This window comes from Microcoleus sp. CZ3-B2, assembly GCF_036705055.1.
GTDB lineage: Bacteria > Cyanobacteriota > Cyanobacteriia > Cyanobacteriales > Microcoleaceae > Microcoleus.
The window spans coordinates 1-57,671 of the sequence record NZ_JAUBTN010000010.1 but is presented as its reverse complement, the minus strand read 5'-3'; the positions used below and the strand labels follow the sequence as shown (position 1 = coordinate 57,671).

Below are 57,671 nucleotides of genomic sequence, written 5' to 3'. Positions count from 1 at the left end.
CCAGCAAAAGTAGTTTGGTTTAAAGATAAATTGTTGCCCAAATCAGTGCTGGAAGTCCTTGATGAGGATACATAAGTTGTTGTATCTAGATTGTGTATGGTGATAGAGGGGGAGATTGGGAGATTGGGAGATTGGGAGATTGGGAGATTGGGAGATTGGGAGATTGGGAGAGAAGATTTTTGATCGCCAAAATATAGAACCCATTTGATATCTTTGAGTTTTTGGGTTGGGTGACGATAAATATAGAGAGAAACTGGTTTCTGAGATTTACACAAGGGGCGAAAAACCGGGTATTCTTAGAGTTTTTGGTTGGGTGACGAGAAATATAGAGAGAAGCCCGGTTTCTGAGATTTACGCAGAATAGATATCAAATGAGCTCTATACAATTTAAATGCACAACAGCTTAATATATTTCAATACGGTTTACTTAAGTCAACGTAGCGACGCACCCTAGAACTTATAACTTAAGTAAATCGTATTGGGCTATCAGAAAGCTTCCCCTTTTTCAGCTTTTTAGCGCGGCACACAACGAGAGTTCGATCGAGGATTGCGAGAGTCAGCAGCATTACCCGGATTGTATCCAACCAGCGTAACTTCCCCTTTTGCATTCATCACCCAACCCCGCGCCGGAACAACTTCCCGATCTTTTTTTTCCCTTTCTTCCCTCGAACCTCTATCCGTGAAATCCGTGACATCCGTGACATCCGTTACAGAATCCGCTGCCGAACCTTCCACCCACGGAAACGGTGCAGATTCGCTGTTGAGAACATCGTTAGGACTCGGTGGCACTCCCCCTTTGCCGGTGACTGTAAACTCGTTCTTGCTCCCTTCGAGACAGGGATTTGCAGCAATTAACGCCGCCCGATCGACTAAATTTTGTGGCAGTTCCACTAAACCTTGAGCGGGATTCACCCCAGCAGGGCTAAACGTTACTGTCCCTTGCAAAGCCGGGCCGCCACTTTGGGAAATAGCCGCAATATCGCTAGTAGGAACTAGAGAAGTAGGACTTACTTGCAAATCTGCAAATTGAGCATCTGTTAATCCCAAAGTACCTCGAACCTGTTCGCGAGTGGCTGCTGTAAACCCAAAAACATTGGGGACATTGACATTCACGCGGCCACCTTGGGCCGATCGCGCATTCGCAGTAATATCGCTATTTTCCTTGGGTAAAGCAGCCAGAATATTACTGTTAATATTGATATTGCCACCATCAGAAATACCAGCATCCGTTGTAATTCTGCTCCCGCGTCGCAACTGGATATCTTGCGCCTTGATATTAATATTTCCCCCACCGCCAGAGTCAGTTGTACCGTCAATACTCGCTTTGTTATCCAAGGCAATTGAGTCAGCTACAACATTAATATTTCCCGCGCTTCCCCTTCCTAAAGACTGAACGCTAACCGTTGCTCCATCCCGGATACTCAATCGATTTACATTTAGATTCAATGAGCCAGCATTCCCCGTAGCGTTGGGGTTGACAATAATAGAAAAACTGCCAGCCGAAGCCTCAATTCTACTTGCAAAACGACCGTTACTCCCCATACCTTGGACTTCTATGCGATCGGCATCAATTGTAATATTTCCGGCATCTACTGCACCCAACGAAGCCGCAGAAATAATCCCCCCATTCCGCAGATTGAGTATGGGCGTAGAGAGGTAGATATCTCCACCCCGACCAGAACTTGAAGTTTGAGTAGCCAAAGCACTCGCTCCGAATCCTACATTTCCCAAAACTCCAGACACGCCGCTAACTTCAATTGACTCGGAAGCTCTCACACTTAAATTTCCTCCTAACCCCCCATTCCTAGAAAATACGACTTGCCCAATAACTGCACCAGTAGATAAACTAATTGAGGCTCCATCAGTAACAGTTAGCCGCTTAGTATCGATGGTAATATCCCCGGATTTGCCATTGCCATCAAAAGAGTTCGTACCTATACGAGTTTGCGCCGCACTTCCAGAAATGCCACCCGACAATTCTACAGATTCAGTTGTTTTAATCGCGATATTCCCCGATGCTCCATCACTACGGCTGATGCTAACCAAACCACCAGCATCCCGTATAATTAACCGTTCGGCCTCAATATTAATGCTGCCGCCAGAGCCGGTACTTTCTTTAGTTGTTCCATTATTGATTGCTGAACTGACGATCTCGAAGGTGTTAGCGCGGACAGTCAGATTTCCCCCATTTCCACCACCCAAGGTAGCGCTACCGCCCACCACCCCATCCCGCAGCAGCAACCGTCCGGTATGGATATTAACCTCTCCAGCGGCTCCACTACCGACAGTACCACTATTAATTACAATTTGGGGATCAAATGGGTTAAGAGTTCCAGATAATATATATTGGGTATAAAATCGCTGATAGCCTCCTATTCCCAACCCAATCATTTCTACTGAGTCAGTAGCGCGGATATTAATATTACTCCCCTTTCCATCCCCCAGAGTTGAAGTAAGAATTTGCGCTCCTTTATCTACTCGTAAATTGTGAGAATTAATATCAATTCCTCTCCCATCAATATCCCCTAGTGTCAAGCTATAAATTCCTGAACCGCTGACGGTGACATTTCCACCTTGGATGTCAATTTTTCCACCTCCTAATCCGCTGGTATTTATAAAAGCACCGTTCATTTCAATATTGCCGAAGTTCTGAATATTGCGATAGTTTAAATTCAAACCTAAAGCGGTTGGTTCAAATTGTACTAAACCTGGACTTTTCATACTTCCCAATAATATTTGTCCGGTATAAGCAGTTAAATTTCCACCTTGCAGTTGAATGTCACCACCAATTAAGGCTAAGGTTTGACCGGGATCTACTGCTAAACCAAGTTTGTTAGAAACTGGAATTTCTACGGGTAATGGTGGTAAGATTGGTGTGGGGCCGATTGCTTGGGAAGAGTTGACAATTGTGCCGGGATTTTCTCTAAAGTTAAAACCCACAGGAATATTAATTGCTAATAATGGGACTGCATTAGAATTAGCGGCGCTAAATTCAAAGCCATTATCAAAAAGAATTCCGCTACCAGTTGAACCAATAAATGAACCACGTAAATCTAACCGCGCATTGGGGCCGAAGACAATTCCTTTGGGATTAAGTAAAAATAAGTTGGCATTTCCTTGGACTCCCAAAAAACCTAAAATATTGGAAGGATTGCCACCAGTAACGCGAGTGAAAATATTAGCAATCCCATGAGGATTGGCCAAATATGCTCCTCTGCCTTCACCGACGTTAAATTCTCGGAAACTGTGAAATAAATTTACTCCGCGAGTTGCGCCGCCAGTGATTCTATCTGAGGGTAAGTTGTTGATAGTATCAGAAACAGTTCGCGAACTTTCTGCACCCAAGCTGCTGTCGGGGATGATTTGGGCGAGGCCCGAAGTGGGAAACAGGCACAAGTAACAACTCACAAATAAAAGCTGAATCACTCCTGAAACATAGTATTTATCTAGGTCTTTGAGTTCGTTAATTTTGGATAGTTGCCAGAAAAAGAGATATTGGAAAACCATAATTAACCTATTGTTAGCTGACATTCGGCGAAAAATTTTCAAGCATAAGCTATTTTGAGCTCATCGGGGCGGACAACCCGACACTTGGTGCTTCGTGCGCCCTGGAAATTGACCCGCAACTTCCGCAGCCACCAGCGTAACTTCCCCTTTTGCATTCACCACCCAACCCCGCGCCGGAACAACTTCCCGATCTTTTTTTTCCCTTTCTTCCCTCGAACCTCTATCCGTGACATCCGTGACATCCGTGACATCCGTTACAGAATCCGCTGCCGAACCTTCCACCCACGGAAACGGTGCAGATTCGCTGTTGAGAACATCGTTAGGACTCGGTGGCACTCCCCCTTTTCCAGTGACTGTAAACTCGTTCTCGCCCCCTTCGAGACAGGGATTTGCAGCAATTAACGCCGCCCGATCGACTAAATTTTGTGGCAGTTCCACTAAACCTTGAGCGGGATTCACCCCAGCAGGGCTAAACGTTACTGTCCCTTGCAAAGCCGGGCCGCCACTTTGGGAAATAGCCGCAATATCGCTGGTGGGAAGCAGAGAAGTAGGACTTACTTGCAAATCTGCAAATTGCGCGTCACTGAGATTCAACCTGCTTCTGATTTGTTCGCGCCCCACTCCTGCAAAGCCCAAGACATTGGGGACATTGACATTTACGCGGCCACCTTGGGCCGATCGCGCATTCGCAGTAATATCGCTATTTTCCTTGGGGAGAGCAGCGAGAAGACTGCTGTTAATATTGATGTTTCCACCGTCAGAACTACCTGCATCCGTTGTAATTCTGCTTCCGCGGCGCAATAGGATGTCTTGCGATCGCAGGTTAATATTTGCTCCTCTACCCGATACAGTCGTGCCATCAATTATGCTTTTATTATCCAGAGCAATTGAGTCGGCGACAACGTTAATATTGCCAGCCCTACCTGTTCCTGAAGATTGAACATTAACCACTGCACTATCCCGAATAATCAATTGATTAGCATTCAAATTCAACGAGCCTGCATTTCCGGTAGCATTGGAATTAATAGCATTAAACGCCCTACCAGCCGAGGCTTCAATTCCACTCCTCAACCGACTGTTACTCCCAATACCTTGCACTTTTAAGCGATCGGCATTAATTGTAATATCTCCTGCATTTGCTATACCCAAAGAAGCCGCAGAAATAACGCCACCATTCTGCACAGTTAGTTTAGGTGTTGAGAGGCGGATATCTCCACCCCTACCAGAACTTGCAGTTTGAGTAACAAAAGAACTTGCTACATAGCCCGCATTCCCCAAAAATCTTGACTCGCCGCTCACTTCTATAGACTCGGAGGCTCTCACTGTTAAATTTCCTCCAGTCCCCCCACTTGTAGAAAACACAACTTCGCCAAAAATCGCACCCGTCGTTAAACTAATTGTGGCTCCATTAGAAACACTCAGCCGCTTAGTGTCGATCGTAATATCCCCACCTTTTCCATTCCCCTCAAAAGTATTTGTACCGAGCCGAGTTTGCCCTAAACCTACAGGGAGACTACCCGACAATTCCACAGATTCACTGGCTTTAATCGCAATATTCCCCGATGCTCCATCACTAAGGCTGAAGCTGGCAAAAGCACCGCCATCGCGCAGCATTAACCGTTGGGCTTCAACAGTAATGTTTCCGCCTTGACCGGTGCTTTCGTTCGTTGTTCCGTTATAGAGCGCTGAACTGACGAGTTCGACGGTATTGGCGCGGATAGTCAGATTTCCGCCATTCCCAGCACCAAAGGTGGGAGCACCGGCCACTACCCCATTGCTCATCAACAGTCGTCCGGCTTCAATGTTAATGTCCCCGGCGGCTCCACTGCCAATAGTGCTAGTAAACAAAACAATTTGCGAAATAAAAGGGTTCCCTGTTCCAGATGTCTGAAAATTTTCTGTAAGCTGCTGATAGCCCTCAATTCCTAGGCCGATCATTTCTACCAAGTCAGTAGCGCGAATATTAATATTGCTCCCTTTCCCCTCTCCCAGTGTCGTGGTGAAAATTTGCGATCCCCGATCTAATCGTAAGTTTTGGGCATTGATGTTAATGCCTCTGCCGTCTATATTTCCTAGTGTCAAGCCATAAATTCCTGAATTACTGAGAGTGACATTTCCACCCCTGATGTCAATTCTTCCACCTCCTGATCCGCTGGTATTGATCAATGCACTGTTCATGTCAATATTGCCGAAGTTCTGAATATTGGTATAGTTTAAATTCAGACCTAAAGCGGTAGTTTCAAATTGCACTAAACCTGGACTTTTGACGCTTCCCAGAAGAATTTGTCCGGTACTGGCGGTAGCAATTCCCCCGTTGAATTGGATATTTCCCCCTACTAGGGCTAAGGTTTGACCGGGGTCTACTGCTAAACCAATATTATCAAAAATTGGTACGGGTAAAGGAATGTCAGGCGGTGATGGGTTAGGAGCAATTGACTGATTGACAATTGGGCCAGGATTTTCTCGAAATCTCAAACCCACAGGAATATTAATCGCTAATAATGGCACTGCATTAGAATTAGCTGCACTAAATTCAAAGCCGTTATCGAAGAGAACCCCGCTACCAGTTGAACCAATAAATGAACCGCGTAAATCTAACCTCGCATTAGGGCCGAAGAGAATTCCTTTGGGATTAAGTAAAAATAAATTGGCATTGCCTTGCACTCCCAAAACACCTAAAATATTGGAAGGATTGCCACCAGTAACGCGAGTGAAAATATTAGCAATCCCATGAGGATTGGCCAAATATGCTCCTCTGCCTTCACCGACGTTAAATTCTCGGAAACTGTGAAATAAATTTACTCCGCGAGTTGCGCCGCCAGTGATTCTATCTGAGGGTAAGTTGTTGATAGTATCAGAAACAGTTCGGGAACTTTCTGCACCCAAGCTGCTGTCGGGGATGATTTGGCCGATCGCGCTGACGGGAAAAAAGCACCAATAACCACTCAAAAGTAACAGGTAAATAGCTCCTGAAAGATAGCGGTTTTCTGTGGACTTAAGTACCGATATCGGGTAGGGACAAGGCACTGCTGCCTTCCTACTGTATTTCATCCACTTGAAAACTGAAATATAGTATTTGTCTCGGTCTTTTAGCTGATTCATGTTGCTTAATTCCCACAATTATAGATTTTGAAAAAGCATAATTAATATCAATTCCGGTTGCACTCATACATGATGTTAACAGTCAACAGTCAACAGTCAACAGTCAACAGTGAATTTACTATTCCGATGAAGAGAGGATTTGATATAACCTTTTGTTAGCTGACATTCGGAAATAATTTTTCCAACATCAGCTATTTTCAGGTCATCGGGCCTGACAAACCGAAATAGGATGCCTCGTGCGCTGTGGAAATTGACCCGCAACTTCCGCAGCCACCAGCGTAACTTCCCCTTTTGCATTCATCACCCAACCGCGCGCCGGAACAACTTCCTGAGCTTTTTTTTCCGTTTCTTCCCTCGAACTTCTATCCGTGACATCCGTGACATCCGTGACATCCGTTACAGAATCCGCTGCCGAACCTTCCACCCACGGAAACGGTGCAGATTCGCTGTTGAGAACATCGTTAGGACTCGGTGGCACTCCCCCTTTGCCGGTGACTGTAAACTCGTTCTCACCCCCTTCGAGACAGGGATTTGCAGCAATTAATGCCGCCCGATCGACTAAATTTTGCGGCAGTTCCACTAAACCTTGAGCGGGATTCACCCCAGAGGCGCCGAATGTTACCGCCCCTTGCAAAGCCGGGCCGGCGTTTTGGGAAATCGCGGCGATGTCGCTACTCCCAAGTAGGGAAGTAGGACTTACTTGCAAATCTGCAAATTGCGCGTCATCCAGATTCAACCTGCTTCTGACTTGTTCGCGAGTAACTGCACTAAAGCCAAAAACACTGGGGACATTGACGCTGACGCGCCCGCCGGCTGCTGTGCGGGCGTTAGCGGTGATGTCGCTGTTGTCTTGGGGGAGGGCGACAAGAATGCCGCTGTTGATGTTGATGTTGCCGCCGTCAGAATTGCCCGCATCGGTGGTAATTCGACTCCCGCGGCGCAATTCGATGTCTTGTGCTTGCAGGTTAATATTTGCTCCGGTACCCGATACGGTTGTGCCGTCAATTCTTGCTTTGTTGTCAAGGGCGATCGACTTTGCGACAACATTAATATTACCAGCGCGTCCGGTTCCCGTAGCCTGCACCGTGATTGTAGCTCCATTTGCGACAGTTAGTCGATCGCGCGCCGTCAGATTCAACGAGCCAGCATTTGCTGTAGCATCGGGATTAGTACCGAATGTCTTGCCAACCGAAGCATCTATTGTACTGACAAACAAACCGTTATTGCCGCTGCCGCTGACTTGAATGCGATCGGCATTCACAGTAATATTCCCCACATCTCCCCTACCCAAAGAACTCGTAGAAACTATCCCCCCATCCCGCACAATCAGGCTGGGCGTATCAACACGAATATCCCCGCCCCGACTAGAACTCAAAGTTCCAGAAGTCAGGGCGCTAGCATTCTGAATTCCGCTAGTCAAAACTTGAGAAATACCTGAAATTTCTACTGATTCAGTCGCCCTAACTGTTAAATTTCCAGCAGGCCCGCCATCCTGAGAAAACAAAAACCTGCCAACTAAAACACCAGTTCCTAATGTAAACGCAGAACCGCCAGAGAGACTCAACCGCTTCGTATCAACATTAATATTCCCTGCAGGGCCGGTAGAACCGATAGTTAGCGTGCTGATTCCAGTTGACACAACTGTTCTCGGGCCGCTGTTAAACAATTCGACTGATTCAGCAGCTTTAACATTAATACTCCCAGACGGGCCGCTGCTGTAACTCGTAGTACCCAGAAGAGAACCGTCGCGCATAATTAATCGACTGACATCAATACTAATACCTCCTCCCGCGCCGGTACTTTCTTTCGCCGTCCCGTTATTGACTCCAGAACCCACCATCTCAAAAGTATTGGCGCGAACAATCAAATTGCCGCCCCTTCCACTACCAAAAGTTATCCCGCTACCGAGTACCCCATTGTTGAATAGCAAGCGTCCGGTCTCGAAGGTAATACTCCCCCCAGCACCAGCACCAGCACTAGCATTAAACAGCGTAAATAGCGGGCCGAACGGGTCTGTGGTTCCCGATACCAGGTATGTAATTGCCACCTGTTGAAAGGCATCAACTCCCAGCCCGCTCATTTCTATTGAATCAGCAGCACGGAAATTGATATTACCTCCGGCACCGTCTCCTAGAGTCAGGGTAGAAAATTGCGTGCCGTTTTGCGATCGCAACTTTTGGGCATCGATATCGATACCTCTACCATCAATATTGCCCAGTGTAATCGCATAAAATCGCGCAGCGTCGAGGGTGATATTTCCACCTTTTAACTCTACTCGGCCGCCACCGGTGCCGCTGGTATTTATGAGCGTTCCATCGGATATTTGAATATTGCCGAAGTTCTGAATTTTGTCATAATTTAAACTTAAACTTCCCTGCTGCAGGCCCGATGTCAGTGCCAAATTAACTAAACCGGGACTGGCTGCACTACCGAGCAAAATTTGTCCGCCATTGGCGGTTAAATTGCCGCCTGGGATTTGGATGTCGCCGCCAATCAGTGCTAAAGTTTGACCTGGGTCTACGGCTAAACCAACTCGATTAGTAATCGGAATTGGCACGGGAGATGCTGGCAGGTTGCTCTTTCCCGTCGCCGTCGATTGATTGACAATTGTACCGGGATTGTCTCTAAATCTTAAACCAACGGGAATATTAACTGTTAATAGCGGTGATGTTTGCGGGTTGGTGCTGCTGAATTCTAAGCCGTTATTAAACACAACACTGTCAGCCGTTGAACCTACAAACGAACCGCGCAAATCTAACCGGGCATTTGGGCCGAATACAATGCCTTTGGGGTTAATTAAAAACAAATTAGCATTGCCTAAAACTCCCAGAGTTCCTAAGATATTTGAGGATTTACCGCCCGTAACGCGGGTAAAAATGTTAGCAATTCCGCTGGGATTGGCAAAATAAGCTCCCCGCCCTTGATTGATGTTGAATTCGCCGAAACTGTGAAATAGGTTAACCCCGCGAGTTGCGCCGCCGGTAATTCTATCTGAGGGTAAGTTGTTGACAGTATCGGGGACAAGGCGCGAACTTTCCGGGCCCAAAGTATTATCGGGGACGATTTGGCCGATCGCGCGATCGGGAAAAAGGCACAAGTAAAAACTCAAAAGTAACAGGTAACTCGCTCCTGCTATATAGTATTTTTCTCGGTCTTTTAGTTCGTTAATTTTAGATAATTTCCTGAATTCGAGATTTTGGAAAACCATAATTAACCTTTTGTTAGGAATGAAAATTGCTCGTTGCTCGTTACCAGGAAGAGCCTGGTAATGCAGGTGCGGAGGCTCTGCCTCCTTCTTTCTTGCAACTTACAGGAGAGAAGAATGTAGGAGGTGTTTAACTTATTAAGTTTTCGAGCCTTAGCTGACAACTAGACCAATTTTAAAACTTTAACTATTTTGGACTCATCGCGGCTGACAAACCGACAGGGGATGAGGAGTGCGCTGGGGAAAATCACCCGCAACTTCCGCACCCACCAGCGTCACCTCCCCTTTCTCATTCACCACCCAACCGCGCGCCGGAACAACTTCCTGAGCTTTTTTTTCCCTTTCTTCCCTCGAACCTCTATCCGTGACATCCGTGACATCCGTGACATCCGTTACAGAATCCGCTGCCGAACCTTCCACCCACGGAAACGGTGCAGATTCGCTGCTGAGAACATCGTTAGGACTCGCCGGCACTCCCCCTTTGCCAGTGACGGTAAACTCGTTCTCGCCCCTTTTTATGCAGGGATTTGCAGCAATTAACGCCGCCCGATCGACCAAATTTTGCGGCAGTTCCACTAAACCTTGAGCCGGATTCACCCCAGAAGAACTAAAAGTAACAGTACCTTGCAAAGCCGGGCCCCCGCTTTGGGAAATCGCGGCGATGTCGCTGCTTTGAAGCAGAGAAGTAGGAGTTACTTGCAAATCTGCAAATTGAGCATCTGTTAATTCCAAATTTCCTCGCACTTGTTCGCGGCTAACGGCGCTAAAGCCGAAAACATTGGGGACATTAATCTTAACCCGACCTCCCCCGGCCGATCGCGCATTAGCAGTAATATCGCTATTTTCCTTGGGTAAAGCAGCCAAAGTATCGCTGTTAATGTTGATGTTTCCACCCTCAGAAGTACCTGCATCTGTTGTAATTCTGCTCCCGCGTCGCAACTGGATATTTCGCGCTTGCAGGTTAATATTTGCCCCGACACCGGATACAGTCGTGCCGTCAATACTGGCTTTGTTGTCGAGGGCGATCGAATTTGCGACAACATTAATATTACCACTGCGTCCCGAACCCAAACTCCCGACAGCGATCGTCGCCCCATCCCCTACAGTCAAGCTTGGTGTAGTAATGCTGATGTTTCCCGCCGCGCCCGTGGGGGGAGCAAGCCGAAATAAAGTCTGATACACAGTCTCTCCCGAAGCGGTTGCTATACCGGAAGCAGACAAATTATCTGTGGTTCCAATCAGTTTTACCGATTCCGAAGCATTGACAATGATATTTCCGCCATTACCCGCACCTAGAGTAGATGCTCCTATGGCCGCTGCACCTTCAACAGTCAATCGCCTAGTATTAATCCTCAAATCTCCAGAACTACCACCCGCAACAGTTCCGGTAATTAATTGACTGCGAGCAATACGAGCCGCTGATAAGCTGTCACTTTGGCGGCTACCGGTTAGTGTCACAGAGTCTGCAGCATTTATGGTAATGTTTCCACCCCTACCGACAGCAGGAATCACACCATTTCTAGATGTAACTCCGCTGGTAGAACTGATCGAAGTTCCCCCTTCGATCAGTAAAGAGGGTGTATTAATTTCTATATTTCCCGCGTTTCCCGTACCGCCAATACTGTTAGTGATAATACCAGTACCGAAGGTACTATCTAATCGGTATTCTGTGAGTAGTACCGAGTCAGAAGCTTTCACGATTAAGTTTCCACCATTACCTGCACCCACAGTTGCACTTGATAAAACTGACCCATTACGCACAGTTAGCTTTGCGGTATCAACTATTAAATTGCCTCCCCTACCTCGATCGATCGCGGTGGTGAACAGCCCAGATTCGCTGACTTCGACTGATTCAGAAGCTTTAATTGCCACATTCCCCCCTGCTCCTGCACCGTAACTCGGGTTGATGATTAACGCGCCTTCTCGGAGCATTAGTTGCTTAGTATCAACTGTAATATTCCCCGCCGCACCCGCGCCCACCGTCCCGACAGCTATGCCGCTTTGCCTGGTTGAAAAGCTAGCAGTTCCTGTTGTGCCGGCATCGAGAACATTGCGCCGAAAGTTATCAAATCCTATTCCTGTAATTTCTACAGCATCTGTCGCGCGGATGCTGACATTTCCTCCGGCTCCCGTCCCGGTAGTACCAGTTGAAATAAAGGCTTGGTCTAATATTCTTAACTGTGCTGTATCAACTGTAATATCGCGGCCGTTGAGACTTCCCAATGTATCGGAAACTAGGGAAGCCCGATCGCGCAAAATCACATTTGAACCCCGGAGCGCGATCGAGCCACCAGCAGGCCCGCTCGCCGTCACCGCCGATAAACCTGATAATTCAATGTTGCCAAATTTGGCAATATTTGTATAATCTAAACCTAAGCCAGTAGGCGCGATGTTAAAGCTTACTAAACCCGGACTGGCGACGCTCCCTAATTGAATATTACCGCTAAAAGCGCTGGCAAAACCATTATTAAAAATTAAATTTCCTCCTACCATTGCTAAGGTTTGACCGGGAGCAACTGCTAAACCGACAGGTATTTCTGTACCTTCAATTTTTTGAGTAACTCTCGAAGTATTGACAATTGCACCGGGATTGTCTCGAAAGCTTAAACCCACAGGAATATTAATCGCTAACAAAGGTACTGCGTTGGGATTAGCAGCGCTAAATTCAAAACCGTTATTAAACACCGCGCCTGTCGCAGAAGAAGCCAAAAACGAACCGCGCAAATCTAACCGCGCATTGGGACCGAATACAATGCCTTTGGGGTTAATTAAAAATAAATTAGCATTGCCTAAAACTCCCAAATTTCCTAAAATATTTGAGGATTTACCGCCCGTAACGCGGGTAAAAATGTTAGCAATTCCGCTGGGATTGGCAAAATAAGCTCCCCGCCCTTGATTGATGTTGAATTCGCCGAAACTGTGAAATAGGTTAACCCCGCGAGTTGCGCCGCCGGTAATTCTATCTGAGGGTAAGTTGTTGATAGTATCGGGAACAATGCGCGAACTTTCCGTGCCCAAAGTATTATCGGGGACGATTTGGGCGAAGGTTTTCGAGGGAAATAGCAACACCAAGGCAAACAGTAGGAAGGAAGACAGGCGAGACATAGCTTAAATCCTGTTATATAAATAATATGGTTTCCGGTTCCATCATAATTATATATTTGGATTATATCAGTGCGATCGCCCCAATGTTGGCGACCCAAGTAGCGAGACCGCCACTTAATAAAAATTGACAGTCAGCGCTAAAGATAACTGACAAATTTGCCAGCTCCGCAGCCACAGGCTAATATTTGGCAAAGGTCGAGAACAGAATGAAAACTTGTCACCCAAGTTACCGAAACCACAGGAAATATGCCAACTTGTAGGGTGCTTAGTGGTGTGATGGCTCTTACGAAGCTGTCGTGGAGGGAATCAAGCTGGTCATGGAAAACGCAATCGTTCATACTAGACGGTAGACACCTTCAATCTTAGGAGCCGTCTATGTTACTACAAGAAGTCAAGGAACACGTCTTCAAACTGCCACCGAGCGATCGCCTTGCGTTAGTGGGCGCCATCATTGAGTCCTTACAAGATCGGCGAGTTACCGGGGTCGATCGTTCTGGTGCGATTCAGCGGATGCGAGGCTTGCTAAAGACAGACCAACCCGCACCGACAGATGAGGAGGTGGCTGCAATGTTGGAAGCGCGACGAGTGGATTTGCTACTATTGGGATATTGAATTTGAATATGCTTATGACACTGACAATCGTAGCTGAACCGGCTCCTTTAAATGCAAATGAAGATGGTGTGATTCTCATTGGAAAAACTCGCGTTACATTAGATACTGTAATCGCTGTCTTTCAGCAGGGCGCGACCGCAGAGGAAACTGTTTATCGTTATCCATCTCTGAATCTAGCTGACGTTTATGCCACCATCGCCTTCTATCTCAACCACGAATCGGAAGTAGAAGCGTACTTGCAACAGCGACGGCAGCAATCGCAAGAGATTCGCGCTATGAATCAAGCAAAATTCGACCCACAAGGCTTGCGCGATCGCCTGCTTGCCCCGCAGAACATCGATCGCCCATCAATGTTTTGATACAGTGTCCTGTCGCGCTCTCCCACAGTTTTATTGTGCGAATGATAGATTAGGTCTTTTGGGCAATGATATAAACATGATTTTCAGGATACTGGTCATATTCTAGATGACGGCAGGTGCAATGATGCTCCGCCAGAATTCGCAGGAAAGTATCTACTCCCAAAGTGCTGTACTCAAAGTCTTGACCCTGAAATGCCCCCGAAATCTCGCTGCTTGTATGTCCGCCGCCACAGGTGAAAAGGAGGATTCCATCGGGTTCAAGCGCATCGCATAGCTTTTTCATCATAGGCGCTTGCTTGTTAAGTGGTAGATGAAAAGTGCTGTCCCACGCTGCAATCAGGCTGTAAAGTTTCGGCGGCTGCCAATCACAAATGTCTTCCCGGTAAAAGGTGATTTCTGGATGTAGGCGCTGGGCTAAATCGATCATTGCGCTAGAAATATCAAGTCCTTCAGGCTGAAATCCATGGTTGAATAAGCTGTTAATAAAACGCCCGCTACTTCCACACCCGACATCAAGTGCTGCGTGCTGCTTGGAACTAAATTGGATCGCCCGTTCTAATTGGGCAATCCCGTAGGTTGAATCTTGATGTTTAGCTTGCCACCATTGGGCTATTCGGTCGTATCGGGCAGATGTATCATTTGGCTCCATAAAGTGACCCCATAGGTGTCGATCGAAATTTTCAAGACCATTATAATTTTCCCCACACCACACGCCAGCTACACCAACGATCCTAACGCTTTCAGTGTCGTTTTTTGAGCATTCGTCAATCCCGTTGCACCTTGAATATTCATGCCTTCATACAGCCGATCGCCCATCAACATCCTCATACAACATCCGGTGGCGAAATCCCACAATTTAAGAGTAAGATCGATACCGCCACTTAATAAAATTTGACCGTCAGCGCTAAAGAGGAAAGTGTTGGGCGAAGGGTTCGATCGCACTCAACCCAACCGACAATTTAGAAAGCAAAGTAATTAATCCGAAAGTAGAGGCCTTTTTCCTGCAAAGTTCGTGAAGCGGAGCTATCCCGTAGGGAATCGCCAGATCGAGCATTAATCAAAGGAATACCGTAGTCTAGACGCACGTTCAGCCGATCGCCCATCTGCCAAACCAGCCCCAAACCCGCACCCAACAGCGTGTCAGACTCAGGATTCGCTTTTTCCCCCGAATGGTTCCAGCCCACCCCAAAATCGATAAACGGAGCCACCTGCAACAATCCTTTAACTTTCGGCGCGCGCCAAACCGGGATTCGCACTTCTGCGCTAGCGATCGCACCGCTATCAGTTAACAGCAAATCTTGGCGGTATCCGCGCACGCTTTGAACACCGCCGATCCCGATTTGTTCGAGGGACAGCAGCGGGCGATCGGCTAATTGAATGTCGGAACGCACTATCAGTAAGGTTTCCGGCGCTAAGAGCCGCACGTACTGCGCTTGTCCGCGCCACGCCAGAAAGTGGCTGTCAGGGCCGCTATTGTTCTCAGTAGCGCCGAACAAATTGCTACCGACGGAAAACTGCGATCGCGCCGCGATCACTTGTCGAGTATTTCGCTGCACGTATTCTTGAAAAAACCGCACCGCCGAAACCCGCGTTTCCCCGCGATCGTTTGCTCCCGCCGACAGCGCAAATCTTTCACCCAAAAGGAATGTATCGCTTTCTTGGCGCGATAAACTTACTCCCAAAGCTAAAGTGCGATCGGGCTTTTCGACAATCGGCTGGCGGTAAGTTAACTCGTAAGTGCGCGATTTACCCTCAATTTCTGCCGCCGCAAAGGGTTCCTCGATCACGTTGGTACTCGCAGCACCCGCAGCAAACCGAATTGTGCCGTTGCGCGCGTTGACGGGAACTGTGTAGCTACCGTTAAATTCGTTGCTACCGTCGGTGTTAGCGTAGGATACCTCCAATCCGTCGCCCAAACCGAGCAAATTTGCTTGATTGACGCGCACGCCGCGCCGAAAACTACCCACGCTGGGCGATCGGTTGTTGTCTGCGAACACTTCGCCGCTGAGGCTGTCTGCTTCTTTAATCCGCACTTCCAACCTGCTGTTTTCCGGGCGGCTTCCGGCTTGCAGTTCGGCGGAAATATTGGCAATTAAGGGGTCGAGTTGCAGCATTTGCAAGGCTTCCAGCAGCCGATCGCGATTGAGCGGCCTTCTGGTGGCGCGTTCGAGGCGCGATCGCACGTAACTTGAATTTAAGCGCCTGTTTCCCGCAATCTTAATTTCATCTAACCCGCCTTCGACAATCCGAATTTTTACCGCGCCTCCTTCCCTGGGAAAGCTTTGGTTGGCGGGAATTACAGCCCCGGAATTGATGTATCCGGCTGCTACGTATTTTTGAGTGACGGCTGCTTCCGCTGCGATCAGTTCGGCAAAGGTGATTTCGCGCCCCGCAAATTGCTGCGTAACTTCTGCCAGTTCGCGATCGCTAAAAGCCGTGTTGCCTTCAAATTCAAAGCGCTCCACCCGAATTGTACCCGGAATCCCCGGTCTGGTGTCGCCGGGAACAGGTGTTGCTGGGGTTGGCTGGAGGGGAGAGGGCGGAGGCGGTTCGGGGGCGATTGGTGCGGGAAATTCCGGCTCTCTCGGTTGAATTGGGTTGGGCAGTTGGCTGATATTGTTATCAGAATTGTCTGTACCCGCGATCGCGACAAAACTCGGTTCTAATTCCGATGTCACCGGATTTGAGATTAGTTGCGAATCTCGATCGCCCTCCAAACCAATTTTTTGGGCGCTAATACTTTCTTCTAGCGGTTTACCTGAGTTAGAAAGCGCCATTTCTTGAGTTGTGGCGATCGAGGTGCGATCGGCCCAATGGGCAACTTCTGACTGTAAATCGGGAGTTCCTGCAGGTATAATTGGTGGCAAAGCCGATCGATCTGATGCTGGGGCGACCAAGTCTTCGCGAGTGTCAAGATTATCAGTGCTTCCCTCGTGTCGATCGCGATCGCTACTGACTGCGGTCAAATCCTCAACATTGGAAGTAAAAATTGCAACATTGCTAGCGGATGTTTTCGCTGGTTTTCCCAACCAAACTAAGCCAAAAATTCCAGCGATTAAAAAAAGTTTTTGCGATCGACAAGCCATAGGATCTAATTATCTCGAATAATTGGGTGAAAATCTTTTCAGGAACCCGTGCACCCTAAACTTAAAATTAATCTTAACCGCAAAAAAGCCAACAACCTTCGCCACCAAAAGTTTCGCAACGGCCAAAAACCCAAAAATCGCTCCGGTGTTCGTCCCCCAAAACTTACGCATCAACGGGATGCCGATCCGCAACAAGATCTCGACATTCGATCGCCAACGGTATAAAAAATCGATTTATTCCATCGCCCAACCTGCGCTTTGAGGTTCATGGGGCGATCGTACCAATAGCAAAAAACCGGGTTTTTCCTACGTTCACTTCGTCACAGCCCGCAGACAAAGTAAAAAACCCGGTTTCTGAGATTGTGGTGCACAAACTATCAACTACATCATGTCAAGTCGCTGACACAAACAGTTTGTAGTGCAAACGACCGTCCGTTCTCCCGGTTAGCAGTGCAGACACGATATTATGCCGATCGACCCGCACTAGCAGCACCCATTGGAGCCCCGTCAGTCAAACCCACCAACCGAGCGCTCAACTCCCACATCCGCTCGCCTTTCTCATCATCCCGCGCCTGCGGAGAAACCTTCTGCACAAAAGATTTGCCATCTTTTTTCTGGCGGTTTCCCCAACTCCAATAAGCGCCAGATTGCTTGTATTCGGGATCTGCAACCACCATCGCCAGCCTTTCCCCGGCCAACTCCTGCGACACGTAACCCCCGGTAATATTCTTTTGAAACAGCGGGAAAAGCTTCTGAAATAAAGGATAGTGATTGCGGAACAGCGGCGTATCCGCGACGCATCCGGGATAAAGCGAAGTGAAATTAATCCCCGTAGATTCGTGAAAGCGGCGGTGCAATTCCCGCATCGTCAGCACGTTGCAAACTTTGCTATCTTTGTAAGCCTTGACCGGTTCAAACTGCTTGCCGTCAGCCATCGAAATTGGGTCTTTAAAACCCGCTTCAAAGCCCTCAAAATTTCCCAAATCCGGGCGCGGCGGAATCTTGCCGCCCAACTCGTCTGGATTGTGAGTCACGGTTCCCAAAATCACGATTCTCGCATCGTTATAGTAGGAAGGCTTCATATTTTCCATCATCAAGTTGCACAGCAGGAAATGACCGAGGTGATTTGTAGTCATCGTCAACTCGTAACCCTCCGGGCTCCGCAGCGGTTCCTTAATCAAAGGCATATAAATTGCCGCGTTGCACACCAAAGCATCGAGAGGCCTGCCGCTGGCCTTGAATTCCCTAGCAAATCGGCGCACGCTCTCCAAATCTCCCAAGTCAATTTGCATGATGGAGAAACTGCCTTGAGGTATGCCCAACTCCTGGGCTGCGTCTCCGGCTTTCCGCACGTCGCGACAGGCCATGACTACGTGCCATCCTTTGTCTGCAAGGGCTTTCGCGCCGTACAAACCGACGCCGGAGGAAGCGCCGGTGATGATAACCGTTGATTTGTGATTTTCTGCCATCTTGTTAAAAGCGCTTCCGCTATTGATTATTTTCAGGATCTCAAAAGCTGAGCTCGTAGCTCGGATGTTTGAAAATATCCTACGCTTATTAGGATAGAAGGAAACGTTCTCGATCTCAACTGTCTTTTTGCTATTGGGTTTAGATTAAGTCATTTTTGCTCTCTTTGCGGGAGTTGCTTCTCAAACACCAGAACTTCAAAGAGTCATGAAAAAAGTAAATTGGTTGATTGAAAAAGATATTTACGATCGCGAATCAGAATTTTTGGCAGAACTACAGAAACAAGGATACATTTACCAAGAAACTAAATATCTCAATTTTCGCCCTGAAGCAGCTCATCAATATTTTCCCCCTGATGATTGTGTTTTATTCATGGGAACTCTGAATTTGGGTCGGGATATCTTAAGAACTTCGTGGATTCCCGGAGCTTATATGGATGAAAAAAATCTCCGCTGTTCCAGTTACTACACTTATTTCGGTCAATACTTGTTAAATGAAAAGTATTTTATTCTTTCTTTGGGCGAATTAATCAGAAGAAAAACCGAAATTCTGGAATACTTCAAATCCGAGGGAGATTTATTTATTCGACCTGACAGCAATATGAAGTCATTTCGAGCCGGGGTTTTTAACCTGAATATTTTAAATACTATGCAATCTCTGGGAAGTGAATTAAAAAGGGACGAAACAACTTTGGTTTTAGTCAGTGGTAAGCGAGAAATCACGAAAGAATGGAGATTTTTTGTTTATAAAAATCAAATTATTACTGGTTTTTTGTATTTATTTGGAGAAGAAAGAGTTGATGAAACAATCAGGGGAGGATATTTAGAAAACTATCCTAGGGAAGTTTTAAAACAAGTGAGTTGGTATCCAGAATCTGTTTACACGATCGATATCTGCGAGTCAGAGGGAGAGCTTTATGTCTTGGAACTTGGTTCTTTTAGTTGTGCTGGAGAATATGCTTGTGATTGGAGTGCGATCGTCGAATTTGGTGCCAAAGCAGCTTGGGAAGATTACGAAGCAGTCAATCAATTTTAGATTAGCCAGATTCCAGACTTCTTAAAGAAATCTGGGATCTAACAGCAGGTGTCATCCATGTAATCTGAGGCTCAGGAAATAGCTTGAGATTCCTGATACCTAGGGAAATCGATATAACCTTCAGGCCCAAAAGAATACCAGACGCCAACTTCTGCAGGCGGATTGAGCGGCCAACCATTAGTAAAACGCTCTACCAAATCTGGATTGCTGATAAAATCGCGACCAAAAGCAATTAAATCCGCCACTTTGCTGCTCAAAGCCGTTTCAGCCTGTTCTTGAGTGTATCCGCAGTTGCCAATCAGCGGCCCGGCAAACACATCGCGAAACTCTGCTATCATCATCGGCGTTCCCAATTCGTGAAAGCCAAATGCCAGACCGTCCACCAAGTGAAGGTAAGCTAAATCATAGGCATTTAACTGCCCTGCGAAATACAGAAAATCTTCCCGATATTCTGGAGAACCCATATCATTGTAAACACCATTGGGAGAAAGTCTAACTCCCACTCTGTTTGCCGGAAATACTGTGATAATCGCCTCTACAATTTCCTTAAGAAAACGGTAGCGATTTTCGACTGCCCCACCATAGGAATCACTGCGGTGATTGGTTCTGGTTTGCAGAAATGTGTCAATGAGATAGCCGTTTGCCGCGTGAATTTCTACACCGTCAAAACCTGCTATTTTTGCCCGTTCCGCCGCCTTGCGATAATCTTCTACAACCAGCGAGATTTCATCGGTTTCTAGAGCGCGGGGGGTTTCGTAGGGTTGTTTGCCTAGAGGAGTATGAATGCCTTCTCCGTTTATTTTGATGGCAGATGCTGCAACTGGCAATTGATTGTTTTCATGAAAACTGCTGTGGGAAGATCGTCCGCAGTGCCAAAGCTGCATGAAAATCGGCGTTTCGCGGGCATGAACCGCAGTTACAACTTGTTTCCAAGCTTCGCCTTGCTCGTCTGAATAAATACCGGGCGTATTCAGCCAACCAATAGCTTGAGTAGAAACCACCGTAGCTTCTGTAATGATTAAACCAGCTCCGGCTCGCTGAGTGTAATATTCTGTCATCAAGGCGTTGGGCATCCGCGATTCACCGGCTCTGCTCCGCGTCAGGGGTGCCATGACTACCCGATTTTTTAAGGTTAAATCTCCGATTTTGAAGGAACTGAGTAGGAGTGGAGAGGTTGTTTGAGTAGTCATAATTTTGATATTTACTCAACTGAAGAATCTGAAAAATTTGAGTTCGATCGCTTCTCAATATAACTCAAACAGGACTTGCCAACAAATCTTTGTCAGCATATCTCTATATCGTGTCCGCCCTAGGAACCATTGCTGGTAATTCTACAAATATCGATCGCCCGCGTGCTCAAAATGGAGTCGCCGCCTGTAAGTGCAGCCATTCTCCCGACTGCGGGTGCTCAAAGCAAAGTTCCCGCGCGTGTAAGTGCAATCGACTCGCAGCAGCCCGACATCCGTAAAGTCGATCGCCCAAAATCGGTATTCCCAACCCTCCGACATCCGCTGCATGAACCCGCAACTGATGCGTGCGCCCCGTCAGCGGCCAAAACTCGACGCGAGTATGATTTCCCTCCCTCGCCATTACCTGAAAGCCAGTAACGCTGGGCTTTCCGCACTCCCAATTAACTTGTTGGTAAGGGCGATTTTCGGGATCGCCCCAAAGTGGAAGTTCGATCGTCCCAGCATCAATTTTTACAGTCCCAGAAAGCACCGCTTCGTAAACTTTGCGAACTTGTTTGTTAGCAAATTGACCGCTTAATTGGCTGTAGGTTTCTTTGTCGCGCGCCAGCAGCAAAATACCCGATGTTTCTAAATCCAATCGGTGAACATTCTTCAGATTTAAGCCATCGCCAAAATAGTTTTGCAAGCGGCTTTGAACGCTATCTTGAGTATCGAAATAGCGACCGGGAACTGATAGCAATCCGGCGGGCTTGTTGACAGCAATTAACCACTCATCTTGATAAATAATCGGTAATTTTGATTTATTTTCACCCAATCCAGAAAGCAAAAAACCCATCAGCGGCTGACACCGATCGCCACAAGCACCGTAAAATTCCCCTTGAATCTTATCTCCAGAACTCGGCCCCCACCAAAACTCTGCCATTGCTAGGGGTTTTAAATTATTTGCAGCAGCATAGTGCAGCAATTTGGGCGCGCAACAATCGCCCGTTCCCGTGGGAATAGCACCCGCAGGCATCAATTGCAAGAGCGATCGCGATTTACCCAAAAAATTAACCAGCGTATAGGCCGCGTGCATCTGCGCCTGAAGTTCGCGGGAAAGCTCTTTTCGCTGCTTTTTCAGCGCCCGCATCCGCTCGTCGGCAGCTTCAATTAAGAGTTTTAGCGGCTGCAATGTTTCATCCCGCCGCCGTTTCAATTGCCGGCGTTCAATTTTCTCCAAACGACTGACTTGATTCAATTGTTCGAGGGCAATTGATAGTGCTTCTGCTGCGAGAGTTTGAGACAGTAATTGGCGTTTTTGTTCTCGCTGTTGCTTGCAATTGCGGTGCTGTTCGTTCAATAATTGCAATTGCAATTCAAACTCGCTCAATAAAGCTTCATACTCTTGTCGCTGCGGCAGTTGATTCAGTGCAATCAGTTCCTGTTTCATCGCTTCTAATTGAGTTAAGGCGCGCGCTTCCTCTCCTTGAACTCGCGATCGTCCCGGAATCGGCGGCACCCAGCCCTCAACAACGCTGCAACCCTTGAGCAGCCCGGAAAATGCTTTGAGTATCCCCTGTTCCCCCGAAGCCATCTCTACCAGCAATAGGCCGTACATCTTGCCCTCGCCATCGAAGGAATCGTCCGCAGCAAGGTACTGCATTAAACCCCTGGCGAGATCCTCTGACATTCGAGTGCGCGGGAGTCTCAGCAGTTCGCCGCTTTGAGGACAATAGCCTTCGTACCAATAATTGGCGGAAAGGTCGATCGACCTTGAATTGCGATCGGTAAAGCAGTCCGCAAAATCTAAAATTCTGTGTACAGTTATCATATGAAATTTATTTTGAAATCAGGATGACGAGATATTTGTTTGTTTCCCGACTGCATTTTACAGCCGAATACTGAAAGCGGGAACTGTGCATAATTTTATACATATAGATTTAAGTTGCTCTCAAGTAAATATAATTTGTGGCAGAAGACCTGATATGCTAAATTGGTTTCAAAACCGCAGCGAGTTAAGAACAGCATAAGTTAATATATAAGACCGCAAGCTTGTCAACCCACTAAATTTTTTATATGTAAGGCGTATGCCAGACCTCTCGACTTCAGCCACGGAAAACTCGTCAAACCCCCAACCAGCTCTACTGCCACCGATTTTAAGAATTGTGGCAGCATTTCCAGATTACGATCGGGGCAATAGATTGTACGCATCGGGAAGGTACGAAGCGGCGATCATTTGCTATGGAAAAGCGGTGCAAATTAAGCCGGACTGGGCCCGGGCGTGGCTGAATCTGGGCAAAGCTTACAAGCAACTGCACTCCTACGCAGAAACAGTGGCCTGTTGCGATCGAGCTATAGCAATTAATCCAGAAGAATATTGGGCTTGGATGCTGCGCGGGAGCGCACAGTTAAATTTACAGAATTACTCAGAAGCGATCGCGGCTTTCGACAAAGCAATTGAAATCAATCCAGAAAAGCACGAAGCTTGGTATCAGCAAGGCAGAGTTTTAGAGGAATTGCAGGAGTGGGATAAAGCAGCAAGCTGTTACAAAAAAGCCACCCAAATTCACCCAAATTTGCCCGCGATGTGGTGTCGGCAAGGCAACGTCTTGCTGCAAGCAGAGCGCTACGCTGAAGCTGTGGCGGCCTACGAGCGATCGCTCAAGCTCGTCTCGACTAATGCAGAAGCTTGGCTGAACCGAGGTTTGGCTCTGATGAAGGCCGAGCGCTACGCCGAAGCTGTAACTTCTTACGATCGCACCATTCAACTACAACCACAAAATAGTCTGGCTTGGTTCAATCGGGGTATTGCTTCAGCAAAACTGCACAAATACGGAGAAGCAGTCACAGCTTACGATCGCGTGCTGCAACTGCAACCCAACGATTGCGAAGCTTGGTTTTATAAAGGAATGGCCCTCAAACACCAGTGGCGCGATGGCGCAATTGCTTGTTTCGATCGCGCAATTGAAATTAATTCTTTTTATCCAGAAGTATGGATCGGGCGCGGTCAAACCCTGTCAGAATCGAGAGATTATGAAGAGGCGATCGCTGCTTTTGACAGAGCAATTCAAATTAATCCAAACTTCCCCGAAGCTTGGCTGGGTAGAGGCATCGCCCTAGCAGAATTGGAACGCTACAAAGATGCGATAATCGCTTACAGCAATGCCCTACAAATAGAAGGAAATTTTCTAGAAGCTTGGAATTTGCGAGGCGAAGCTCTAGAACAATTGCAGCAGTACGAAGAAGCGATCGCCTGTTATGACAAAGTAATTTCTCTGAGTTCAGAAACAGAAATCACATCAAAAGTAGGATTGCAGCAAGGCGCGGCCCTGGAAAAATTGCAGCGTTACGAAGAAGCAGTCGCAGCTTACAACCGCGTAATTAAAATCGTGCCCGACAATTTTGAAGCTTGGTTGAAACGCGGCAACGCTCTATCAACTTTGCAGCAATACGAACCAGCTCTAGCATCCTACGATCGAGCAATTACTATCTGGCCCGACAGCTATCAAGGCTGGGTGCAGCGAGGTTTGCTGCTAGGAAAAATGCAGCGCTATTCCGAATCGCTCGTCGCATTTGACCAAGTGATTCAACTCAAGCCGGACAACTGGGAAGCTTGGGCACAGCGGGGCGACGTTTTGCAAAAATTGCAGCGGACTCAAGACGCCATGAACTCTTACGGAGTCGCCCTAGAAATCAAACCCGATTATTACGAAGCTCTAGTCAGTCGAGAAGAATTAAGGCTGAAGGACGCAATCACAGGAAAATGGTAATGGAGATGTTGAAACAAGCAGGAAAAAGCAAGGGAGACGTGCAATTATCTGTGAAAACAAACTCAGGAATTTTTAACCGCCAAAGTATCTTTGTCGAAGATTTAAAATACTTCAAACATTCACAGAGATTGGAAAAAGTCAGTCAATTTTAGAGCCTTAGACTTCGCCCTAAAAGTTTGAAATTGACTGTGCATATTAAGGCGTGCAGAATTAATTACACTTGCATTACTGCATAATATCATCTCCGGTCGATTACCATAACAAAAATAGTTCGATCCTGTGGGCTGGAGTCCGGCCCGCACGCGCGATCTAATTTTATTGAATTTATATCGTTTCCGGTTGGATTCGGAATGATTTAACCTTATTAGAACACAGAGTACACAGAGTCCGAGAATATATATCTGAATCATTCCGATGCTACCGGATTTGAGATAAATTCAAATCCGGTAGCATCCCAATTGTAAAATCGAGTCAGATCAAATCAGTGTTTCATCGTCCTGTATTCATCTCTCTCTTGTCTTCCTCTGCGTTCTCTGCGCCCTAGTCAGGTTCAATCATTCCGCTCCGAAACGATATTAATCGATCGCACGCGAGAGCAAACTAATTCAAACAAAATAACTTAAGTTTTTCTACATTATAGTTATTGTCACGAACAGCAAAAATCAAACCTAAAAAAATTAGGTTAGGAAAATTTTCATAGTTTTGATTGCTTAAAAATACCAGTAAGCTCAGCCACATCTGCAGAATGTGGGTTACAATAGCGGCAAAAGTGATATTGTTCACAAAAAAAAAGAATCTTTAGTAAAAATTAGCCGATCGAATCAGCCAAACCAGCAAATGTATTGATTTTGCTTGAATAAAGATGTCTAACGTCTACAGCACGGCCCAACTCATTAAAATCCTCGAAGAAGAGCGCCAAGCCTGCTTGCACGGGCGACGTCTCAACTTGACTGAAACTCCTGCTACAGGGAATCCGGTGATCGATCGTTTTCTCAAATCTGAGGGCGTTCAAAAGTTCACTGCTTATCAAAATTTTAAGGCCGCAGTGCACGAATACCAGCGGGAACATCAAGTTTCTGGGATTGTCTGGCGGGAAATGGCGGTTAAAGGCAATACTCTGCGCTATCCGGCGGTGGATGATGAGTTGATAGCTCTACCGGTTGATTTGATTACTCTGACAGCAGCTAAGATTGCGATGTTGGAATTTTGGCAGCAGGTAACTGCGGGGATGGATTTGTATTTGAGTATTAACAGCGGGAAGGATTTTCGAGCGATCGAGCCGGTGGATGTAGAGGCTCTAGCTCAGCGCACAGAATGGGCCAGTCTTTCAAAGTGGGAAAAGTTGGATTTTCTCGAAATTTTGTTGCAGTTGGGCTGGGGAAAGCCGGAGGAAGCCTATTATAAACGGGGATGGCCGACTTCGGGCAGCGAGTACATTCACGCAGTCAAACCGGGGCAGCGGCCGATTTGTTAATTAGGAAGGAAGTGACAAGAATCTGTATGTTGGGTTAGTGGAACGAAACTTAATTTTCATTAATCATAGACTTGCATTGCATAAGTCTTCGATCGATCCTGCAACCGCAGATATTGGGCAGATAAACACAGATAAACGCAGATAATTTCAGGATAGTTTGGGAATGAGTGCCATACAAGTTTAATAACTCACGATATCGTATCCTGTCAATTAAAAACGATAAAATTGGTTCGTAGTGCGGAATGCAAGTCCGCACTACGAACCGTTTTTGTTATGGTAATCGACCGGACATGATATGACTAATGACTAATGACTAATGACTAATGACTAAGCTTGACAAAGCACCAAGCCAAACCACTGTTTTGGATCTGTCCAAACTTGCACCGACTTTAAACCGCGCTCAGAAAGTTCTTTCTTTACTGTATTCAGATTAAACTTACGAGAAATTTCGCTGCGGATAGTTTCTCCGGCGGCAAATTCTACGGTTAAATTGAGAGCGCGCAAGTTCGCGGTTTGCGCTTTCATACTTCTCAAGTGCATTTCAATTTGACATTCTTCTTGATTGTAAAAAGCCCAATGCTCGAACTGCGCTAAATCAAAATTTCCTTCATACTTGCGATTTAAATGTCGCAGCATATTCAAGTTAAAGGCTGCTGTCACTCCTTGATTGTCATCGTAGGCTGGCTCTAAAATATCTTTAGATTTGTCTAGGTCAATTCCCAATAAAAAATATTCTCCTGGCTGCAATGCACCGACAATTTGCGAGAAAAATATATCGCATTCTTGATGGTTTAAATTGCCGAGGGTGCTGCCTAGAAAGCAAATCATTCGGGTTGGCAACGGTGACGGTGCAATTTTAGCTAGGGCTAGTTCGTAAGTGCTGACAATTCCGTGAATCTGGAGGGACGGATAATCTGTTAGCAGTTGACAAGCGCTGCTTTCTAGGATAGTCGGACTGATGTCGATCGGCAAATAGTGCAGGGGATATTGCAGTTGGTTGTAAGCATCGAGGAGAATCCGAGTTTTGGTGGAACTGCCGCTGCCGAGTTCGACTATTTCGCACGGGCCCGTCAAACGGGCGATCGCCCCTGCACATTCTTGCAAAATTGCCGTCTCCGTGCGTGTCACGTAGTATTCTGGCAACTGACAAATCAACTCGAACAGCTTCGATCCGCGATCGTCGTAGAAATACTTGGGAGGCAGGGTTTTGGGGTTTTGAGTCAACCCGCTAACGACTTCGCTACCTGCGTTGATTTCTGCGGGTGTGGGTGCTGCAACGCTGACAAGTCGCTCTAAGTGCAGGCGATTTTCCTTCGTTGAGGCTCGGTTTGTCGTCTCTGACAGTTTTGGGGATTTCATAGAATCAAATTAGGATGCACTAATGGGTATAGCACGCAGTCGCGCTGCCAAATATCAGGCTCAAGGGAGATTTTTTATCCCGATTTCCCTTTTGTATTTTCTCACTAAATGGCGATCGCTCCCCAAATTAAAACTTAAAAAATTTCTACTATAATTATAAAATAATTTATAAAAGTTTGTTACTCGATCTTTTTAGATTTGAAAAAAATTGGGAAGTTTTCCCAAAAAATCTCGTTCCGAATTCACTCTCACTCAATTTATATATATCTGTAAAATAAGCCCGATAAGTTCGCAGTCAAAACTAAATTCCTTTGACTTCCATCGAGAATCAAGTCCTCATCTCAAATCCGTTAGTATCGGAATAGTAAGTTAACTGTTGACTGTTGACTGTTGACTGTTGTTGTTTGTTATTTGTTATTTGTTATTTGTTATTTGTTGGTTGCAATGCCCTGCGCGGGCCGATGCCCTGCGCGGGCCAATCCCTCCGCTTCGCGCTCGCCCAATCCCTCCGCTTCGCTGGGCCCGATGCCCTATGCCCTATGCCCAATCCCTCCGCTTCGCGCTCGCCCAATCCCTCCGCTTCGCTCCGCCCAATCCCTCCGCTTCGCTCCGCCCAATGGGAGCATCTCATATTTGTAAAAAGACTTCTTTTGACTCCTTCTTTCTTCCTCTTTCCTCCTGTCTCCTGTCTCCTGCCTCCTACCTCCAATTTCTAGCTTGGCTGCAAAAGTGAGATGCTCCCCGCCCAATGCCCTATGCCGCATAGTACCTCATCTTTCTGAAAAAGGCTATAATTGCATGGCTAACTACTTGGCGCAGCGAAAACCAGCGATAATTTGCCGCACGCCCGGATAGTACCAATTCCGAAAACTCGATCGCATTGCTTGAGGAAAAGTCGCCCAACTCCCGCCTTTCAAAACTCGGTGTTCTCCATCAAAATAAACTTGAGAATATCCCTTGTAAGGATAACTTTCAAATCCTGGATAAGCGTCAAATGTGGAAGCAGTCCACTCCCAAACATTCCCCAACATATCGCAGCAGCCTGTCGCACTCGCTCCTTTTGGAAAAGCATCAACTGGCGATGTGTTTGCCAGATTATTCCCGTGATTGCACAGGCTGGCATTTGGCGGTGCTTCTCCCCAAGGATAGGTGCGATTTGTTTGATTTGCTGCATCCCAACTCGCTGCTTTCTCCCATTCGGCTTCTGATGGTAAACGCTTGCCGGTAAAGTTACAGTAGGCTTCGGCTTCGTACCAACTTACGCCACAAACTGGATGGTTGTTGAACGCTGGATTTTCTGACCAGTAAAGCGGGCGATCGACTAAATGAACTTTGAGCCATTTCCACCCCTCTACTGACCACCAATCAGGGTTTTGATAGCCGCCGGATGCCATAAAATCTCGGTATTGACCGCAAGTGACGGGATAGCGATCGATCGCGTATGCTTCTAAATAACACAAGTGGCGCGATCGCTCGTTATCCAAAGCCTCAGCAGCATCGCTTCCCATATAAAATTCTCCCCCCGGAATTTCAATTTCTGAATTGGGAATTGGGCATGGGGCATCGGGCATCGGCCAAACAGGGCAATCGGGCCTTAATATTCTTTCTTCCCTCTGCCTTCTTCCCCCTTGCGGATAATTAATCCGTGTATCCGCGTCCAAATCCCTGTCGCGCCTTCCTTGCTTCTCCTGCATTTGCAACACAAAAGCCACGGTTTCGCAGTGCTGGCTTTCGTGCTGAATCATAAACCGCCAGAGACGTTCTTGCTCCTCGATCGGCGCTACTTCCAAATAATCTAACACCTTTTTTCTTACCGCATCCAGATACAATTTAACTTCTGGTAACTGCGGCAGAAAAACCCGCTGTTTTTTCGGCAAAATATCCGCAGCAAACAGTTGGTGATACTCAGGAAAAACTGGCTTCGACGCAGCACATCGCTGCAACAGCCACAAATCTTCAGTATAAGCAATGTGACCTAAATGCCAGCCAACCGGACTGAAATCTGGATGAGCAAGGCGGCAGAAAGTATCGCAATCTATGTCTGCAAATAATTTAAAAGTGCCGCGGCGACACTGCTGTAAATCGCGATAAATTGCCTCTCTACAAGATTGGATAGATTTGGATATCACCGTCTACTCCCGTACTGATAATGCTGTCTTCTGGACACTCGTGCCAATTGCCAGTAAATAAAGGCTCTGAAGCAATGATGACCGAATTTGGAAAGTTTAGATCGTCCCGCACCCAATAAAGGGAAGGAGCGGCTTTTTGGGAAGCAAAGCGAGAGGCAACGAGCTGGTTTCCGTCGCTGATAATGATGTTAGCTGAAAATTCTGTTTGCTGAACTTTTGCTAAGTCTGCCAAGATTTTTAAGGAGTTTTGCAAAGCTGCTTGTAGGGTCAGATTTTTGTCTGTCAATTCATTGACAAATAAGCCGAAGATGTGTTCTGAATCGGTAGTACCGTTAATTGATTGATAAACGGTATCGCACAGGCGATCGCGAATTGGCCTGTACAGAGTTTGGCGAAAATTTTTCACGAAGCCGTTGTGTACGAACAGCAGGCGATCGTGCCCAAACGGCTGACAGTTGCTCAAATCTACAGATTGTCCCGAAGTTGCGCTGCGAACGTATGCGATCGCGCAGCCGGATTCAACGTATCGACTGATACTCGGTAGATTGAGGTCGCTCCAAATTGGCTGTATGTTTTTATAGGTAAACGGGTCAGTCTCTAGGTGCGGGTGATACCAACCGATGCCAAAACCGTCAGCATTAACCACGCCTGAAGTCATTTCGCGGGGCTCGTAACTCTGCACAATTAGGGAATGTTCCGGCTTGTACAGAATAGAATCGAGTAAAATCGGCCCGCCGAGGTAGCCAAGCAAACGGCACATATAATTTTTACAGGAAATTGATTAGCATTCTAAATCATTCGGCCAAAAATTGCCCGATCGCCCGTCTTGTACCAGCACCTAAAGCGCCGGTTTTTTGTAGCCCGCTGCCAGCATCGCAGTACAAACGGTACAGTAAAGGTAGAACCCCAGCAGCACAAGGAGACTCTTGAATGTTCCTCGACGAACTCATCCCAGTGGCCAAAGAATTGATGCAACAGCCCATCGCCTTTGCGGGCGGATTTTTTTCGGGCCTGCTGCGACTCAACCTTCACGAAGATCCCGTCAGAAGCTGGATTGACGAACAAGCAGGTTCGACTTCCTACACTCCTCCGGCAACCGAAGCGACTAACAAAAGCACTGGGCCTCAGTCGATCTCGATCGACTAAGAAACAGCAGTAACTATCCGATCTATTACAAAGGGTTTGTCGGCGCGGCAAACCCTTTGATTCAGATGCGATCGCCCCCGTTGTCGGCTAGATCGCACGCCGACAGTAAAATTAAGAGGTTATTATATATAGCACAACAAGTTTAGTTCGATCGACATGACTATCTATATTGGAAATCTCTCTTACCGCGCCACCGAAGAAGACCTGAAAGCAGTATTTGCAGAATACGGCACTGTCAAGCGAGTTGTCTTGCCTACCGACAGGGAAACCGGTCGGATGCGCGGTTTTGCATTTGTTGAGATGATGGAAGATGCCCAAGAAGACGCTGCCATCGGCGAATTAGACGGTGCAGAGTGGATGGGACGCGCCTTGCGAGTCAACAAAGCCAAACCGAAAGAAGAGGGAAATCGAGGCAGCGGTTTTAACAGGAACAGCGGATATTAATTCGCGATGCGGCGGTTGACATCTTCTCGGAATTAACCTGATGCTATGCCCCACCAGTGCCGAATTGCTAGCTGCTGTTGATTTTGGGAATGCAATGTCAAATCCGCTGCACAAAAAAAATCGACTTTCGACCGGCTGTACTTGATTCAGACTTTGCGAGACACAATTTACGCGATCGAGTCCAGAAACCCGATTTCTTCCCGGATACTTTCCTGCTCAAACCAAGATTTATACCAATAGAACCCCCCAACCCCCCCGCGATTTCGGGGGGGCTAGGAATTCATCTAATAGCAAGTATTGATTAAATTGGTACGATCGGGAGAAACCAGGTCGATCGCCGTCGGTTTTAGAAAGAGTAAATTCGGCCTTTTTCATCAATATAAACTGACCGATCTTGCCTAGTCCGACCATCCGATATAGCGATCCGAACCGTCACAATATTTGTCTTAGAATCTACGCTGTAGTCGTATTTCAAAGTTGTGGTTCCTCCTTTGACATTAATCGGAATATTGGCAATGTCGGCCGTGCGGTTGCTGACGCGAACAATGATGTTTTTGCTGGCTCCGACGGGTAAGGATGATAAACCAACACCTGATTCACCGTATTCTAGGTTTAATCCGGTTTCATTTAAGAGTCTGAGGGTAATGTTGCGAGTAGTGTCAACCTGCGCTTGAGGCTGCCAAAATCCGGGTTGCGGGCCGCCGCTAGTTGCCGGTTGAGATAATGCAGGATGGGGATGCAGACAGCCGAGGGCGGCAAGCATTGCTGCGGTTGCAATGATTTTTGATTTCATTGTTTGTTGCTCTGGGTAAGGTGTTGATGATATTTCTATCCTAGCTTGAAAATCCGATCTTTTTATTGAGGACTTAGGTTCCCAAACCCGCCAGCCCGGGCAATTTTTGCGGTTGAGGGCAATATGTCTGTCAAAAAATCTGGTTGATAAAATCGTTAATACCCAATACGCTAACATCCGAATACTTACATTAGGCTGAAATTTCCCAAATAATTTAAACAGCGCTGGAGCAAAGTCTCACAAGCAATCTCAGTCATTTTTGACACGCAATGTTGATTTACCGCAACAGCTTATATCCTATCGTTTTCGGCTGCATCGAAATGATAAATTAGAGGGCAATTCATGAATAATTTTTACAAGTCGCCACCTATCTCGGTGCAATTTCCAGTTGTTCGATTCATAATCAACAGTCAACAATCAACAGTCAACAATCAACAGTCAACAGTCAACAGTCAACAGTCAACAATCAACAATCAACAATCAACAGTCAACAGTCAACAATTCCCCAGGAGTGCAACCGGAATTGAGATCAATTATTAACGATCGATCGAGCGGCTTCTAGCAGCAAGCGCTGTTCGGCCCGGGCGATCGCCCTGCAAGTTTGTTCTGCAGCATCGACATTGACGGAAATAGACGAAATTCCCCACCGCACCAAGGATTCAACTATCTCAGGATACAGTGCGGTCGCGTCGCCGCAGATCGAGCAAGGAATGCCCGCAGCCCTGGCCTGTTGGATTAATTGTTCGATCGCCTTCATTACTGCTCGATCGCGCCCGCTGAAACCACCTGCTAACTGTTCGGAGTTGCGGTGAATGCCTAATAGAAATTGAGTTAAATCGTTGGTGCCGATGGAAATTCCTTGAACTCCGGCTTTTACATAATCTGGTAATAAAAATAATACCGAAGGAACTTCCGCCATAATCCATATTTCAAATTCGTTCGGTCGGTTTTTCCATTTTTTTTCTAATCGCTCGCGGCAGTAAACAAATTCGTCAACAGAGCGCACGAAAGGCAAAATTAAATTGATATTTGTATGGCCTAACTCCCAGACTTTTTGAAGTACGCACAGTTCCCAATCAAATAACTCGGGTTCAAAGGTATAACTAAAACTGCCGATGGCTCCCGATTCGCGTAAATCGAGAGAGCGATAAAATATCGGCCGCGGCGAAACGGCTGCTGCAAATAAACTGAGGCAATCGGCCATGCGATCGACAAATTCCGATTGGCGGCCGTTTTGCAGCAAAACTTTGGGGTTTTGACAGTCCAAAGCTTCCAATGCCATCAATTCCGATCGCAGCAATCCGATGCCGTCTATTGGTAGATTTTTGAGGCGCTCGATCGAACTTGTTTGGCTGACATTAACTAGCAGTTGAGTCGCCGTTGGCGCGCCCCAAACTGATTCGGGAGATTGTACCAGTCGAGATTTAAGGCCGGGATTGGACGATCGCTCCGATGCAGAAAATTGGTGGTTGGCTATTGACATTTTTGCTGCTGCACTGTATGTATCTGGATTGTTTGCCGTTTCCTCAAGCCGGCTGCTTTCTGCTGTGTCAGTCGCCGAATCTCGGGCGGTGGCAAAAACTTCTCCGCTATCGCCATCTACCAACACCGAATCCCCCGAGGCGATCGCCCGAGTCGCCCCTGCAACTCCCACAACGGCGGGAATCCCCAACTCTCTGGCTAAAATCGCGCCGTGGCCTGTCATGCCTCCTTCTTCGGCAACTACCCCCGCAGCAACTTTCAGCCAAGGCAGCCAGTGCGGCTCGATTGTCCGGGCTACCAAAATGCCTCCAGCCAAGAATTGAGCGTTTTCTGGGTGGGAATTAGTGATGACTTGGGCAATTGCTTCGGCTTTTCCTGAAGCGGCGGCCAAACCTCTGAGTATCGCAGGAGTTCTCGCCGGGGCGATCGTCTTGACCGATGTCTGCGCCGCTTTTTCCCCTTTCACCACACGAACTCGATTGAAATAAAACTGCGGTTCGCCGCTGTTTTCTGCCCGGTTCATTGTCCAATCCAAGATTAAATCAGAGTCAAATTCTGCAACAATTTTTTGGGTCAATTCAATGAGTTTTTGCAGTTGCGATTCCTCTAAAACATATTCACTTTGTGCTGCCTCTGCCAGCGCCAAAACTTCCAGGCAACTGTCAGCAAAATCAAAATCTTGAAATGCAGAATTGGGAATTTCCCAAGCAGCAAAATTGCCGATTTGCAGTTGTTCTTTCTGTTCTGAATCGCCCGCTTTGAGATTGTATGCTAATGTTTTGTAACCCAGCCGCTGGAATTTAACCGCGCCTGTTGCCGGGTGCACTTGATAGTAATCGGGAATGCTTGCTCCTGTAGCGAGGGACATTCCCAAACCGCAGGTGGCTTGGATTTCCCATGCTGCACCGGCCGCGGTTTTGATCTCGCCTGCTGCGATCGCTCCCTCGATGGGCTGCACCAAAACTGCGGGATTGATTTGCTGTATCCCCAGGCCGCACCGCTGCCAGTAAAATAGACTTCGGGCTCTAAACAGTTCTGCCCAAGCTCGCTTGAGTCCGGTGCCAATTGCTTCTGCTTGTGCTGGTACTGCGTGAGAGTCCAAGATTCCGACTGTTTTCGGGTGCCAGGAAGTCAGGGAAGGGCGAAAAATTAAGGTTTTGGAGTTTGAGTTGAGTTGAGAAACAGCAGACTCTAGGATGGAGGGCAGTGAATCTGGCAGTTGGCTGGCGAGGATTTGGTGGCGGATGCTGCGGGCGATCGATTGCAGTTGTCTGGGATCGTCAACATTCAGGTGCAGGGAAGAGTGGGGCAAGTCAGCAAATAGCGGTTCTAGCCAGTCGATCGACTCTACAAACTGCCAAAATGTTTGAGCCGGCACGACAAAACCCGGTACAACGGGATGATTTTGAGCGAGCAAACCGCTCAAGTAAAATGCTTTTTCTCCCACTGCATCTCGGTCTGAAGGTTGAATTTTGTCTAGCCGGTAGAGGTTTGTCACGCGAGCGAGCCTGTCCTTAGAAACAGATTGAATTTTGATAGTTTTTCCGATTAATCAATTACCACAATTTTAGGATGAACAACCGAAAATGGACGGGATTAGTCAAATCTTTACTTAATCTATTTCTTAAGTCTAACTGTCCTCTTTGTCAGCGACCTGCGACCGAGGAGTTTTGTCCGTACTGTCACAAACAACTTCAGCGATGTCAGTTAGCAGATCCCGCTCGATTTTGGGACGATCGGGAGCGGGTTTTTGTGTGGGGCGAGTACGGCGGGACTCTGAAACGGGCGATCGCAGCTTTGAAATATGAGGGAAATCCCCAATTAGCGAAACCTCTCGGCGGCTGGCTGGCCGAAGCTTGGCTGAGTTTTCCCGAATTAGCTATTGACAATCTAACAGTTGTACCAATTCCCATGCACAAAGAAAAGGTCAAGCAGCGGGGTTTTAACCAGGCGGAACTTTTGGCGGAAAGTTTTTGCGAGCTGACTGGTTTACCTTTGCAGCGCCACGGTTTGGATCGGGTGAAAAATACTCAACCTTTATTTGCTCTGACACCACAGCAGCGAAAAGCTGAAATGAAAGATGCTTTAATTTTGGGGAAAGATTTTCGCCGCCGCCGCCCGCGCGATCGAGTGCTGTTAGTTGATGATATTTATACTAGCGGCACTACGGTTAAATCGGCTATTAAAATATTGCGAGAGTCGGGAATTTTGGTTTACGGAACTGTGGCTCTGGCAACTCCCACTAAGGGCAGTCTGCCACCTGTTTTACCTTGAATTTTCAACAGGTTTTCTGCCTCTAAATTGCATTCAGATGTCGATAGTTTATCACGTTTTTTTGGAATAACTAACCGCGAAGACGCGAAGCGGCGCGAAGAAAGAGTAGAGAAGGAAGAGTAGAGAAGGAAGAGTTTTCACGATTGATTTAAATTTGTTGCGGGTTCGATATTAAGCGGGAACTGTTTGCTGATGTTCCAGCGGCTGCTGTCGTGCTGCAGCAATGTTAATGCCGCTGCGGTAAACTCAAAGTGGAGTTGGCGCCCTGAGAATTCCAACCAAGCAGCTTGAAAATTCTCTTTGGTTAAATCGCGAAACCCTACTGTCATGTGCGGTACAAATGGGCGATTCTGATTAACTGGAGGGACAATTCCCAAATTCGCCTCAATATAACCGATCAAATCTGTTTGAGTTTCTAGCAATTCGGGGGATTTGACAACATCTACGTAAATGACGCGGGGCGCGAAAGCGGCAAAACCGCATAGGCTAACGGGAATTGACAGCCGGTGTGCGGAAAATTTTTTTAAGCTTTCCTCTAATTTCGGAACTTCCGCCGCTGGCCATTCAAAAGGAGGTTGCAGGGTGATGTGGGGCGGTGACTTCAAGGCACTGCGGCTGTTGTAGTGTTCGGCAAAATACTGTTTAATCTCAGTAATCTGCTGTTGAATTTCCGGGGGCGGCACTAGAGCAATAAAAAATCGCTGTTTTGACTGGTTCATAGGGTAGCATCGCAGTAAGGAAGGAGTGGCTGAGTACGGGCGATCGAGTATTTACTCAATTGCTCGTACCAAAAACCTCATTTCCAATCTACAATCCCCAATCTAAAATCTAAAATCCAAAATAAAAAATGCCTTGGTTTGTCAAAATTGAGCAAGGAATTGTCGAAAAGCCTGTATTTGACCAGTATGTGCCCGCTCACAGAGCTTATGTCCGAGAGTTGATTTCTAAAGGACACCGAGCTAAAACTGGCTACTGGGCGAGGCGGGGCGGCGGTATGTTGATGTTTGAGGCGGGTTCGATGGATGAGGCAAGGGCGATCGTTGCTGAAGACCCCCTGGTGAAAAACGGTTGCGTTATTTATGAAATTTATCACTGGTGTGTGGTTGAAGAATAAATAAATGTGTTATACTCACAAATGAACTGGACCCACGCGATTCCAACGCCCAAATCTTGTCAGGACCGGAAGGTAGCAGCAACACGGGATGCTTGTAATAGGCGTGGTCTCCGGTTCACCTTGTTTTATGAGGTGTAGCTCCTATGCCTGGTTTCGGAGATATTTTACAAAAGGCAGTTTATCTTGGTGTCGGGCTAGCTTCCTATGCTGGTGAAAAAGCAGGCAGCAAGTTGACTGAATTGCGCGCTGAATCCCAAAAGCTGGCCGATGAATTAGTCAAGCGGGGCGAAATGTCAACGGAAGAAGCACGCCGCTTTGTCGAAGACATGGTGCAACAAGCTCAGCAGCAGCAACCGCCAGTAGAAGTCACTGGGGACAAAAAAACGGCTGAACCTCGCCGGATTGAAATTGTTTCTGAGGAAGAAGAGGTTTCGGCACCAGATGCTAAAGAAACCGGCGGCGTAGATAAACTCCGCGAACAAGTACAGAATTTACAAGATGAATTGCGAAAGCTGAAGCGCGATTAAGCTCAAAAAAAGCTCGCAAAGCAAAGCATAAAGGGAACTCAAGATAATACTCTTGAGTTCCCTTTACGATTTTAGATTTTTCGATTTTAGATTGGGGATGATTGACTGGATGCGGGTTTGGAGTTGACCTACAGTTGGATTGTTTCAGGAAAATGGTATCCGATGTGGACGGATATAGAGCAATAGGTAATAGAATTGAGAGTAGGTGCGATCGCTTCGCATGAGGCTGGCTGCACTTATCTGTGATAGTCCCGGACGTGGGAGTAGTCAGAAACCGAGTTTTTTTACTACAATACGCCCGTTGCAACCTGATGAGAGTAAAAAACCCGGTTTTTTGGGCTTGATGTGTCCCGGACTATGTTAAATACTTTGCAATAGTAAGCTGTCAAATTCATGGAAGATTGGTCAAAAGGTTTTTTTGAAGTAATGGAAAATACTGCTTCTGACGTAGAGCATTTTTTCAGCGACGTTAGCGATGAATTTGTCGAAATGCTGGACGTTTTGGCAAAGATTTCGGAAGAGTTTACAGAACAAGTACAAAATAACCTGATTGCTGAATTTGACGGTTATTTTAATGAATTCGACGGTTATCTCAATGAATTTCTAGAACCGATAATTGAAATTGTTCGGGAGTTCGACCCGGAGTTTGATGAGATAGATTGGTCGGTGGTGACTTATGTAGACCCTTCGACGACTCAGCAGCCGGCTTGTCGCGGTTGCACTAACTATCACGGCCAAGTTTACGGCGGAAATTTGTTGGTTTGTGCGATGCACCCTACTGGTGTGGAATCGGAGAGTTGTCAGGATTGGGAAGGTGACAGCGACGTTAATTGATCGGAGTTTTTGAGGGTTTAATCGCTTATGTTAACGTCAATCCAGTCTCCGTCAAAGATTTCTCTGGAAGAGTTTTTGCTACTGCCAGAAACTAAGCCGGCTAGCGAGTATGTTGACGGTAAAATTCATCAAAAAGCTATGCCGCCAGGAAAACACAGTACACTGCAATTCGAGTTTCCATCGATTATTAATCAAGTTGGTAAACCGCAGAAGTTAGCTTATGCTTTTCCTGAATTGCGCTGCACTTTTGGGGGACGTTCTATTGTTCCAGATATAGCAGTGTTCGAGTGGTCGCGCATTCCTCTTAATGCTAGTGGAGAGATACAAAACAAGTTTAAAATTGTCCCTGATTGGACAATTGAGATTTTATCGCCGGCTCAAAATCCAACTCGGGTAATCAATAATATCTTGTTTTGCTTAAATCACGGTGCTAAATTAGGTTGGTTGATTGACCCGGAAGAAAAATTAATTTTGGTTTTTAAGCCGCAGCAGCAACCAGAGGGGAAGGAGAATCGGGATATTTTGCCGGTGCTCGATGTGCTGTCGGATTTACAAATGTTGGCGGATAATTTGTTTGGGTTGTTAAGTTTCGATCGCGTGTAAGCTACATTGGAGTATAGGGACTTTTGCATCTAACTAAATCCATCTAGTTAAATGTAAAATACGACTCGCGAAAAAAACGTTCCTGTGTATTTCTTCCTTCTTCCGACTTCCATCGGACTGATGACGTTGGACGGAAAGCTCCGGGGGGACAGCAAAACATGACGTTGGACTAATGACTAATGACTAATGACTAATGACTAATGACTAATGACTAATGACTTCTTCCTTCTTCTTAACGGCATTTAAAGGTGAATCGCGATGGCGGTAAATCATTTGCAATCTGGGTTTCCGAGAATGCCGCCATCGCTGGAATTGCGACAATATCAACGGGCGGCGGTTGATAATTGGTTTGCGAATCGGGGACGCGGTACGCTGAAGATGGCGACTGGTAGCGGTAAGACGATTACTGCACTGGCGATCGCCACTGAATTATATAATAAAATTAACCTTAAACTATTGCTCGTAATTTGCCCCTACTGCCACTTAGTGAATCAGTGGGCGCGCGAATCGGAAAAATTTGGTTTAAAACCTATTTTAGCCTTTGAAAACGCCCGCAGTTGGCAAAATAAGCTGGCTGCGAGTTTGTATGAAGTGCGAGCTATCGAGGGACTATTTCTGACAATTATCACCACAAATGCCACCTTAATGTCCGATAGCTTGCAGTCGCAAATCCGCTATTTCCCAGAAAAAACCCTAATTATTGGAGACGAAGTTCACAACTTAGGCGCACCCCGTTTGGGACAAAGTTTGCCACGCAATATTGGACTGCGCCTCGCCCTTTCCGCCACCCCACAAAGACACTTTGACGAACAGGGAACCGAATCTATTTTAGATTATTTCGGCCCGGTTTTGCAACCAGAGCTTACCTTAGCCGATGCCATCCGACAAAAAGCCTTAGTACATTATTTATACTATCCGATTTTAGTAGAATTGACAGAAGCTGAAACCCGCAAATATTCCTATTTAACTAAAAAAATTGGTTGGGCGCTTTGGGGTGATGAAAAAGTAGCAGAAAACGATATTTTAACAACTTTACTAATGCAGCGTTCTCGGTTAATTGGGGCGGCAGCTAATAAATTAACAGCTTTGCGAAAATTAATGAGTAACCGTCTCGACACGGCCCATACTTTATTTTACTGCGGCGATGGCGCGATCGAAGGAAGTGCGCGCCGCAATAACAACCGCCAACTAACAGAAACCGCAAAGTTATTAGGTTCAGAATTAGGCTATCGAGTTAACACCTATACGGCGGCGACTCCCTTAGCAGAAAGAGAAAGATTGCGCCAGCAATTTGAGAGTGGAGAATTGCAAGGTTTAGTCGCGATTCGCTGTTTGGATGAAGGCGTTGATATTCCCGCAATTCGCCATGCTGTTATTTTAGCAAGCAGCAGCAATCCGCGCCAGTTTATTCAGCGCCGGGGACGCATTTTGCGGCCGCATCCGGGAAAGGAAAGAGCCACTTTATTTGACATGATTGTTTTGCCTCCCGATTTGGGCAGAGAAACCTTAGAAGTCGAGCGCAATCTGCTCAGAAAAGAGTTGAAGCGGTTCTTAGAATTTGCTGATTTAGCCGACAATGCTGGGGAAGCTAGGGTAAAATTGCTGCAACTTCAAAAGCGTTATGGCTTGTTAGATATTTGACATTTATTCCGGTTCGGTTTATCTTAAAAAGATAGAATTATTTTATTGCAGTTTGAGTTGCTAGTTTCGTGAGCGATCGCACTTACGAACTCAGAAACCCGGTTTCTTCGTAAATTCCTCGTTTTTCGTCACAAAAATTCTAGAAACCTGGTTTCTTGTAGATTTCTCGTGACGCGAGAACAACACTCGTAGAAACCGGGTTTCTCACCCCATACGTAACCCTGTAGTTTTTGATTTTTGCAATAAAATAAGTAAATCCACTTAATTAAGCGTCAAATAGAGATGACAAAAAAGCTAACTATAGCCTTTCGATCGTAACATGAGGTGCTAGGAGTGGGGATAGGGCATAGGGCATACCTCACCAAGCTTGAGAACCGCTATATATAAGCATTCTTCCTTCTTCCTTCTTCCGACGGACTTACATCCGTTACATCCGTTACATCCGTTACATCCCGTACATTGCTCGTTGCCGAACTTCCTTCTTCCTTCTAATTATGGCTGAAAATTTGAATGAAAATTTGGTAATCGCTTTTACATATAAAGATAGTGCGATCGCACCCGTACCGATCGGCATTTTAGCAGAAAAACGTTCTGGTTATTACACAGACAAAGACTTGAGCGACGTACAGCAACCGATTACTAGCGCGCCGCCGGAAGTCCGACAAATTATCGAGCAGGTATTGGAACTTGAAAAAGATAAACTATATATGAAATCTCCCCGCTATATTAGCGATGACATTTTGACAATTATTAGGGAAGCAATTGTATGAAGTTAATTTCACTTACTCTGTGCAATTTTAGGCAGTTTTTCGGCAAAAGTCCCGAAATTAAGCTGGCTTGGGGCGAGCAAAATATTACAGTAATTCACGGTAATAACGGTGCTGGAAAAACTGCACTGATGAATGCTTTTACCTGGGTGTTGTACGGAAAATTTAGCACGGCTTTTGCGGCGGAAGAACAATTAGTAAACAAGCGCGCTCTTGCTGAAGCCGAAATGGGAAAAGCCGTAGGTTGTTGGGCAGAAGTTGTGTTTGAACACGACAACAAACGCTACCAAGCAAGGCGTGTTTGCCGTGCTTACAAAAGTGAAAATGGTGTAGAACACATCAAAGGCGAATTGTTCCTGCAAGTAGCAAAAGATGACGGCCGTTGGATGCCAACAGCCCAGCATCCCGATGATATTATCGGACGAATTTTGCCAGTAAATTTACATCAATATTTCTTTTTTGATGGGGAACGAATCGAGCAAATTGTTCGCCACGATAAGAAAGCAGAAATTGCCGAAGCTACTAAGGAATTGCTGGGAGTAGAGGTACTGAATCGCTCTATCCGACATTTGGGAGACGCAAAAAAATCTCTAGAAACAGATTTGAGTATGATTGGTGGTTACGAAATTAAAAAACTTTTAAAACAAAAGCAAACTTTGCAGAAAGAGGTAGACCAACTTTCACAAAGACAAGTAGAAATTGAGAAAGAATTGACTAATCAAGGCGAATTAAAAAAAGCAGTTAACGGTGATTTGCTGGAACGCAGTGGTGCTGCCGAGTTGCAACAGTTGCGAGACGAATTGGAAAAGCAAAGGCGTTTATTTCACGAAGAAATTGATCGGGCTTCATCAGCGCTTCAACGAGCAATTTCGGGGCGCGGTTACGCGGTATTTTTGTCGGATGCTGCGGCTGAATTTAACTCGATTTTTGGAAATTTGCGCGAAAAAGGTGAGTTGCTTTCGGGGATTGGGCGACCGTTTTTGCAAGAGTTATTAGTGCAGCAGCGCTGCATCTGCGGTACGGAATTAACTCCCGATTCTGTTGCTTGCGAAAATGTGAGCGGTTGGATGGATAAAGCGGTTGTTGGCGATGTGGAAGAAACTACTATTCGGATTAGCGATCGCGTTAATGAAATTGATAGACAAGTGGCTGATTTTTGGGAGGAACTTGACAGCCAACAAGCTAATATTCATCGCGGTAGAACAGAAATTTCGCGGGTGGAAAACCAGTTAGACGATATTCACAGCAAGCTGAAAAATTTCCCTGACGGCGATGTCAGCCGCTTGCAAAAGCGCTTGGATGAAATTGAGGCAAACATTGGCGATTTGCACCGGGAAACTGGCTCTAACCAGCAGCAGATTGAGAGTTTGAACGCGCAGGTTGCTGCTTTGGACAAGCAAATCGACAAGCAGCAACTGAACGAGCAAAAGCAAGTATTGGCCCAGCGCCGGATTGCTGCGACTCAGAATGCGATCGATCGCCTAACTGAAGTGCGATCGCGCTTAGAAAAACAGTTTTGTTCTCAGCTAGAAAAGCGAGTGCAAGATATTTTTAGTCAAATTTCTTTTACTCCTTACCTCCCCAAATTAAGCGACAAATACGAACTAACGCTAGTAGAAAATACATCGGGAAACGAATCTTTAGTCGCTGCTTCTACAGGAGAAAATCAAATCCTCAGTTTGTCGTTTATCGGCGGAATTATTGAGGGCGTGCGCGAGTGGAGTCAAAAAAATACTTTGATGGGCCCCGATAGCAGTACATTTCCGATTGTGATGGATTCTCCCTTTGGCAGTTTGGATGAAATTTATCGCAAACAAATTGCGAATAAACTGCCTAAATTAGCGAATCAATTGGTAGTCTTAGTAACAAAAACTCAGTGGCGCGGAGAAGTTGCTAGAGAAATGGAAAGTTCCATCGGTAGGGAATACGTGTTGGAGTACAATTCTCCGAAAGCTGATTGCGAAGAAGATGCGATCGAATTGGGCGGAACGCGCTATGCTTTAGTTAAGCGCAGTTCAGATGAATTTGAATATACGAAAATTGTAGAGGTGGATTATGGCTTCTAATTCGACAATTACACAGGTTTTGGAAACGGATATTTGGGTGAAGGCGACATGGGAAGAGTTTCTAAATTTTGGTGAGGATTCAGCTTGGGAAAAAGGCAAGTTTTATTACTATCAAGAGCACATGAGGGTAGAAATGTCACCAGTAGGGCCATTGCACGCGCGTCAAAATTCGATTGTTTCCAATGTAGTTATTTTGTACGCTACATTGAGAAATATCAGAATAATTCAATTTACTAATGCTAGTTTTCGCAAAGCAGGTATTCGTGAGTTTCAACCCGATCTAGCTTACTACATTGGTTCAGATTTAAGAGTTCCTCCGGCTGACAACAATTCACCCATTGATTTGAATCAATACGATCCGCCGAATTTGGTAATAGAAATTGGTGCATCTTCTTTTAACGATGATTTGGGTAGCAAGCGGTTGCTTTATGAAGATGCAGGAATTAGCGAATATTGGGTGGATCGTGCAAACACTGGGGAGGTTTTTGCCTTTGCGATTAATGGCGGAGGTAGCGGCAGGATTCAACAGTCGCGGGTTTTACCGGGGCTGGAAATCGCGTTAGTTGAGGAAGCTTTGAACCGAAGTCAAACTCAAGATGATGGGGAAATTAATCGCTGGTTGATTCAAACTTTTAGTCAAGGTTAAAAGGAGTTTGACGTGGAATTTGAATATACGAAAATTGTAGAGGTGGATTATGGCTTCTAATTCGGCAATTACACAGGTTTTGGAAACGGATATTTGGGTGAAGGCGACATGGGAAGAGTTTCTAAATTTTGGTGAGGATTCAGCTTGGGAAAAAGGCAAGTTTTATTACTATCAAGAACACATGAGGGTAGAAATGTCACCAGTAGGGCCATTGCACAGTCGTCATAATTCAGTAGTTTCGAGAGTTGTCAATTTTTATACAGCTTTGAGAAATATCCGAATAGTTGAGTTAATTAATGCCAGTTTTCGCAAAACAGGTATTCGGGAATTTCAACCTGATTTGTCTTATTATATAGGTGAAGATTTTGAATTACCTCCTCGCACGAATACGCCAATTAATTTGAATGGGTTTGCACCTCCAGCTTTAGTGGTGGAAATAGGAGCATCTTCTAGTGCAGATGATTTGGGAGTAAAGCGTTTAATTTACGAACATTCCGAAGTCCAAGAATATTGGGCAGCAAATGCAAATACGAATGCTGTATTTGCATTTGCTATTACTGCAGGAGGGAGTGGGACAATTCAAGATTCACTGGTTTTACCGGGGCTGGAAATCGCGTTAGTTGAGGAAGCTTTGAATCGCAGTCAAACTCAAGATGATGGGGAAATTAATCGCTGGTTGATTCAAACTTTTAGTCAAGGTTAAAGGGAGTTTGACATGGAAAAAGAGTATCATAAGTTGGTGCGCGATCGCATTCCTGAAATTATTCGGCAAAGCGGGAGTGAATGCGATTTTGTCATTTTGTCCGATCGCGAATACCGTCAAGCTTTGCGCCAGAAATTGATTGAGGAAGCGGGGGAAGCAGCGGTGGCTGATGAGGATGATTTGGTGGCGGAATTGGCTGATTTGTCTGAGGTGATGGATGCGGTGATGCTGAATTTTGGCATTTCGGGCGATCGGCTTTTAGCCGAAAAAATCAAGCGCCGGGAAGCCAGAGGAAGTTTTGCCAAAAAAATTATGTTATTACGAACATTCTAAAAACTATCTGCGTTAATCTCTGTTGATCTGCTTGACATCTGCGGTTACTCTACCAATTTAAAAATTACATATTAATCCCAATGGCTGCTAACAGAATTAGAATTGCTAAAGACAAAGCCGATTTAGTGAAATCCTTAACTTTATTGGATAACAACTCCGGCCCTTTTCAGACTTACGCCGATGTCATTGTCTTTGCGGCATCCTTGGGAAATCAGCGGAAAAAGCGATCGCCCTTGGGGGAAATTTCTAAACGAGAACCCGGTGCCATTGATATTGATATTTTTATATCCAGGGGTTACGATATGGCGATCAAGCTAATTGCGATCGCCGAAACCAAAAATCCTCAAATTCTCTCCCATCTCGACGAACAATTGGAAGCAGAACGCTTGCAAATTTTTGAAGAATATGCTAATGGCGGACTGGAAATATTGCGAGAAGAATTTCGGGGTGCGGCGGATTATACCGATCGCCTTTTGTTGTTCTTAATCTCCCAAAGAGACAATCAAAATCGGTCAAATGAAGAATTCGATTTAAGCAAGTTCTTATTCTAACAAATTCCCCATGCCACACCTACCCGAAAATCTCATCAACAGAGGCTTCAAGCAATCTGCAAAATTTTTTGCTTACAGCTACTCAGTATTAATTATTTGCTATTTGATTCTAAAACTAATTTTTTGGGATAGCCAGTCCATTGTAGCCTTAGTTAGCACTTTTATCCCGTTAATTTTCTTCCCAACTTTCCTGCTTCCCATCATCGGATTGTTAATCATCAAAAAAAGATGGTTTTCGATTATTTCGGCGATCGCCTGCATTCTTCTAATAAGTTGGCTGCAAATAAAATACTTTTCTCCCACATTAATTGACAGCACAAACTCGCAACCGGGAATCAAGATTTTATCCCATAACGTCGGATGGTATACAACACAGTCACCAACTTTAGTTAAACTAATTGAACGGGAAAAACCAGATATTATATTTTTACAAGAAATCGTTCATAAACATACCGAAAAAGCATTCACTTGGCTAAAAGCAGACTACCCCTATCAAATTGGCATTCCCCCGGTAGGAATTCTCAGTAAATATCCCATTGTATCCAGCGAAATACTACACTTGGCCGATCATGCAGAAACGCAGCAGCGGGCCGTTATTAAATTTAAAGATCGAGAAATAGTCGTTTATAATATGCAAACTACCGGGCCTTGGTTTAAAAAATATAAAATTTTACCTTTTATCAAAATTCCAGTTTACAAATATGGCAAACGATCGCCTGAAATTCTAGATTTAGTTGAGCGAGTCAAGCAAGAAACTCTGCCCGTAATTGTCGCAGGCGATTTTAATATGACAGACGAAACTCAAGACTACTATAACCTGCAGAAAGTCCTGCAAGATTCTTTCCGAAAATCAGGATTTGGGTTTGGTTTTACCTGGCCTCACGGTTGGGAACTTAAGTTGCTGGTAAAACGCTCGAATTGGAAATTAAACTATCCCCTTTGTCGGATTGATTATATTTGGTATTCCCAGCATTGGGGTGCAAAATCGAGTTCGTCTTTGGAGGCTACCGAGTCCGATCATTTGCCCGTGGGGGCGGAATTGGTTTTGTTGAAACCACAAAATACTTAAGTTAAACTTAATGTATTAGTCAATTATTGCCTGGAGTTATCTGTTAAAATAACTTTTAGGTGGAGTGATTAAGTCTAATGCCTACTGCTGCCCAGCTTGAGAGTTTATATCGCATTTCTTATCAACTAACTTACACAATGCTTCAACCCATACATCTTGTTTGTGTTGACGATAGAACTCGTAACGTATACATATTGGCTGGGTATGATGAAGAGCTTGAGTTCCAAATTTTACCCAATGGGGAGTTTGCTGATGAGCCAAGTTAACTATAACGAAATGTCGAATGCTGAATTGAAAAAGTATTTTCTCAGACATCGAGGAGATAGAGCCGCTTTTCAGGCGTACTTAGACAGAATCAATCAGCATCCGCTGAGGATTATTGCAAGTCCCGGCGATCCTGATTTCGATCAGAAAGTTCAAGCCGCAATTCAGCAAAAGTTACAAGCCGCAAGAAATAGTAATAGTTAGCCATTTAACAAGTTAAATACAGTCTGCGCTTGAAAGTTTGTGATAAGAAGAGATACACCCCATGCACATTACTCTCACCATTCCTGAATATTTAGAACAGCAGCTTCTTGAGACAACTGGTAAACTCAACCTGCCGATCGAAACCCTGATTTTACAATCCCTAGGTCAACTGTTTGAAGAAGACAAAGACGCTCCATCTAAAGAAGATATTTTTAACAGTCTCCTGATTGCGCTTATGGAAGTAGAAGACGGCAAAGTTCACCCGATCGCAGAACTTTGGGATGGTATTGATGTCTGAACCACCAAGCATCCAGGTTCTGTTTGCGGATGAATTGGGGGATTACGATATACTCTTAAAAGTACGAATTTAACAACATTTTAGTTGGGAAGGTAGTCAATACCAGTCTGGGAACGCGAGTTCCGAAACTCTAGAAAATTCCTTGACATTGTGGGTAACGAGATTCGCTTGGAGAGCTACGGCTGTCCCTGCAATCAAAACATCGATCGGGCCGATGGGAGTACCTTGTTGCTCCAACTGTGCGCGAATTGTAGCAGCCGCAACAGCAGCATCGCGATCGAAAGCAATAACGTTAACTCGGCTCAAAAGTTGCTGAAGTTGTTGAGTGCGTTTGGCCGGCGAATTGGATTTAGCAATGCCGACTTGCAACTCAAAAATAACGATCGCAGAAACGACTATTTCCTGGGTAAAACATTAGCAATGTTTTGAGCAACTTGTCCTTGACCTTTGAAATAGTAGATCAAGGTGTTTGTATCCAAAACGTACATTTATAGACTCTCCCGCACAACATCTTGTCCAGATTCAGCACGAATATCTTCTAGAGATGGAAAATCTTTTACCCAAGTTCCAGCAAGGGAAAAAACAAGTTCAGCCCAAGGAATCGGAGAGTCTACAGTGTCTGTTTGCTGGTTCGCGCTCAAATGCTTAGCACAGACGAATTCAGCGAAAGTGAGAATTTCGCTAGCTTGGTCTTTGGGAAGGGTTTTGGCGATCGCATAAATCTGTTCAGCGATGGTCATAATCTGGTTATAGGTAAGGTGCAGATTCAATTATACAAAACTAATTTGCTTCCTGCTCAGTGTTAGTCGCTGTGGACTTTGCCCAATAGAAACTTAACTCAGCACCTGCGGCAATCCTACCTCTTTCGGATTCACAAACCTGCCATTAAAACTAACAGCTTTATCCTCAAAAGTCCTCGCTTGAGCCACAGCTTGCCGCAAATGAGCCCGATCCATATCGTCGTCAATTCCCGCCACCAAATATACAATTAACTTCGTCGCTAAATCCCTTCCAGAAACTAACACTCGCTTTTTATTCGGATCGTACAAAATCCCGTACCACGCAGACTCAGGATTGTCCATATGGCTAAATCCTTCATCCACATCGAATCTGCGGAGTTTGTCGAAAATAGATTTCAGCGAAATTTTCTTTCTAAATGCTAGAATTCCCAAAGCATTAGCTAAGGCAATTTGACCGACTGGACGGAACAAAATATTTCCCTCGCCCCCCGGCTTTTCAAAACTAAATCGGCGCAATTCTAAGGTTTCTTCGCTGCTTTCAATTCTTTGATAGCTAGGTAAAGTTGCTAAATTATCGAACAACTTCTTAAACTCTTCAATTCCCTCTTTTAGTTCATCATCTTCGGGACGCATGGGAATTAAACCTTTTTTTTCCGGCTTCCAATGGGGGAATTTGTATTCTAAATACCGTTCCGACATATCTTGCAGCGCTTGCAATGTTGTGAGTACAGTGGATTTGGCGGCGACTGTGGCGCTGTCCCAATTGACGCGGGGATTTCTGTTATCTTGCTCTTTTAATAAAGGATGGGTGACGGCAATTTTGCGGGCGCAAATCGCAAATCCGTTGTCTTCGTTTAATAATGCTAGCTGTCCCTGACTCAGCGTTACCGCCATCAGGTTAACGTGTACAAAGATCGATCGCACGCGCCGTTGTGCTTGCTGTCGGGTTTCCCCAGCCACAGCGGCCGGGATAAACTCAATCCCGATTTTTTCGTGAGCTAATGTGTGTACTTCGTCGGGGTCAATTTGATACTCTTGGGCTAAATCTTCGAGAGTAATTGCAGCGCCCACAGGTTTTTTATTTTTGTTGTATCTTTGCAGGATTCCGGTTTTAATTAAACTCATTAAACCTTGAACTCCCATCAGCCGGTGCTGGCCGTCTAAGGCGAAAATTGAGACTTTTTGAGAAACATCCAACAGCCCTAAATTCCCGTTTTTATCAAAGGATATAAATTCAGCAGCGGATTTAGTTGCTACGCCGTTTTCATCCCATTCTTCCGCGTGAGGATTGTCTACCCAGGGGGGACTGACGACTACTAAAACTGCGGGGAATTTGTGGGATTTTCTGGCTGCTAAATATTGAGTTAGTGGGGCTTGGCGCGACCAATCCAAGGGGCGCTGGATAATTTCGTCAATGGTTTCGTCGTCGCGGACAATGTTGTTAGTTTTGAGGTCAAATTTTTGTCGGAAAAGCGGCATTTGTGAGGCGAAACGGACGCGGGAATCTAACCATTCTAGGGTGACTGAACCGATGTAGGCTTCGGTGTTTCCCATGTGGGTTTTTTGTACAAAAATGCGATCGTCCTTTCCTAAATAATTATCTAATAACAGTGCGATTTCCTGCCTTTCGCGATGTTCTTTTTCCAAAAATTGGTTAGCGAGATCAGCCGCTGGGTTGGTATTCATTCGCAGTTTTTATATAATTACGCTATTTTTTCAAAAATATCATGGGTTAAAATTGATGTCAACTCTTGTTTTTTAAAAAGTTTTGTGAAATACTTGACTTATCTTGCTACAGCCCGGACAAATACCACAAGCCAGACCAAAAGTCAATAAATGTTAATTCCCGATGCCCGGTGCCCGATGCCCGATGCCCGATGCCCGATGCCCGATGCCCAATTCCCAATTCCCAATTCTAAAATATGTCCACTCCTTCCTTTGAATACATTTTGCCGGTAATTCGGGGCATTCAAGCGGGCCGCGAATATTACGTGTCGATGTGTCCGGTGCGTTTTTTGCCGAAATTGTTTCCTTTAGATTCTGAAGAAGTGCCGCCGTTTTTGCGGGCGAAACGGGCGCTTAACTGGGCTAGAATTCCCGAAATTGCTGATTATTTGGTCAATAATTCTGGGAATTATACTTGTGGGGCGATCGCCGCTTCGATTGATGCGGATATTACTTTTGAAGCTGTGGGAAATGAGGCGGAGGAACGCAAAATCGGTCGCTTGCGAGTGCCGATGGATGCTAAATTTACTATTAATGACGGACAGCATCGCAGGGCGGCTTTTGAGATGGCTTTGCAGGAAAATCCGCAGTTGGGATACGAGACGGTGGCGCTGATTTTGTTTCTGGATATTGGGTTGGAAAATTCGCAGCAAAAGTTTGCTGATTTGAACGGTTTTCAAGTTCCTTTGGAGTCGTCGCTAAGGGTACTTTACAACCACCGAGGCGATCGCGCTTTGGTTGTAAAATCGGTTTTTAAGCAGGTTGAGGTGTTCCGGTGTTTGACGGAGATGGAGAAGGGGAGTTTGAATGGGCGATCGCCCAAATTGTTTGCGCTAAGTGCGATCGATCGTGCTATCATGGCTTTGCTGTCCAACATTCACAGCAGCAAACAAACAAAACCCTCTCATTCTGGCACTACAAAACAGAAAAAAGAGGAAGAACTTGCTCAACAAATACAACAGGCTGTTAATTATTGGAATGCGGTTAGCAGTTTTATGCCCGATTGGCAATTAGTTCTGCAAAAGCAAGTTGCGGCGGGGGAAATGCGCCGGAATTGCGTGCACTGTCACAGTGTTGTGTTGGAGAGTTTGGGGGAAGTTGGGGCCGCTTTGTTGTCGGTTTTTCCTGAGAGTTGGGAGGAACGTTTGAGCCTTTTACTGCAGGTTGATTGGTCGATTTCTAATCCTGATTGGGAGGGCGGGATTTTGTTGAAAGGGGGAATTTCTAAGTCGAGGGCTAGTGTTAGTTGGATGACTGATTATTTGAAAAATCGGTTGGGTTTGGGAACCGCAGATGCAGCCCAAAAGTGATATAATGATCTCCGGTTTAGGCTAGAGAATTACTTGTTAGTCTGCTGACACTGCTTAACTTCTCTAGTTTCTGCATTATGGTCTTACTTTGCGGTTCTTAACTTTTTTTGAAAAGAGTGTAAAATTTTAGCTCTGATTATATTTAATCATAGTGGGAGGAAAAAATGACTGCAGGAGAAGAGTCCGAAAATAAAAATCTAGCGTACTATCGACAACGTTTTGCCACTCTTAATGTAAACAATACGCGCCAACGTGGTAAAGCTAATCATAAGCCAATCTTACTCTTGTCAATCATCGATCTAATTGCTCAAGGAATAATTAGGGAGAATCGAATTTATGTTTCCGACGACTTGATTCAAACATTTAACAAATATTGGAACATCTTAGGTTCTGAAGCTCACAATCGTGGTTTGTACTATCCATTTTGGCACTTGGAAGGCGATGGTTTCTGGCATAAAACATTAAAGTCTGGATTTAATGGTTCAAAGCCTAAAACAACTAACAAGCTAAGAGAAGCTGTAGAATACGCTAGTTGGGATAATGAATTATTCAATTTACTCCAAGACCAAAATTCTCGCTCGGAATTAATAGATACACTGGTAGCTGTCTGGTTTTCATCTAATAAGGATGATATTGGAGATATTTTGCAAGTTAATCAAGACTTTGAAAATGTTGCTCAGGCAGAAACAGAAATATCGGGCCTAGCAGGAAATATTGATGCAGAACCTCGATTCTATTTAACCAAATCGGCTGTAAGAAATGCTATTTTTAGGAAAGCCGTAGTACATACGTATGATTACAAATGTGCATTTTGTAGATTAAAAGTTATCAGGAATTTCACTCAAAATATTGTAGATGGCTCACATATCAAGCCGTTTTCAAAGTTTTATGACAATCAAATTAATAATGGGATATCATTGTGTAAAAATCATCATTGGGCTTTTGACCAGGGTTGGTTTGCTATAGATGATAATTACAGAATTATCGTCGCTAATGATTTAGAAGAGGAATCCCCCAATGCCAGAACTATGAAAGATTTTCATAGTGAAACTATTCTCCTGCCAACTTTAGACCAATATCTACCAAGACTTGAATCGCTACACTGGCATCGGGTGAATGTATTTAGAGCTTAATTACGTAACTGAGTTTGAAGAAATGACAGAAACAATGCTACCACTTTTTCCACCCCGTACCGTTAGGGATTTAGTAGAAGAAATAAAAAAATTAAGTCAACAAATTAGAGATTTATATTGTTTAGATGATATTCCTTGGGTGGTCGGATATTCTGGCGGAAAAGACAGCACTACCGTAGTGCAGCTTATCTGGTATGCAATAGCAGAATTACCAGCAGAAAAAAGAACAAAAAAAATTTATATTATCACAACCGATACACTGGTAGAAAACCCTATAGTTTCTACTTGGGTACGTCAGTCATTAAAACAGATGAAGTCTGCTGCTATAGAGCAACAGCTCCCAATAGAGCCTCATATGCTTTATCCAGATGTCAAAGATACTTTCTGGGTTAACTTGATGGGAAAAGGCTACCCAGCACCGAGACATGGATTTCGCTGGTGTACTGAACGCCTGAAAATCCTTCCTTCTAATCGGTTCGTTCGTGATGTGGTAAGAATCAATGGAGAAGTGATTCTCATATTGGGTACTCGCAAAGCTGAAAGTATTAAACGGGCTGCTTCAATGGAGAAACATGAAATAGGTCGCATGAGTGACCGCCTAAATGATAAATCGAGTTCCATTAAATCTCTACTTTATCAGAGTCCTAGTCTGCCTAATTCCCTAATTTATAGTCCGATAGAAGATTGGCGAACTGATGAAGTCTGGATTTATCTGAATCAGTGGTCTAATCCTTGGGAAAATAGCAACAAAGATTTATTTACTATGTATCGCGGTGCGACAGCAGACAATGAATGTCCTTTAGTTGTCGATACTTCTACGCCTAGCTGCGGCAGTTCTCGCTTTGGCTGCTGGGTTTGTACGATGGTAAGCCAAGATAAATCAATGGAGGCAATGATTCAAAATGATGAAGAAAAAGAATGGATGCAGCCTCTTCTCGATATTCGCAACGAATTAGATATAAAAGACGATCGCCCAAAAAGAGACTTCAGACGCATCTACGGTAGAGTAGAACTGTTTGAACGCAACATGGGCGACGACAAAACCTCCGTCGAACCCATACCCGGCCCGTACACCAAATTCTGGCGGGAACACTGGCTGAGACGAGTCTTGGAAGCACAAACCCACATCCGCAAAACCGCACCCGAAGAAATGCGCGACATTACCTTAATTACCCCGGAAGAACTTAGCGAAATCCGCCGCATTTGGTTGGAACAAAAGCACGAATTTGACGACAGTTTGCCCCGCATTTACGAAGAAGTCACGGGAGAACCCTTTGAAGATTCCCGTCCCGCCGCCGAAAGAAAACTCCTAGGTAGCGACGAATGGACTGCGATTGAAGAAATTTGCAGCGATGACAAAATGCACCTGGAATTGATGGCTAAACTCCTCGATACAGAACGTCAATACTACACAAAACCTCGCCGTACAGGTATTTACGCCGATTTGGACAAGTGTTTTGAAACCAGTTCGCGATCGCAGGATGAAGCTATTGGTAACGCCCACTATCAACGCAACTTAAAAACAGCGGTGGAAGCTGTTAAAGCAAATCCGACTGAGAACATTCAGCAAGTCAAAAGTGCGATCGCCCAAACCAACAGTTCCGCCAAAAACGATACCGTTGATATTGCCAAACTTAAAGAAGAACTGGAAAGCAACAGCAATCAAAGCAGACAGCTATCTTGGGCAGACATCAAATATTCTACTCCCGATGTAGAAGAGGAAAAACCTAGCGATTAGCACGTGCTAGCCTGCGGTCAAACCCAAACTTGTTGACAGCGACCCCGCCGAGTGATCGGATACAATAGGCTGTCAACTAACCTCATTATTACCCAACCCTCATCGTTTAAATTACCAAATTTTTACGACCATGATTAATCCTAATATTCCCCATCAGGATCTGACATACAGCATCATCGGCTGTGCAATGAGAGTACACCGGAGGACACAAAAAGGTTTAAGAGAAAAACATTACCAAAGAGCATTTGATGCAGAAATGCTTGAATCCGGTATTACAACAGAAATGGAATATCCCAGACAAATTTACGACGGTCAAGTTTGGATGGGAATCCTCTATCTAGACCATTGGGTCAATGAATGTATTGTAGTAGAGGATAAAGCCGTAAATTATCCAATGACCGATAAAGACCAAGCTCAAATCATAGCTTACTTAGCATCTACAGGAGCGAAAGTAGGTTTATTTATCAACTTTGGTCGCAGCAAATTAGAATATCACCGCATTCTTCCACCAAAATCTGTACAAGGTTGGCAAAAACACATTCAACCATACTTGTGGCGGCCGAAAACAAATGGCAGAGGCTGGATGAGGGGAAGTTCAGGAACATACGAAGAAACAGATGTCGAACTCCCCTTACCTCCTAGCATTGGGCCCCAAAACCAGGAGGAAGATTCAACAGATATAATCGATTGGTAGCAAAGGGGGAAGCGGTTAGCAGCGAATTTTGTAGCGGATTTAACGGATGTAACGGATGTAACGGATGATTAGTGGGAGATCACCAAATCCGCCACTAACCGCCGCCCCACCAACCACCCATCCGCTAAATCCGCGACCAAATCCGCCACTAACCGCCGCCCCACCAACCACCCATCCGCTAAATCCGTTACAAAATCCGCTGCTAACCGCCCCCCCCACCAACCAACTATCGGTTACAAAATCCCTCACCAATAATCCAGCAACCACCAACAACATCTACAATGCAATTCCTCGAACTCGTCCTCAAAAACTTCGGCCCCTACACAGGCATCCAAACCATCAATCTCCGCCCCGAAAAAGACGGCAATCCCCGCCCAGTCATATTACTTGGAGGCATGAACGGCGGTGGCAAAACCACCCTCATGGACGGCATCCGCCTCGCCCTTTACGGCGGCAGAGCCCAATGTTCCACCAGAGGAAATTTAAGCTACAGCGACTTCCTCAATCAATCCATCAACCGCCAAACTCCGCCATTTGAAGACACCCGCGTCGAACTAACATTTGAACAAATCCAAGACGACAAACTAACTCAATACAAAATAGTTAGATACTGGAAACCGGGCGACATAAAAGACACGTTAAGCATTCTCATATACAGCGAAATAGTCACCGATTGGTTTCCCGACAAAGCTATTAGCAACACCTGGGACGAATACATCGAAACTTTGCTACCAGTCGGCATCTCCAACTTATTTCTATTTGACGGCGAACAAGTCAAAGAACTAGCCGAACTCGAAACACCGCCCGAGTTTGTCGTCGGCGCAATTAAATCGCTTTTAGGTTTAGAATTAGCCGAACGCCTCGCCGTTGACTTAGAAATATTAGCCGGCCGCAAGCGCAAAGAAATTGCCGGCAAAAAAGACTTGGCAGCTTTAGAAAAAATAGAACAAACTTTTCAACAAATTACTGCTGAAAAAGAATTGCAAATTGAAAAAAGAGGCAGTTGCCAAAACGCATTAGACAAAGCCAAACAACACCAGCAGCAAGCATCAGACAAATTTATTTATGAAGGCGGCAAAATTGCAGCCGATCGCAGTTTTTTAGACAAACAACTAAACGACTACAAAACTGCTGCTGAAAAATCCCGTCAAGCCGCGATCGAACTAGCCTCAAAAGAATTGCCCTTAGCCCTAATTTCCCCCCTGCTAACCCAAGCCACAATCCAAGCAGAAACCGAAGCCAGCCGGCAGCAAGCAAAAATCGCCCAAAGTATTATCAAACAAAAAAGCGATCGCCTCCTGAACTACATCGCCGAAATATCCTTAAATCCCGAACAAATAGACAAAATTCAAGACTTCATCCGCCAAGAAAATAGAGAACTCGAACAGCAAGCCGGAAGCGACACCCCGCCCTGGTTAGCCGCCAGCAGTGAAAACATCCAGCAACTAGAAAACCTCCTCAGCTACCAAATCAAAGCCCAGGAAATAGCAGCCGCCAAACAAATAGCAGAAATCCAAAATATAGAATCTGAAATCGACTTCACCGACAGACAGCTAGCCGCTGCCGCTTCCCCCGAAGCCTACGAGAAACTAGAATCTGCCGTTAAAAATGCCCAAAAAACAGTCGCCAACGCAGCCGCGGACTTAGAATCAGCCAACCGCCGCATCGACGAATTAGACAAAGAATTAGCCAAAACCCAAAAAGAATTGGAAACCTACAGCAGCGAATACATCACCATCAGAAACAGCCAACACGTCATCGGTTCGATCGCCAAAGCCCAAGCTACCCTCAAACTATTTAAAGAAAAACTCACCCTCAAAAAACTCAACAAACTCGAAATAGAAATTACCGACTGTTTTCGCTACCTCTTGCACAAAACCGACTTGGTGCACAGAGTTGCGATCGATACCGAAACATTTAGCCTCTCGATTTACGATCCAGAAGGTAAACCTGTACCGAAACACCGACTTTCTGCCGGTGAAAAACAACTGCTGGCGATCGCCTTTTTGTGGGGATTAGCCAGAGTATCCGGGAGACAGTTACCAGTCGCGATCGACACTCCCCTGGGCCGCCTCGACTCCTCCCACAGAAACAACCTAGTCGAACGCTATTTCCCCTCAGCCAGCCACCAAGTCATCCTGCTTTCTACGGACACGGAGATTCGCAAAGTAGAATATGATAAGCTGCAAGAATTAGAGGCGATCGCCCGCAGCTACCTCCTCAACTACGACTCAGCTAAACGCCAAACCACCGTCGAACCCGGTTATTTTTGGGACTAAAAAATCGCGCCAAAATTTTCCGCAACCCCCTTGACTTTTACCTGGGAGTTGCGGTACTATATATATCATAATGGGATGGTTGCGAAAATTTTATTTTTGCCACCATCCCATTATATTAGGATATATCCTATTACAATCAGAATACCAAAAAACGCTGAATATATCAAGTCCGCGCCGTGTAAAAAATTGTTACTTTTAGTTTTTCAACTCTGTCAAAAAACGTAAATTTAGAGGCTGAGCCTCCCAAATATTAACACTCTTTACAAAATATCAAAACACTCTCAACCTATGGAACCACCAGTCGATCGCATCCTTTTATCTCAAACAGCCAAAGACCAACTGTCAAAACTCAAACGATCGACTAAAATCGATCGCTGGAACGTGCTGTGCAGGTGGGGGTTTTGCCGATCGCTCGCCGAGCCCAGCATCCCATCCCCAGTACCAATTCCCAGCGACAGCAACGTCGAATTAAGCTGGGATGTCTTCGGCGGCGACATGGCCGATATCCTGATAATGGCCCTCAAACAGCGGTGTCACCAAGACAATTTAGGCACAGAAAAAGAAACTCTAGCGAAACAGTTTCGCCTGCACTTGCACCGAGGGATTGGTTATTTGGCGGGCGATCCGAATATTAAGAAAATCGAAGACTTGGTGGCGATCGCTCTTTCGCCTGAAAAATTAAGAAGTTAACTCTCGGTTGACTGTTGACTGTTGACTGTTGATTGTTGATTGTTGATTGTTGATTGTTGATTGTTGATTGTTGACTGTTAGTTGTTATTTGTCAGTTGTTATTTGTTAGTTGTTATTGGGAATTGAGAAGTAGAAATTGGTAATTCGCAACCAATAACCAATAACCAATAACCAATAACCAATAACCAATAACCAATAACCAATAACCAATAACCAATAACCAA

At 45.6% G+C, this 57,671-nt stretch carries 54 protein-coding genes and 1 other RNA gene (1 of these 55 running past the window's edge); 33 read left to right on the top strand and 22 right to left on the bottom strand.

What is annotated here, in order from left to right; genetic code table 11:
• Positions 1 to 75, top strand: the 3' end of a protein-coding gene (locus QUA97_RS06515) for a DUF790 family protein (RefSeq protein ID WP_194067139.1). 1,149 nt of this gene lie to the left of the window's left edge; 75 of the gene's 1,224 nt are visible here — the last part of the coding sequence; its start codon lies off the left edge, out of view; it ends in the stop codon at positions 73 to 75.
• A gap of 438 nt (positions 76 to 513) precedes the next feature.
• Here QUA97_RS06515 and QUA97_RS06510 read toward each other — a convergent pair whose 3' ends face one another.
• The 4 genes from QUA97_RS06510 to QUA97_RS06495 all read right to left on the bottom strand — a co-directional run bounded on the left by QUA97_RS06510 (position 514) and on the right by QUA97_RS06495 (position 12,919).
• Positions 514 to 3,507, bottom strand: coding sequence for a two-partner secretion domain-containing protein (locus tag QUA97_RS06510; RefSeq protein ID WP_194067140.1), 2,994 nt, complete (start codon positions 3,505 to 3,507; stop codon positions 514 to 516).
• Positions 3,508 to 3,567: 60 nt separating this feature from the next.
• Complete coding sequence (locus QUA97_RS06505) at positions 3,568 to 6,609, bottom strand: S-layer family protein (protein ID WP_333194000.1); 3,042 nt, start codon at positions 6,607 to 6,609, stop codon at positions 3,568 to 3,570.
• A 202-nt stretch (positions 6,610 to 6,811) separates the two neighbouring features.
• Positions 6,812 to 9,817: an S-layer family protein gene (locus QUA97_RS06500; protein ID WP_333193998.1), complete on the bottom strand. Its 3,006-nt coding sequence runs from the start codon at positions 9,815 to 9,817 to the stop codon at positions 6,812 to 6,814.
• Between the two features lie 195 nt (positions 9,818 to 10,012).
• Positions 10,013 to 12,919, bottom strand: coding sequence for a two-partner secretion domain-containing protein (locus QUA97_RS06495; RefSeq protein WP_333193996.1), 2,907 nt, complete (start codon positions 12,917 to 12,919; stop codon positions 10,013 to 10,015).
• Positions 12,920 to 13,294: 375 nt separating this feature from the next.
• On the opposite strand from QUA97_RS06495, the gene QUA97_RS06490 reads away from it, so the two are divergent.
• On the top strand, positions 13,295 to 13,531 hold the full coding sequence (locus tag QUA97_RS06490) for a hypothetical protein (RefSeq protein ID WP_194067143.1): 237 nt from the start codon (positions 13,295 to 13,297) through the stop codon (positions 13,529 to 13,531).
• Between the two features lie 14 nt (positions 13,532 to 13,545).
• Entirely contained in the window at positions 13,546 to 13,890 is a 345-nt protein-coding gene (locus tag QUA97_RS06485; protein WP_333193994.1) for a DUF433 domain-containing protein, read from the top strand.
• Positions 13,891 to 13,939: 49 nt separating this feature from the next.
• Here the strand turns inward: QUA97_RS06485 and QUA97_RS06480 are convergent, their stop codons facing one another.
• From QUA97_RS06480 to QUA97_RS06470, 3 genes are all read right to left on the bottom strand, one after another.
• Entirely contained in the window at positions 13,940 to 14,539 is a 600-nt protein-coding gene (locus tag QUA97_RS06480) for a class I SAM-dependent methyltransferase (protein ID WP_194067145.1), read from the bottom strand.
• A 68-nt stretch (positions 14,540 to 14,607) separates the two neighbouring features.
• Positions 14,608 to 14,832: a hypothetical protein gene (locus QUA97_RS06475; RefSeq protein WP_194067146.1), complete on the bottom strand. Its 225-nt coding sequence runs from the start codon at positions 14,830 to 14,832 to the stop codon at positions 14,608 to 14,610.
• A 17-nt stretch (positions 14,833 to 14,849) separates the two neighbouring features.
• The gene (locus tag QUA97_RS06470) at positions 14,850 to 16,976 is read right to left on the bottom strand and encodes a ShlB/FhaC/HecB family hemolysin secretion/activation protein (RefSeq protein WP_194067147.1); all 2,127 of its coding nucleotides are present in this window, start codon (positions 16,974 to 16,976) and stop codon (positions 14,850 to 14,852) included.
• Between the two features lie 48 nt (positions 16,977 to 17,024).
• Here QUA97_RS06470 and QUA97_RS06465 point away from each other — a divergent pair, with 48 nt between their 5' ends.
• Positions 17,025 to 17,201 (top strand): hypothetical protein, encoded by a 177-nt coding sequence (locus tag QUA97_RS06465; protein WP_194067148.1) that lies wholly within the window; start codon positions 17,025 to 17,027, stop codon positions 17,199 to 17,201.
• Positions 17,202 to 17,440: 239 nt separating this feature from the next.
• Here the strand turns inward: QUA97_RS06465 and QUA97_RS06460 are convergent, their stop codons facing one another.
• The gene (locus tag QUA97_RS06460; protein WP_194067149.1) at positions 17,441 to 18,445 is read right to left on the bottom strand and encodes a protochlorophyllide reductase; all 1,005 of its coding nucleotides are present in this window, start codon (positions 18,443 to 18,445) and stop codon (positions 17,441 to 17,443) included.
• Between the two features lie 205 nt (positions 18,446 to 18,650).
• On the opposite strand from QUA97_RS06460, the gene QUA97_RS06455 reads away from it, so the two are divergent.
• Positions 18,651 to 19,478, top strand: a complete 828-nt coding sequence (locus tag QUA97_RS06455; protein ID WP_194067150.1) for an ATP-grasp domain-containing protein — start codon at positions 18,651 to 18,653, stop codon at positions 19,476 to 19,478.
• Between the two features lie 71 nt (positions 19,479 to 19,549).
• Here QUA97_RS06455 and QUA97_RS06450 read toward each other — a convergent pair whose 3' ends face one another.
• Complete coding sequence (locus QUA97_RS06450; RefSeq protein WP_333193989.1) at positions 19,550 to 20,668, bottom strand: alkene reductase; 1,119 nt, start codon at positions 20,666 to 20,668, stop codon at positions 19,550 to 19,552.
• Positions 20,669 to 20,834: 166 nt separating this feature from the next.
• Positions 20,835 to 22,478, bottom strand: coding sequence for an RluA family pseudouridine synthase (locus QUA97_RS06445; RefSeq protein ID WP_333193987.1), 1,644 nt, complete (start codon positions 22,476 to 22,478; stop codon positions 20,835 to 20,837).
• 256 nt (positions 22,479 to 22,734) lie between these two features.
• On the opposite strand from QUA97_RS06445, the gene QUA97_RS06440 reads away from it, so the two are divergent.
• The 3 genes from QUA97_RS06440 (at position 22,735) to QUA97_RS06430 (ending at position 25,891) form a co-directional block, all read left to right on the top strand.
• Positions 22,735 to 24,417, top strand: coding sequence for a tetratricopeptide repeat protein (locus tag QUA97_RS06440; RefSeq protein WP_194067153.1), 1,683 nt, complete (start codon positions 22,735 to 22,737; stop codon positions 24,415 to 24,417).
• The gene (locus QUA97_RS06435) at positions 24,417 to 24,569 is read left to right on the top strand and encodes a hypothetical protein (protein ID WP_194067154.1); all 153 of its coding nucleotides are present in this window, start codon (positions 24,417 to 24,419) and stop codon (positions 24,567 to 24,569) included. Before QUA97_RS06440 ends, QUA97_RS06435 begins: the two co-directional genes overlap by 1 nt.
• Positions 24,570 to 25,279: 710 nt before the next feature.
• Positions 25,280 to 25,891, top strand: a complete 612-nt coding sequence (locus QUA97_RS06430; RefSeq protein ID WP_194067155.1) for a hypothetical protein — start codon at positions 25,280 to 25,282, stop codon at positions 25,889 to 25,891.
• Between the two features lie 327 nt (positions 25,892 to 26,218).
• On the opposite strand, the gene egtD is transcribed toward QUA97_RS06430, so the two are convergent.
• The 5 genes from egtD to QUA97_RS06405 form a co-directional block, all read right to left on the bottom strand.
• Complete coding sequence (egtD, locus tag QUA97_RS06425; RefSeq protein WP_194067156.1) at positions 26,219 to 27,250, bottom strand: L-histidine N(alpha)-methyltransferase; 1,032 nt, start codon at positions 27,248 to 27,250, stop codon at positions 26,219 to 26,221.
• Positions 27,251 to 27,671: 421 nt separating this feature from the next.
• Complete coding sequence (locus QUA97_RS06420) at positions 27,672 to 27,881, bottom strand: hypothetical protein (RefSeq protein ID WP_194067157.1); 210 nt, start codon at positions 27,879 to 27,881, stop codon at positions 27,672 to 27,674.
• Between the two features lie 175 nt (positions 27,882 to 28,056).
• A complete protein-coding gene (locus QUA97_RS06415) occupies positions 28,057 to 29,379 on the bottom strand; it encodes an SUMF1/EgtB/PvdO family nonheme iron enzyme (protein ID WP_194067158.1) in 1,323 nt (440 codons plus the stop codon).
• Positions 29,351 to 30,139 (bottom strand): ergothioneine biosynthesis protein EgtC, encoded by a 789-nt coding sequence (gene egtC, locus QUA97_RS06410; RefSeq protein WP_194067159.1) that lies wholly within the window; start codon positions 30,137 to 30,139, stop codon positions 29,351 to 29,353. Before egtC ends, QUA97_RS06415 begins: the two co-directional genes overlap by 29 nt.
• A gap of 34 nt (positions 30,140 to 30,173) precedes the next feature.
• Positions 30,174 to 30,329, bottom strand: a complete 156-nt coding sequence (locus QUA97_RS06405) for a hypothetical protein (protein ID WP_194067160.1) — start codon at positions 30,327 to 30,329, stop codon at positions 30,174 to 30,176.
• Here QUA97_RS06405 and QUA97_RS06400 point away from each other — a divergent pair.
• Together QUA97_RS06400 and QUA97_RS06395 are read left to right on the top strand one after the other, a co-directional pair.
• A complete protein-coding gene (locus QUA97_RS06400) occupies positions 30,310 to 30,525 on the top strand; it encodes a hypothetical protein (protein WP_194067161.1) in 216 nt (71 codons plus the stop codon). The two genes, QUA97_RS06405 and QUA97_RS06400, sit on opposite strands and share 20 nt — an antisense overlap.
• A gap of 156 nt (positions 30,526 to 30,681) precedes the next feature.
• Positions 30,682 to 30,969, top strand: coding sequence for an RNA recognition motif domain-containing protein (locus QUA97_RS06395; RefSeq protein ID WP_194067162.1), 288 nt, complete (start codon positions 30,682 to 30,684; stop codon positions 30,967 to 30,969).
• A 346-nt stretch (positions 30,970 to 31,315) separates the two neighbouring features.
• On the opposite strand, the gene QUA97_RS06390 is transcribed toward QUA97_RS06395, so the two are convergent.
• Both QUA97_RS06390 and QUA97_RS06385 read right to left on the bottom strand, forming a co-directional pair.
• Positions 31,316 to 31,762 carry a hypothetical protein gene (locus tag QUA97_RS06390; RefSeq protein WP_194067163.1) on the bottom strand — a complete coding sequence of 149 codons (447 nt, stop codon included), beginning with the start codon at positions 31,760 to 31,762 and terminating at the stop codon, positions 31,316 to 31,318.
• Between the two features lie 529 nt (positions 31,763 to 32,291).
• Positions 32,292 to 34,742 carry a putative PEP-binding protein gene (locus QUA97_RS06385; RefSeq protein ID WP_333193978.1) on the bottom strand — a complete coding sequence of 817 codons (2,451 nt, stop codon included), beginning with the start codon at positions 34,740 to 34,742 and terminating at the stop codon, positions 32,292 to 32,294.
• A 74-nt stretch (positions 34,743 to 34,816) separates the two neighbouring features.
• Here QUA97_RS06385 and QUA97_RS06380 point away from each other — a divergent pair, with 74 nt between their 5' ends.
• The gene (locus QUA97_RS06380; protein ID WP_194067165.1) at positions 34,817 to 35,518 is read left to right on the top strand and encodes a ComF family protein; all 702 of its coding nucleotides are present in this window, start codon (positions 34,817 to 34,819) and stop codon (positions 35,516 to 35,518) included.
• Between the two features lie 137 nt (positions 35,519 to 35,655).
• Here QUA97_RS06380 and QUA97_RS06375 read toward each other — a convergent pair whose 3' ends face one another.
• Complete coding sequence (locus tag QUA97_RS06375; protein ID WP_194067166.1) at positions 35,656 to 36,237, bottom strand: 2'-5' RNA ligase family protein; 582 nt, start codon at positions 36,235 to 36,237, stop codon at positions 35,656 to 35,658.
• Positions 36,238 to 36,365: 128 nt separating this feature from the next.
• Here QUA97_RS06375 and QUA97_RS06370 point away from each other — a divergent pair, with 128 nt between their 5' ends.
• From QUA97_RS06370 to QUA97_RS06295, 16 genes are all read left to right on the top strand, one after another.
• Positions 36,366 to 36,632: a YciI family protein gene (locus QUA97_RS06370; RefSeq protein ID WP_194008815.1), complete on the top strand. Its 267-nt coding sequence runs from the start codon at positions 36,366 to 36,368 to the stop codon at positions 36,630 to 36,632.
• 23 nt (positions 36,633 to 36,655) lie between these two features.
• Positions 36,656 to 36,752, top strand: an RNA gene (gene ffs, locus QUA97_RS06365) — signal recognition particle sRNA small type.
• Positions 36,753 to 36,775: 23 nt separating this feature from the next.
• Positions 36,776 to 37,159, top strand: coding sequence for a phasin family protein (locus QUA97_RS06360; RefSeq protein ID WP_194067167.1), 384 nt, complete (start codon positions 36,776 to 36,778; stop codon positions 37,157 to 37,159).
• A 393-nt stretch (positions 37,160 to 37,552) separates the two neighbouring features.
• Positions 37,553 to 37,993, top strand: coding sequence for a hypothetical protein (locus QUA97_RS06355; protein ID WP_194067168.1), 441 nt, complete (start codon positions 37,553 to 37,555; stop codon positions 37,991 to 37,993).
• A 27-nt stretch (positions 37,994 to 38,020) separates the two neighbouring features.
• On the top strand, positions 38,021 to 38,596 hold the full coding sequence (locus QUA97_RS06350) for a Uma2 family endonuclease (protein WP_333193975.1): 576 nt from the start codon (positions 38,021 to 38,023) through the stop codon (positions 38,594 to 38,596).
• A gap of 258 nt (positions 38,597 to 38,854) precedes the next feature.
• Positions 38,855 to 40,237, top strand: coding sequence for a DNA phosphorothioation system restriction enzyme (locus QUA97_RS06345; RefSeq protein WP_194067170.1), 1,383 nt, complete (start codon positions 38,855 to 38,857; stop codon positions 40,235 to 40,237).
• 494 nt (positions 40,238 to 40,731) lie between these two features.
• On the top strand, positions 40,732 to 41,007 hold the full coding sequence (locus QUA97_RS06340; protein ID WP_194067171.1) for a hypothetical protein: 276 nt from the start codon (positions 40,732 to 40,734) through the stop codon (positions 41,005 to 41,007).
• The gene (locus QUA97_RS06335) at positions 41,004 to 43,070 is read left to right on the top strand and encodes an AAA family ATPase (RefSeq protein WP_333193972.1); all 2,067 of its coding nucleotides are present in this window, start codon (positions 41,004 to 41,006) and stop codon (positions 43,068 to 43,070) included. Before QUA97_RS06340 ends, QUA97_RS06335 begins: the two co-directional genes overlap by 4 nt.
• Complete coding sequence (locus QUA97_RS06330) at positions 43,060 to 43,716, top strand: Uma2 family endonuclease (RefSeq protein WP_333193970.1); 657 nt, start codon at positions 43,060 to 43,062, stop codon at positions 43,714 to 43,716. Before QUA97_RS06335 ends, QUA97_RS06330 begins: the two co-directional genes overlap by 11 nt.
• Positions 43,717 to 43,765: 49 nt before the next feature.
• Entirely contained in the window at positions 43,766 to 44,419 is a 654-nt protein-coding gene (locus tag QUA97_RS06325; protein WP_333193968.1) for a Uma2 family endonuclease, read from the top strand.
• Positions 44,420 to 44,431: 12 nt separating this feature from the next.
• Positions 44,432 to 44,752 (top strand): nucleoside triphosphate pyrophosphohydrolase, encoded by a 321-nt coding sequence (locus tag QUA97_RS06320; RefSeq protein ID WP_194067175.1) that lies wholly within the window; start codon positions 44,432 to 44,434, stop codon positions 44,750 to 44,752.
• Positions 44,753 to 44,832: 80 nt separating this feature from the next.
• Positions 44,833 to 45,303 carry a DNA phosphorothioation-associated protein 4 gene (locus QUA97_RS06315; RefSeq protein ID WP_194067176.1) on the top strand — a complete coding sequence of 157 codons (471 nt, stop codon included), beginning with the start codon at positions 44,833 to 44,835 and terminating at the stop codon, positions 45,301 to 45,303.
• A 10-nt stretch (positions 45,304 to 45,313) separates the two neighbouring features.
• Entirely contained in the window at positions 45,314 to 46,372 is a 1,059-nt protein-coding gene (locus QUA97_RS06310; protein ID WP_194067177.1) for an endonuclease/exonuclease/phosphatase family protein, read from the top strand.
• A gap of 77 nt (positions 46,373 to 46,449) precedes the next feature.
• Positions 46,450 to 46,638, top strand: coding sequence for a DUF6888 family protein (locus QUA97_RS06305; protein ID WP_228049914.1), 189 nt, complete (start codon positions 46,450 to 46,452; stop codon positions 46,636 to 46,638).
• Positions 46,577 to 46,840, top strand: a complete 264-nt coding sequence (locus QUA97_RS06300; RefSeq protein WP_228049915.1) for a DUF6887 family protein — start codon at positions 46,577 to 46,579, stop codon at positions 46,838 to 46,840. The genes QUA97_RS06305 and QUA97_RS06300 overlap by 62 nt, the downstream gene beginning before the upstream one ends.
• 61 nt (positions 46,841 to 46,901) lie before the next feature.
• Positions 46,902 to 47,138, top strand: a complete 237-nt coding sequence (locus QUA97_RS06295; RefSeq protein ID WP_194067179.1) for a hypothetical protein — start codon at positions 46,902 to 46,904, stop codon at positions 47,136 to 47,138.
• 96 nt (positions 47,139 to 47,234) lie between these two features.
• On the opposite strand, the gene QUA97_RS28260 is transcribed toward QUA97_RS06295, so the two are convergent.
• The 3 genes from QUA97_RS28260 to QUA97_RS06280 form a co-directional block, all read right to left on the bottom strand.
• Positions 47,235 to 47,507 (bottom strand): PIN domain-containing protein, encoded by a 273-nt coding sequence (locus QUA97_RS28260; RefSeq protein ID WP_228049916.1) that lies wholly within the window; start codon positions 47,505 to 47,507, stop codon positions 47,235 to 47,237.
• A gap of 119 nt (positions 47,508 to 47,626) precedes the next feature.
• A complete protein-coding gene (locus tag QUA97_RS06285) occupies positions 47,627 to 47,878 on the bottom strand; it encodes a DUF2281 domain-containing protein (protein WP_194067180.1) in 252 nt (83 codons plus the stop codon).
• Between the two features lie 93 nt (positions 47,879 to 47,971).
• Entirely contained in the window at positions 47,972 to 49,564 is a 1,593-nt protein-coding gene (locus QUA97_RS06280) for a DGQHR domain-containing protein (protein WP_194067181.1), read from the bottom strand.
• Between the two features lie 236 nt (positions 49,565 to 49,800).
• On the opposite strand from QUA97_RS06280, the gene dndB reads away from it, so the two are divergent.
• The 4 genes from dndB to QUA97_RS06260 all read left to right on the top strand — a co-directional run bounded on the left by dndB (position 49,801) and on the right by QUA97_RS06260 (position 54,478).
• Positions 49,801 to 50,913 carry a DNA sulfur modification protein DndB gene (gene dndB, locus QUA97_RS06275; RefSeq protein WP_333193959.1) on the top strand — a complete coding sequence of 371 codons (1,113 nt, stop codon included), beginning with the start codon at positions 49,801 to 49,803 and terminating at the stop codon, positions 50,911 to 50,913.
• Positions 50,914 to 51,077: 164 nt separating this feature from the next.
• Positions 51,078 to 52,046 carry an HNH endonuclease gene (locus QUA97_RS06270; protein ID WP_194067183.1) on the top strand — a complete coding sequence of 323 codons (969 nt, stop codon included), beginning with the start codon at positions 51,078 to 51,080 and terminating at the stop codon, positions 52,044 to 52,046.
• Between the two features lie 22 nt (positions 52,047 to 52,068).
• Positions 52,069 to 53,784, top strand: a complete 1,716-nt coding sequence (dndC, locus tag QUA97_RS06265) for a DNA phosphorothioation system sulfurtransferase DndC (protein ID WP_333193956.1) — start codon at positions 52,069 to 52,071, stop codon at positions 53,782 to 53,784.
• Positions 53,785 to 53,914: 130 nt separating this feature from the next.
• Positions 53,915 to 54,478, top strand: a complete 564-nt coding sequence (locus tag QUA97_RS06260) for a GxxExxY protein (RefSeq protein WP_333193955.1) — start codon at positions 53,915 to 53,917, stop codon at positions 54,476 to 54,478.
• 39 nt (positions 54,479 to 54,517) lie between these two features.
• Here QUA97_RS06260 and QUA97_RS06255 read toward each other — a convergent pair whose 3' ends face one another.
• On the bottom strand, positions 54,518 to 54,745 hold the full coding sequence (locus QUA97_RS06255; protein WP_333193954.1) for a hypothetical protein: 228 nt from the start codon (positions 54,743 to 54,745) through the stop codon (positions 54,518 to 54,520).
• A 14-nt stretch (positions 54,746 to 54,759) separates the two neighbouring features.
• Between QUA97_RS06255 and dndD the strand changes: the two genes are divergently transcribed.
• A complete protein-coding gene (gene dndD, locus QUA97_RS06250; protein WP_333193953.1) occupies positions 54,760 to 56,757 on the top strand; it encodes a DNA sulfur modification protein DndD in 1,998 nt (665 codons plus the stop codon).
• Positions 56,758 to 57,045: 288 nt separating this feature from the next.
• Positions 57,046 to 57,447, top strand: coding sequence for a DNA sulfur modification protein DndE (gene dndE, locus QUA97_RS06245; protein WP_333193952.1), 402 nt, complete (start codon positions 57,046 to 57,048; stop codon positions 57,445 to 57,447).
• The last annotated feature ends 224 nt before the right edge of the window (positions 57,448 to 57,671 follow it).

What these genes read in the sequence shown, in the direction of transcription:
- QUA97_RS06510 (WP_194067140.1), bottom strand. Translation starts at nt 3,507, where the DNA reads ATGGTTTTCCAATATCTCTTTTTCTGGCAACTATCCAAAATTAACGAA.
- QUA97_RS06505 (WP_333194000.1), bottom strand. Translation starts at nt 6,609, where the DNA reads ATGAATCAGCTAAAAGACCGAGACAAATACTATATTTCAGTTTTCAAG.
- QUA97_RS06500 (WP_333193998.1), bottom strand. Translation starts at nt 9,817, where the DNA reads ATGGTTTTCCAAAATCTCGAATTCAGGAAATTATCTAAAATTAACGAA.
- QUA97_RS06495 (WP_333193996.1), bottom strand. Translation starts at nt 12,919, where the DNA reads ATGTCTCGCCTGTCTTCCTTCCTACTGTTTGCCTTGGTGTTGCTATTT.
- QUA97_RS06490 (WP_194067143.1), top strand. Translation starts at nt 13,295, where the DNA reads ATGTTACTACAAGAAGTCAAGGAACACGTCTTCAAACTGCCACCGAGC.
- QUA97_RS06485 (WP_333193994.1), top strand. Translation starts at nt 13,546, where the DNA reads ATGACACTGACAATCGTAGCTGAACCGGCTCCTTTAAATGCAAATGAA.
- QUA97_RS06480 (WP_194067145.1), bottom strand. Translation starts at nt 14,539, where the DNA reads ATGGAGCCAAATGATACATCTGCCCGATACGACCGAATAGCCCAATGG.
- QUA97_RS06470 (WP_194067147.1), bottom strand. Translation starts at nt 16,976, where the DNA reads ATGGCTTGTCGATCGCAAAAACTTTTTTTAATCGCTGGAATTTTTGGC.
- QUA97_RS06460 (WP_194067149.1), bottom strand. Translation starts at nt 18,445, where the DNA reads ATGGCAGAAAATCACAAATCAACGGTTATCATCACCGGCGCTTCCTCC.
- QUA97_RS06455 (WP_194067150.1), top strand. Translation starts at nt 18,651, where the DNA reads ATGAAAAAAGTAAATTGGTTGATTGAAAAAGATATTTACGATCGCGAA.
- QUA97_RS06450 (WP_333193989.1), bottom strand. Translation starts at nt 20,668, where the DNA reads ATGACTACTCAAACAACCTCTCCACTCCTACTCAGTTCCTTCAAAATC.
- QUA97_RS06445 (WP_333193987.1), bottom strand. Translation starts at nt 22,478, where the DNA reads ATGATAACTGTACACAGAATTTTAGATTTTGCGGACTGCTTTACCGAT.
- QUA97_RS06440 (WP_194067153.1), top strand. Translation starts at nt 22,735, where the DNA reads ATGCCAGACCTCTCGACTTCAGCCACGGAAAACTCGTCAAACCCCCAA.
- QUA97_RS06435 (WP_194067154.1), top strand. Translation starts at nt 24,417, where the DNA reads ATGGAGATGTTGAAACAAGCAGGAAAAAGCAAGGGAGACGTGCAATTA.
- QUA97_RS06430 (WP_194067155.1), top strand. Translation starts at nt 25,280, where the DNA reads ATGTCTAACGTCTACAGCACGGCCCAACTCATTAAAATCCTCGAAGAA.
- egtD (WP_194067156.1), bottom strand. Translation starts at nt 27,250, where the DNA reads ATGAAATCCCCAAAACTGTCAGAGACGACAAACCGAGCCTCAACGAAG.
- QUA97_RS06420 (WP_194067157.1), bottom strand. Translation starts at nt 27,881, where the DNA reads ATGAGATGCTCCCATTGGGCGGAGCGAAGCGGAGGGATTGGGCGGAGC.
- egtC (WP_194067159.1), bottom strand. Translation starts at nt 30,139, where the DNA reads ATGTGCCGTTTGCTTGGCTACCTCGGCGGGCCGATTTTACTCGATTCT.
- QUA97_RS06400 (WP_194067161.1), top strand. Translation starts at nt 30,310, where the DNA reads ATGTTCCTCGACGAACTCATCCCAGTGGCCAAAGAATTGATGCAACAG.
- QUA97_RS06405 (WP_194067160.1), bottom strand. Translation starts at nt 30,329, where the DNA reads ATGAGTTCGTCGAGGAACATTCAAGAGTCTCCTTGTGCTGCTGGGGTT.
- QUA97_RS06395 (WP_194067162.1), top strand. Translation starts at nt 30,682, where the DNA reads ATGACTATCTATATTGGAAATCTCTCTTACCGCGCCACCGAAGAAGAC.
- QUA97_RS06390 (WP_194067163.1), bottom strand. Translation starts at nt 31,762, where the DNA reads ATGAAATCAAAAATCATTGCAACCGCAGCAATGCTTGCCGCCCTCGGC.
- QUA97_RS06380 (WP_194067165.1), top strand. Translation starts at nt 34,817, where the DNA reads ATGAACAACCGAAAATGGACGGGATTAGTCAAATCTTTACTTAATCTA.
- QUA97_RS06375 (WP_194067166.1), bottom strand. Translation starts at nt 36,237, where the DNA reads ATGAACCAGTCAAAACAGCGATTTTTTATTGCTCTAGTGCCGCCCCCG.
- QUA97_RS06370 (WP_194008815.1), top strand. Translation starts at nt 36,366, where the DNA reads ATGCCTTGGTTTGTCAAAATTGAGCAAGGAATTGTCGAAAAGCCTGTA.
- QUA97_RS06360 (WP_194067167.1), top strand. Translation starts at nt 36,776, where the DNA reads ATGCCTGGTTTCGGAGATATTTTACAAAAGGCAGTTTATCTTGGTGTC.
- QUA97_RS06355 (WP_194067168.1), top strand. Translation starts at nt 37,553, where the DNA reads ATGGAAGATTGGTCAAAAGGTTTTTTTGAAGTAATGGAAAATACTGCT.
- QUA97_RS06350 (WP_333193975.1), top strand. Translation starts at nt 38,021, where the DNA reads ATGTTAACGTCAATCCAGTCTCCGTCAAAGATTTCTCTGGAAGAGTTT.
- QUA97_RS06345 (WP_194067170.1), top strand. Translation starts at nt 38,855, where the DNA reads ATGGCGGTAAATCATTTGCAATCTGGGTTTCCGAGAATGCCGCCATCG.
- QUA97_RS06340 (WP_194067171.1), top strand. Translation starts at nt 40,732, where the DNA reads ATGGCTGAAAATTTGAATGAAAATTTGGTAATCGCTTTTACATATAAA.
- QUA97_RS06335 (WP_333193972.1), top strand. Translation starts at nt 41,004, where the DNA reads ATGAAGTTAATTTCACTTACTCTGTGCAATTTTAGGCAGTTTTTCGGC.
- QUA97_RS06330 (WP_333193970.1), top strand. Translation starts at nt 43,060, where the DNA reads ATGGCTTCTAATTCGACAATTACACAGGTTTTGGAAACGGATATTTGG.
- QUA97_RS06325 (WP_333193968.1), top strand. Translation starts at nt 43,766, where the DNA reads ATGGCTTCTAATTCGGCAATTACACAGGTTTTGGAAACGGATATTTGG.
- QUA97_RS06320 (WP_194067175.1), top strand. Translation starts at nt 44,432, where the DNA reads ATGGAAAAAGAGTATCATAAGTTGGTGCGCGATCGCATTCCTGAAATT.
- QUA97_RS06315 (WP_194067176.1), top strand. Translation starts at nt 44,833, where the DNA reads ATGGCTGCTAACAGAATTAGAATTGCTAAAGACAAAGCCGATTTAGTG.
- QUA97_RS06310 (WP_194067177.1), top strand. Translation starts at nt 45,314, where the DNA reads ATGCCACACCTACCCGAAAATCTCATCAACAGAGGCTTCAAGCAATCT.
- QUA97_RS06305 (WP_228049914.1), top strand. Translation starts at nt 46,450, where the DNA reads ATGCCTACTGCTGCCCAGCTTGAGAGTTTATATCGCATTTCTTATCAA.
- QUA97_RS06300 (WP_228049915.1), top strand. Translation starts at nt 46,577, where the DNA reads ATGATGAAGAGCTTGAGTTCCAAATTTTACCCAATGGGGAGTTTGCTG.
- QUA97_RS06295 (WP_194067179.1), top strand. Translation starts at nt 46,902, where the DNA reads ATGCACATTACTCTCACCATTCCTGAATATTTAGAACAGCAGCTTCTT.
- QUA97_RS06285 (WP_194067180.1), bottom strand. Translation starts at nt 47,878, where the DNA reads ATGACCATCGCTGAACAGATTTATGCGATCGCCAAAACCCTTCCCAAA.
- QUA97_RS06280 (WP_194067181.1), bottom strand. Translation starts at nt 49,564, where the DNA reads ATGAATACCAACCCAGCGGCTGATCTCGCTAACCAATTTTTGGAAAAA.
- dndB (WP_333193959.1), top strand. Translation starts at nt 49,801, where the DNA reads ATGTCCACTCCTTCCTTTGAATACATTTTGCCGGTAATTCGGGGCATT.
- QUA97_RS06270 (WP_194067183.1), top strand. Translation starts at nt 51,078, where the DNA reads ATGACTGCAGGAGAAGAGTCCGAAAATAAAAATCTAGCGTACTATCGA.
- dndC (WP_333193956.1), top strand. Translation starts at nt 52,069, where the DNA reads ATGACAGAAACAATGCTACCACTTTTTCCACCCCGTACCGTTAGGGAT.
- QUA97_RS06260 (WP_333193955.1), top strand. Translation starts at nt 53,915, where the DNA reads ATGATTAATCCTAATATTCCCCATCAGGATCTGACATACAGCATCATC.
- dndD (WP_333193953.1), top strand. Translation starts at nt 54,760, where the DNA reads ATGCAATTCCTCGAACTCGTCCTCAAAAACTTCGGCCCCTACACAGGC.
- dndE (WP_333193952.1), top strand. Translation starts at nt 57,046, where the DNA reads ATGGAACCACCAGTCGATCGCATCCTTTTATCTCAAACAGCCAAAGAC.